The sequence below is a fragment of the Enterobacter sp. MG-EB028 genome, assembly GCF_056673305.1.
On record NZ_CP195079.1, the window covers coordinates 4,512,779 to 4,570,449 of the forward strand.

The 57,671-nt window shown below is 55.8% G+C and carries 38 protein-coding genes (2 of these 38 running past the window's edge); 16 read left to right on the forward strand and 22 right to left on the reverse strand.

Annotated elements, in window-relative coordinates; all coding sequences use genetic code 11:
- From arnT to ACR42C_RS21530, 6 genes are all read right to left on the reverse strand, one after another.
- Nucleotides 1–1,226: the 5' portion of a lipid IV(A) 4-amino-4-deoxy-L-arabinosyltransferase gene (gene arnT, locus ACR42C_RS21505; RefSeq protein WP_479984539.1), read on the reverse strand. 430 nt of this gene lie to the left of the window's left edge; only the first 1,226 of its 1,656 coding nucleotides appear in the window; the start codon lies at nt 1,224–1,226; its stop codon lies beyond the left edge, outside the window.
- On the reverse strand, nt 1,223–2,125 hold the full coding sequence (gene arnD, locus ACR42C_RS21510; RefSeq protein WP_116342773.1) for a 4-deoxy-4-formamido-L-arabinose-phosphoundecaprenol deformylase: 903 nt from the start codon (nt 2,123–2,125) through the stop codon (nt 1,223–1,225). The genes arnT and arnD overlap by 4 nt, the downstream gene beginning before the upstream one ends.
- The gene (arnA, locus tag ACR42C_RS21515) at nt 2,122–4,104 is read right to left on the reverse strand and encodes a bifunctional UDP-4-amino-4-deoxy-L-arabinose formyltransferase/UDP-glucuronic acid oxidase ArnA (protein ID WP_192983761.1); all 1,983 of its coding nucleotides are present in this window, start codon (nt 4,102–4,104) and stop codon (nt 2,122–2,124) included. Before arnA ends, arnD begins: the two co-directional genes overlap by 4 nt.
- A complete protein-coding gene (gene arnC, locus ACR42C_RS21520) occupies nt 4,101–5,084 on the reverse strand; it encodes an undecaprenyl-phosphate 4-deoxy-4-formamido-L-arabinose transferase (RefSeq protein WP_116342777.1) in 984 nt (327 codons plus the stop codon). Before arnC ends, arnA begins: the two co-directional genes overlap by 4 nt.
- Before the next feature lies 1 nt (nt 5,085).
- The gene (arnB, locus tag ACR42C_RS21525) at nt 5,086–6,225 is read right to left on the reverse strand and encodes a UDP-4-amino-4-deoxy-L-arabinose aminotransferase (RefSeq protein ID WP_479985217.1); all 1,140 of its coding nucleotides are present in this window, start codon (nt 6,223–6,225) and stop codon (nt 5,086–5,088) included.
- Between the two features lie 323 nt (nt 6,226–6,548).
- A complete protein-coding gene (locus tag ACR42C_RS21530) occupies nt 6,549–7,055 on the reverse strand; it encodes a phenolic acid decarboxylase (protein ID WP_061096823.1) in 507 nt (168 codons plus the stop codon).
- A 99-nt stretch (nt 7,056–7,154) separates the two neighbouring features.
- On the opposite strand from ACR42C_RS21530, the gene ACR42C_RS21535 reads away from it, so the two are divergent.
- Both ACR42C_RS21535 and ACR42C_RS21540 read left to right on the forward strand, forming a co-directional pair.
- Nucleotides 7,155–8,036, forward strand: coding sequence for a LysR family transcriptional regulator (locus tag ACR42C_RS21535; RefSeq protein ID WP_316380227.1), 882 nt, complete (start codon nt 7,155–7,157; stop codon nt 8,034–8,036).
- A 32-nt stretch (nt 8,037–8,068) separates the two neighbouring features.
- Nucleotides 8,069–8,863, forward strand: a complete 795-nt coding sequence (locus ACR42C_RS21540) for an SDR family NAD(P)-dependent oxidoreductase (protein WP_163330665.1) — start codon at nt 8,069–8,071, stop codon at nt 8,861–8,863.
- Nucleotides 8,864–8,868: 5 nt separating this feature from the next.
- Here the strand turns inward: ACR42C_RS21540 and ACR42C_RS21545 are convergent, their stop codons facing one another.
- On the reverse strand, nt 8,869–9,396 hold the full coding sequence (locus ACR42C_RS21545) for an NlpC/P60 family protein (RefSeq protein WP_166712564.1): 528 nt from the start codon (nt 9,394–9,396) through the stop codon (nt 8,869–8,871).
- A 239-nt stretch (nt 9,397–9,635) separates the two neighbouring features.
- On the opposite strand from ACR42C_RS21545, the gene ACR42C_RS21550 reads away from it, so the two are divergent.
- Nucleotides 9,636–10,298, forward strand: a complete 663-nt coding sequence (locus tag ACR42C_RS21550) for an HAD family hydrolase (protein ID WP_116342789.1) — start codon at nt 9,636–9,638, stop codon at nt 10,296–10,298.
- Between the two features lie 494 nt (nt 10,299–10,792).
- Here the strand turns inward: ACR42C_RS21550 and ACR42C_RS21555 are convergent, their stop codons facing one another.
- The gene (locus ACR42C_RS21555; RefSeq protein WP_316380225.1) at nt 10,793–11,818 is read right to left on the reverse strand and encodes a TerC/Alx family metal homeostasis membrane protein; all 1,026 of its coding nucleotides are present in this window, start codon (nt 11,816–11,818) and stop codon (nt 10,793–10,795) included.
- A gap of 635 nt (nt 11,819–12,453) precedes the next feature.
- On the opposite strand from ACR42C_RS21555, the gene ACR42C_RS21560 reads away from it, so the two are divergent.
- The 5 genes from ACR42C_RS21560 (at nt 12,454) to ACR42C_RS21580 (ending at nt 19,263) form a co-directional block, all read left to right on the forward strand.
- On the forward strand, nt 12,454–13,011 hold the full coding sequence (locus ACR42C_RS21560) for a fimbrial protein (protein WP_163330620.1): 558 nt from the start codon (nt 12,454–12,456) through the stop codon (nt 13,009–13,011).
- 55 nt (nt 13,012–13,066) lie between these two features.
- Nucleotides 13,067–13,750 (forward strand): fimbrial biogenesis chaperone, encoded by a 684-nt coding sequence (locus ACR42C_RS21565; protein ID WP_479984540.1) that lies wholly within the window; start codon nt 13,067–13,069, stop codon nt 13,748–13,750.
- A gap of 36 nt (nt 13,751–13,786) precedes the next feature.
- A complete protein-coding gene (locus tag ACR42C_RS21570; RefSeq protein WP_479984541.1) occupies nt 13,787–16,303 on the forward strand; it encodes a fimbria/pilus outer membrane usher protein in 2,517 nt (838 codons plus the stop codon).
- A 2-nt stretch (nt 16,304–16,305) separates the two neighbouring features.
- The gene (locus ACR42C_RS21575; RefSeq protein ID WP_163330617.1) at nt 16,306–17,334 is read left to right on the forward strand and encodes a fimbrial protein; all 1,029 of its coding nucleotides are present in this window, start codon (nt 16,306–16,308) and stop codon (nt 17,332–17,334) included.
- A 108-nt stretch (nt 17,335–17,442) separates the two neighbouring features.
- Complete coding sequence (locus ACR42C_RS21580) at nt 17,443–19,263, forward strand: integrin alpha (protein ID WP_116342800.1); 1,821 nt, start codon at nt 17,443–17,445, stop codon at nt 19,261–19,263.
- Nucleotides 19,264–19,317: 54 nt separating this feature from the next.
- Here ACR42C_RS21580 and ACR42C_RS21585 read toward each other — a convergent pair whose 3' ends face one another.
- A complete protein-coding gene (locus ACR42C_RS21585) occupies nt 19,318–20,514 on the reverse strand; it encodes a BaiN/RdsA family NAD(P)/FAD-dependent oxidoreductase (RefSeq protein ID WP_479984542.1) in 1,197 nt (398 codons plus the stop codon).
- A 228-nt stretch (nt 20,515–20,742) separates the two neighbouring features.
- Between ACR42C_RS21585 and pitA the strand changes: the two genes are divergently transcribed.
- Nucleotides 20,743–22,242, forward strand: coding sequence for an inorganic phosphate transporter PitA (gene pitA, locus ACR42C_RS21590; protein ID WP_116342802.1), 1,500 nt, complete (start codon nt 20,743–20,745; stop codon nt 22,240–22,242).
- Between the two features lie 54 nt (nt 22,243–22,296).
- On the opposite strand, the gene uspB is transcribed toward pitA, so the two are convergent.
- Nucleotides 22,297–22,632 (reverse strand): universal stress protein UspB, encoded by a 336-nt coding sequence (uspB, locus tag ACR42C_RS21595; RefSeq protein WP_003861224.1) that lies wholly within the window; start codon nt 22,630–22,632, stop codon nt 22,297–22,299.
- 283 nt (nt 22,633–22,915) lie between these two features.
- Here uspB and uspA point away from each other — a divergent pair, with 283 nt between their 5' ends.
- Entirely contained in the window at nt 22,916–23,353 is a 438-nt protein-coding gene (gene uspA / locus ACR42C_RS21600; RefSeq protein WP_003861223.1) for a universal stress protein UspA, read from the forward strand.
- A gap of 78 nt (nt 23,354–23,431) precedes the next feature.
- On the opposite strand, the gene rsmJ is transcribed toward uspA, so the two are convergent.
- Together rsmJ and prlC are read right to left on the reverse strand one after the other, a co-directional pair.
- Complete coding sequence (gene rsmJ / locus ACR42C_RS21605; protein ID WP_316380220.1) at nt 23,432–24,196, reverse strand: 16S rRNA (guanine(1516)-N(2))-methyltransferase RsmJ; 765 nt, start codon at nt 24,194–24,196, stop codon at nt 23,432–23,434.
- Between the two features lie 7 nt (nt 24,197–24,203).
- Nucleotides 24,204–26,246, reverse strand: a complete 2,043-nt coding sequence (gene prlC, locus ACR42C_RS21610) for an oligopeptidase A (protein ID WP_479984543.1) — start codon at nt 26,244–26,246, stop codon at nt 24,204–24,206.
- A gap of 177 nt (nt 26,247–26,423) precedes the next feature.
- On the opposite strand from prlC, the gene ACR42C_RS21615 reads away from it, so the two are divergent.
- Both ACR42C_RS21615 and gorA read left to right on the forward strand, forming a co-directional pair.
- A complete protein-coding gene (locus tag ACR42C_RS21615) occupies nt 26,424–27,266 on the forward strand; it encodes a 23S rRNA (adenine(2030)-N(6))-methyltransferase RlmJ (protein ID WP_109846188.1) in 843 nt (280 codons plus the stop codon).
- A 71-nt stretch (nt 27,267–27,337) separates the two neighbouring features.
- Nucleotides 27,338–28,690: a glutathione-disulfide reductase gene (gorA, locus tag ACR42C_RS21620; RefSeq protein ID WP_116342808.1), complete on the forward strand. Its 1,353-nt coding sequence runs from the start codon at nt 27,338–27,340 to the stop codon at nt 28,688–28,690.
- Between the two features lie 21 nt (nt 28,691–28,711).
- On the opposite strand, the gene ACR42C_RS21625 is transcribed toward gorA, so the two are convergent.
- Nucleotides 28,712–29,494, reverse strand: a complete 783-nt coding sequence (locus tag ACR42C_RS21625) for an aminoglycoside adenylyltransferase family protein (RefSeq protein WP_479984544.1) — start codon at nt 29,492–29,494, stop codon at nt 28,712–28,714.
- The gene (locus ACR42C_RS21630) at nt 29,491–33,048 is read right to left on the reverse strand and encodes a response regulator (protein WP_479984545.1); all 3,558 of its coding nucleotides are present in this window, start codon (nt 33,046–33,048) and stop codon (nt 29,491–29,493) included. Before ACR42C_RS21630 ends, ACR42C_RS21625 begins: the two co-directional genes overlap by 4 nt.
- A 246-nt stretch (nt 33,049–33,294) precedes the next feature.
- Between ACR42C_RS21630 and ACR42C_RS21635 the strand changes: the two genes are divergently transcribed.
- Nucleotides 33,295–33,669 (forward strand): Biofilm associated protein A, encoded by a 375-nt coding sequence (locus tag ACR42C_RS21635; RefSeq protein WP_243865752.1) that lies wholly within the window; start codon nt 33,295–33,297, stop codon nt 33,667–33,669.
- Here ACR42C_RS21635 and ACR42C_RS21640 read toward each other — a convergent pair.
- The gene (locus tag ACR42C_RS21640; RefSeq protein WP_479984546.1) at nt 33,660–34,886 is read right to left on the reverse strand and encodes a tetratricopeptide repeat protein; all 1,227 of its coding nucleotides are present in this window, start codon (nt 34,884–34,886) and stop codon (nt 33,660–33,662) included. The genes ACR42C_RS21635 and ACR42C_RS21640 overlap by 10 nt on opposite strands.
- A gap of 451 nt (nt 34,887–35,337) precedes the next feature.
- On the opposite strand from ACR42C_RS21640, the gene ACR42C_RS21645 reads away from it, so the two are divergent.
- Nucleotides 35,338–38,184, forward strand: coding sequence for a transporter substrate-binding domain-containing protein (locus ACR42C_RS21645; RefSeq protein WP_316380216.1), 2,847 nt, complete (start codon nt 35,338–35,340; stop codon nt 38,182–38,184).
- A gap of 82 nt (nt 38,185–38,266) precedes the next feature.
- Here ACR42C_RS21645 and ACR42C_RS21650 read toward each other — a convergent pair whose 3' ends face one another.
- The 7 genes from ACR42C_RS21650 to ACR42C_RS21680 all read right to left on the reverse strand — a co-directional run bounded on the left by ACR42C_RS21650 (nt 38,267) and on the right by ACR42C_RS21680 (nt 55,503).
- Nucleotides 38,267–38,953 (reverse strand): response regulator transcription factor, encoded by a 687-nt coding sequence (locus ACR42C_RS21650; protein ID WP_116342818.1) that lies wholly within the window; start codon nt 38,951–38,953, stop codon nt 38,267–38,269.
- Nucleotides 38,954–39,003: 50 nt separating this feature from the next.
- Nucleotides 39,004–40,464, reverse strand: a complete 1,461-nt coding sequence (locus tag ACR42C_RS21655) for a TolC family protein (RefSeq protein WP_479984547.1) — start codon at nt 40,462–40,464, stop codon at nt 39,004–39,006.
- Nucleotide 40,465: 1 nt separating this feature from the next.
- A complete protein-coding gene (locus ACR42C_RS21660; protein WP_116342823.1) occupies nt 40,466–41,701 on the reverse strand; it encodes an HlyD family type I secretion periplasmic adaptor subunit in 1,236 nt (411 codons plus the stop codon).
- Nucleotides 41,698–43,956, reverse strand: coding sequence for a type I secretion system permease/ATPase (locus tag ACR42C_RS21665; protein ID WP_479984548.1), 2,259 nt, complete (start codon nt 43,954–43,956; stop codon nt 41,698–41,700). The genes ACR42C_RS21660 and ACR42C_RS21665 overlap by 4 nt, the downstream gene beginning before the upstream one ends.
- 215 nt (nt 43,957–44,171) lie before the next feature.
- Nucleotides 44,172–45,077: an OmpA family protein gene (locus ACR42C_RS21670; protein ID WP_479984549.1), complete on the reverse strand. Its 906-nt coding sequence runs from the start codon at nt 45,075–45,077 to the stop codon at nt 44,172–44,174.
- Between the two features lie 44 nt (nt 45,078–45,121).
- On the reverse strand, nt 45,122–50,509 hold the full coding sequence (locus ACR42C_RS21675; protein ID WP_479984550.1) for an Ig-like domain-containing protein: 5,388 nt from the start codon (nt 50,507–50,509) through the stop codon (nt 45,122–45,124).
- 86 nt (nt 50,510–50,595) lie between these two features.
- Nucleotides 50,596–55,503, reverse strand: a complete 4,908-nt coding sequence (locus ACR42C_RS21680) for an Ig-like domain-containing protein (protein WP_479984551.1) — start codon at nt 55,501–55,503, stop codon at nt 50,596–50,598.
- 276 nt (nt 55,504–55,779) lie between these two features.
- Here ACR42C_RS21680 and ACR42C_RS21685 point away from each other — a divergent pair, with 276 nt between their 5' ends.
- Complete coding sequence (locus ACR42C_RS21685; protein WP_479984552.1) at nt 55,780–56,403, forward strand: response regulator; 624 nt, start codon at nt 55,780–55,782, stop codon at nt 56,401–56,403.
- A gap of 185 nt (nt 56,404–56,588) precedes the next feature.
- A protein-coding gene (locus ACR42C_RS21690) for an alpha,alpha-trehalase (RefSeq protein ID WP_116342834.1) crosses the window boundary here: on the forward strand, nt 56,589–57,671 show its 5' portion. The gene runs 567 nt beyond the window's last position; the window shows 1,083 of its 1,650 coding nt (coding positions 1–1,083); its start codon is at nt 56,589–56,591; the stop codon falls past the right edge of the window.

Genomic DNA, 57,671 nt, shown 5'->3' on the forward strand with positions numbered 1-57,671 from the left:
CACCAGCGCTGCTGGCTCTGCCGGAACGTAAACCAGCCTACCGCGGCCCAGATGAGGAACGCTACCACCGCACAGAAGACTTTATACAGTTCAACCGACGTCCAGACCGGATGCTTAGCCAGTCCCCACGGCGAAACCACCAGCGCCGCCACCACGCCGATGACGCCAAACGCCAGGTTAATGCCGCCGTTAATGCGTAACGCTCTGGCGCCTTTTTCCGCCGCGAGGCAGGCATAGCGTGCCATCAGGATAGCCAGCGGAGCGAAACAGGGCAGGATATAGGTTGGCAGCTTGCCTTTGGCGATGCTGAAGAACAGCAGCGGCATCACCACCCAACCCAGCAGATAGAACCCTCCGCCCGCGTTTTGTCTGTCATTCCAGCCGAGACGCAGCGCGCCGGGCAGCAGCGCCAGCCACGGCAGGCTGCCGGCGATCAGGAATGGCACGTAGTACCAGAACGGGGCTTTATGCTGTGCGTCGCTCTGGGCAAAACGCTGAATATGCTCAACCCAGAAGAAGTAACGCCAGAAATCAGGCTCACGGTGCGCAATGGCCAGCGCCCACGGCAGAACAATCAGCACGCAGCTGAGGATCGCGAGCCAGCCAAAAATCAGCACCTCTTTCCAGCGCTTCCGGGCGATGACCCACGGAAGCACGCCAATCACCGGAACGGCCAGTGCCAGGAAGCCTTTGGTCATCACCCCCATTCCGCAGGCCAGCCCAAGCAGCACATAGCCACCCGCTTTTCCGGCCACGGTTTGGGCCTGCGACGCCAGCCAGAAGCTGCACATCGCCGCCACCAGCCACAGGGTGATGATAGGATCCAGAACCGCATACGTGCCGATGCCGTACACCAGAAACAGGGTCAGGAAGATAAGGCCGGAGAATATGGCTGTCCGCTTATCCCGCCAGAGCCGCCATGCCATCCAGATAACCAGCAGTGCCGCGAGCCCCGTGGAGAAGATCGACCCGGCGCGTACGGCAAAGTTCGTGTGCCCGAACAGCCATTGCCCGATACTGTTGATCCAGTAGCCGGCAATCGGCTTTTCAAAGTAACGCAGCCCCAGAAAATGCGGGACAACCCAGTCACCCGATGCCAGCATTTCGCGGCTGATTTCCGCATAGCGCGTTTCATCGGGCTGCCACAGCAGACGGATATCGACCGGAATGAGGTAGTAAACGATAAACAGTGCGAGAAGCGCTACGCCATAACGGGCTGTTTTCATGGAACCGGACTCACGATTTGTTGATAGCCAAGCCAGCCTTCCCGGCCAGCCAGTTCACTACGGACCACTTTGCCCACGGGCAGGGTGCTGAGGTCGTCCGGCAGCAGCTCGCTCAACGGGCAGAATTCAATGCCCTCCTGAGCGGCCATCGTCAGCAGCGCATCGAAATCATGCTGATACGCAATCCCTTCCACTTCGGCATGGATGGTATACACCGGCGTACCGGCGTCTCGATGGATGCGGTCCAGAATATAGCGATTAAATTCTTCCGCTTTCACCTCGCGTCCCACCACCTCATCCCACGTAGGAAGCGTGACCGGAATTTGCACGGTACCGTAGCGATTTTCGCCTAACAGCGGCAAAAATGGCCCGGTTCCGCGGCAGTCGCTGTTGTAGCGAAACGCGAAATGCTCTTTGGCTTTGACCACCCGCTGGTCGGCACGCCATCCCGCCACGGCGGAGCAGCGTACGGGCTGGCCAATGATGGCCTCAAGCTCCAGCATTCCACGTTCGACCTCACGGGACAGGCGTGAGATATCCCAGACGCCTGCCCAGGCCTGCCAGGCATGGTGATCCCAGGCATGCAGGCCAATCTCATGATGCTGCGCCGCCTCGCGAATCACCGCTTCATTACCCGCGCCGATGCGTCTGCCGGGCCAGGCGGTGCCGGCCAGCAAAATATCCCAGCCGTAGAGGGATGCCGCGCGCGAGCGCAGCATTTTGAACAGAAATGCCGGTTTAACCAGACGCCATAAGTGGCGTCCCATGTTGTCAGGCCCCACGCTGAAGAAAATGCTGGCACGCACGCCGTGCCTGCTCAGCAATTCCAGCAGTCCGGGCACGCCGTCACGCGTTCCCCTGAAGGTGTCGACATCAATGCGTAAACCGACTTTTTTCATGAGGCCTGTTCCGACAGCTCCACGGTGCGCAGGAAGAAGTCGAGCGTCTCATCAATGGTCTGCTCCATCTTCACCGTCGGCGTCCAGTTCAGGCAGCGCTTCGCGTTGCGGATGCTTGGCTTACGGTGCTCGACGTCCTGGTAGCCCTTACCATAGTAGCTGCTGCTTTCCACTTCGCGGAAACCGGCAAACGGCGGGAAGCGATCGCGCAGCGGGTGGCGCTCAAAGCTGGCCAGCAGCATCTCTGCCAGCTCGCGAATGCTCGCCTCGTTTTCCGGGTTACCGATGTTGATGATCTCTCCGTTGCAGCGGTTATCTTTGTTTTCGATGATGCGGAACAGGGCCTCGATACCGTCGCTGATATCCGTAAAGCAGCGTTTCTGGCTCCCCCCTTCAATCAGCTTGATAGGCGAGCCTTCCACCAGGTTCAGGATCAGCTGGGTGATCGCGCGGGAGCTGCCGATACGCGCCGCGTTCAGGTTATCCAGACGCGGCCCCATCCAGTTGAACGGACGGAATAAGGTAAAGCGCAGGCCCTCTTTCTCGCCGTAGGCCCAAATCACGCGGTCCAGCAGCTGTTTGGAGACAGAGTAGATCCAGCGCTGTTTGTTGATCGGCCCCACCACGAGGCTGGAAGTGTCTTCATCGAAGTTTTTGTCGGTACACATGCCGTACACTTCAGAGGTGGACGGGAAGATGATGCGCTTGTCGTATTTCACGCAGTCGCGGATGATCTTCAGGTTCTCCTCGAAGTCCAGCTCGAACACGCGCAGCGGGTTACGGGTGTACTCGATTGGCGTGGCAATGGCGACCAGCGGCAGCACCACGTCGCATTTTTTAATGTGGTATTCGATCCACTCGGAGTGGATGCTGATATCCCCTTCAACGAAATGGAAGCGCGGGTTGTTGAGGAAACGGCTGATGGCGTCAGAGCCAATATCCAGACCGTAAATCTCGTAGTTATCATCCCTGAGCAGACGTTCGGTCAGGTGGTTACCGATGAACCCGTTCACGCCGAGGATCAGCACGCGGGTGCGGCGCTTGATGGCAACCACCGGCGCGCTGGTGATCAGCGCTCCTGCCACCAGCCCCAGAGACTGCGCCAGCTGCGTGCCCTGAACGTACAGGCCGTTGTCGGTCTGACCGGTGACGATCTCCAGCGCCTGCTCGCCGCAGCTCACCACCAGCGGAGAGACGGAGACGACTGTGCCCGGTTTAGCGGCCGGGATGTCGTCACGCACGCGGGATTTCCAGACGATAAATTTGCTTACGCCCGCAAAGCTGTACGCGCCCGGCCACGGGTCGGTCACGGCGCGCACCAGGTTATGCAGCTGGCGAGCGGGTTTGTTCCAGTCCAGACGACCATCTTCCGGCGTGCGGCGGCCAAAGCAGCTGGCCTTGCTTTCGTCCTGCCCGGTCTCGCTGAAGGTGCCGTTGAGGATGGCTGGCAGCGCGTCACGCAGCAGGCTTTGCGCCGCGGTGCAGAGTTTCTGATGCAGCTCAAGCGCCGTTTCATCCGCGTCGATTGCCACGCGCTGCTGGGCGACGATGGCCCCGGCATCCGCGCGGTGCACCATGCGGTGCAGCGTCACGCCGGTTTCGGTTTCACCGTTGACCAGCACCCAGTTCAGCGGCGCGCGGCCACGGTAGGCGGGCAGCAGAGAGCCGTGAAGGTTAAAGGCCCCTTTGGCGGCTAAACCTAAGATCTCGTCGCAGATCAGGTTGCGATAGTAGAACGAGAAGATGACATCCGGGGCGAGCGCGCGGATGCGATCCACCCACAGCGGGTGGTTGACGTCGTCCGGGGCATAAACCGGAATACCACGCTCGGCGGCGATACGCGCCACGGAGCCGAAGAAGTGGTTCTCTCCCGCCGCGTCCGGATGGGTAAAGATTGCAGCAATGTCATAGCCCGCTTCCAGCAGGGCCAGCGTGCCCGCGCACCCCATATCGTGATAGGCAAATACAACGGCTTTCATGGGTGGGTTTCCTCTTGAGATGCTTTGTGTTCCTGACGGACAACACGTTGAATAAAGTAGCGCGGACGTGCGCGAACATCGTTGTAGATACGGCCAATGTATTCACCGAGCAGGCCCATTCCGACGAACTGGGCACCGATGAACATAAACAGCACGGCAAAGAGCATGAAGACCCCTTCCGCCGCCCACTGCGGGCCAAAGACCAGGCGCAGCACCACCAGCAGGACGGACAGCGTAAACCCGGCCAGGGCGATGATGCTGCCGAACACGCTCAGCAGGCGCAGCGGCGTGGTGGTCAGGCAGGTGACGAGGTCATACATCAGGTTGATGAGACGCATAAAGCTGTACTTCGATTCCCCGTGCTCGCGCTCGGCGTGCAGGACCGGAATTTCCGTTGCCTTGCGGGCAAAGGTGTTGGCGAGGATCGGAATAAAGGTGCTGCGCTCATGGCAGTGAAGCATGGCGTCGACAATATGGCGGCGGTAGGCGCGCAGCATGCAGCCGTAATCGCCCATCGCTTTACCGGTGGTACGCTGAATAAGACGGTTGATGGTTCGCGAGGCCAGCTTACGGAAAAGGCTGTCCTGACGGTTCTGACGCACCGTGCCAACCACGTCATAGCCTTCATCAGCTTTCGCCACCAGGCGCGGGATCTCCTCCGGCGGGTTTTGCAGATCCGCATCCAGAGTGATGATCAGATCGCCCGTCACGTGGCTGAACCCGGCCATAATGGCGGAGTGCTGGCCGTAGTTACGGTTGAGCAGCACGGCAACAATATGGCTGCCTTCGGCCTGGGCGGCTTCGGTCAGCATCAGCGCGGAATCATCACTGCTGCCGTCATCCACCAGCAGAATTTCATAGGCTTTGCCCAGCGTGTCGCAGGCGGCCGTGGTGCGGCGGATCAGCTCGGGCAGGCTCTCCTGCTCGTTATAAACAGGGATGACCACCGAAACTTTTTGTACAGGCGGTGCGCTGAACATATCAATGTCCTGCAAGCTGATGGAGCGCGGTAATGACGCGGGTTGTGTCGTCATGAGTCATGTCCGGGAAAAGAGGGAGAGAACAAATACGCGCGCTGTTCCATTCCGAATTCGGAAGCGATACATCAGGAAAACGCTCGCGATAGTATTTTTGCGTATGCGCCGCTCGGAAGTGGAGGCCGGTGCCGATGCCTTTCTCCTTCAGCGCCGCCATCAGGCCGTCGCGTGAGATCCCGCAGCGCGCTTCATCAACGCGAATAATAAACAGATGCCAGGCGTGTACGTGCGGCCATGACGGAATGGTGAGCGGCTGGAACGGCGTATCGGCAAGTTCGCGCAGGTAGCGTTGCGCGATTTCCTCACGGCGTTTATTGGCCTCTTTCAGCTTGCCCAGCTGTACCAGCGCCAGCGCGGCGTTGATATCCGCCAGGTTGTATTTATACCCCGGCGCGATCACTTCCGCCTGCGGCGCACGGCCGTGCGTCTGGCGGTCATAGGCATCGACGCCCAGACCGTGGAATTTCAGACTGCGGATCCGCTGTGCCAGCCGGGCATTATCCGTGACGACTAAACCGCCTTCCGCGCAGGTCATGTTTTTGATGGCGTGGAAGGAAAAAATCGCCGTGCCTTTCCAGCCCACGTGACGGTTCTTGTAGTACGTTCCGGCGGCATGGGCCGCGTCTTCAATCACCGGAATACCGTGACGCTCGCCGACGGCATGAATGGCGTCGATATCACACGGCGCGCCGGCATAATGCACCGGAATAATCGCTTTGGTACGCGGGGTAACGGCGGCTTCAACCGCTTCCGGCGTGACCATCAATGTCTCTTTGTCCACATCGATCATGACCGGCGTGGCGCCCAGCAACACGATCATATTCAGCGTGGAGACCCAGGTCTGAGAGGGGGTAATGACCTCATCGCCCGGGCCAATATCCAGCGCCATCAGCGTGACGTGCATGCCCGCCGTCGCCGAACAGACGGCAATCGCGTGCTGGTTCCCCGTCTGCTGACAAAATGCCGCTTCAAGTTCCTGATTTTTAGGCCCGGTGGTGATCCAGCCGGAGGTTAAAACCTCCTGCAACGCCGCTAATTCCTCATTACCCATCGACGGGCGGGAAAAAGGCAAAAAATCACTCATCATTAATTTCCTTGCAATAAGAATGGCACGCGCTTGATATTAACCAATTGCCTGTTCGTTTATTTCAACGAACCATAAACTCATATCAAGGTATCGTTCATTTCTTAGGGAAAAATTAAGATGCGTATTCCAGATGTAACAAAAACACCATCATTTCATTTATAAACAGTCACTTATATAATTATGAATTATTTATTTCGTGATCCAATTCAATTTTTACAAAATGTTATTTTAAACCAGACATCAACAAACAAAAAAAATCCCGGCTATTTCTTAAAAAGAAGAAATAGCCGGGAACTTTTCTTTTTAGTTAATTGTCGCGCTTATTTTAAGTTATCGGGAAAGTTTTCCGGTAACTCGCTGGCCGCACAGGCAATCACGCTTTCATCATTGGCACCACAGTCGCGTACAAAGGTGATTGTTGCGAATTCATCAATCACTTCCGTTGGATAGGTCGGGCCAGCGTCGCGATAGCTGTTCATCAGCGGAATGTGATCGTTCTGGAAGCAGACGGTTTTTTCCGGGTTATTCATGACCCAGCGTGGGAAGAAGATGGTGCCGTGGAACAGTCGGTCACCCAGGTTCGCAATCAGGCTGACGTCGGTGCCGGTTGGCTCGGTCCAGGAAATTTTATAGATGCTTTCACCGACGCGAACGATATACACCCGCTGATCTTTCACCCAGCGATTACCCACCAGACCGCTGTGAATACGGTAGTCGATGGTGTTTTCATTTTTGATGTAAATTTCGTAATTCCAGCCGTTATCGTAGGTATATACCAGATGTTTACCAACGAAGCCGCTCAAGTCGTGTTTGTCGAATGTGTTCATAAAATGTCTCCTTCGTTTTGATGAGACGATCTTAAACCTTCAAAAAATGAATGAATAACGCTATGTTTTAATCAAATTCATCCAAAATTTAGATACGTTATGCACAAGACGACGCTGGAACAGTGGGCTTTACTGGAAAAAGTGGTGGACGCGGGCAGCTTTGCCAAAGCCGCGGAAGAAACCCACCGCAGCCAGTCATCGGTAAGCTATAACCTGTCGCTGCTGCAGGAGCGGCTGGGCGTGGCGCTGCTGGCGCCAGAGGGGCGCCGGGCGGTGTTAACCCCGGCCGGAGAACTGCTTCTCAGCCAGGTGAAACCTTTGCTAAAAGCGTTTTCGTACGTCGAGACGCGCGCGGCGACCCTTCGTAACGGGATGCGCACGCGGTTGGATCTGGTGGTGGACTCCATTTTCCCCCGCCGCCGCCTGTTCGCCATTCTGCGCCAGTTCCAGCAACAGTATCCGCAAACTCAGGTCCGCCTCACGGAGGTGCTTGAAAATACCCGCGCCGATGTCATGAACAACGAGGCCGATGTGATGGTCTTAACCCGCCGCCAGGACATTACCGGGCTCGGCGAATGGCTGATGAATATCGACTTTGTCGCCGTCGCGCATCACCAGCATCCCCTCTTTGGCCTCGACGCGCCGCTGAGTGATGAGATGCTGCGCCCGTGGCCGCTTATCCAGATAGCGGACAGCCAGAACGCCGCGCGGGCTGCGGGCGAGTCGTGGACATTCTCGACCGTTGATGCCGCCATAGAGGCGGTCGTCTCTCAGGTCGGCTACGGCTGGCTGCCCGAAGAGCGCGTTCAGCCCCAGCTGGAGCAAGGCGTGCTAAAAATCCTCCCGCTGAGCCACGGCGTTCGTCGGGCCACGCCGCTGCATCTGATCGTGAAACGCACCCTCGCCCCGCTGGATGAGCAGGTCGAGACGCTGCTGCGTCTTTTTAGCCAGGAGCCGTCATCATCACCTGCTACGCTTTAAGGTCCGAACGTTAAAACGATAAGGAGCTGATGATGAAAATCGACTTTGCGGGGAAAGTGGCCCTGGTCACCGCCTCAACCGGTGGGATCGGGTTCGCCATTGCCAGAGGCCTGGCGGAAAGCGGCGCGGAAGTGATCGTTAATGGCCGCAGCACCGACTCGGTGAACAAGGGTATTCAGCAGCTGCAGCAGGTTGTGCCCGGCGTGCAGGTGCGTGCCGCCATTGCCGATCTCAGCACCGCGGAAGGGGTTGAATCCCTGCTGAAGGTCGCGAGCGACGTCGATATTCTGGTGAACAACGCCGGAATTTACGGCCCGCAGGATTTCTATGGCACCGACGATGAAACCTGGGAACGCTACTGGCAGACCAACGTGATGTCCGGCGTACGCCTCTCCCGCGCCCTGCTGCCGGGCATGGTGAAAAAAGGCTGGGGCCGCGTGGTGTTTATCTCCTCCGAGTCGGCCTGCAATATCCCGGCAGACATGATCCACTACGGGGTGACCAAAACGGCCCAGCTCTCGCTGGCGCGCGGGCTGGCAAAGTTCGTGGCGGGAAGCGGCGTGACGGTGAACAGCGTGCTGCCGGGCCCGACGATGTCGGACGGTTTCGCTGAAATGATGAAAGATGAGATCGAGAAAACAGGTAAATCGCTGGAGCAACTGGCGAAAGAGTTTGTGATGGCCAACCGCCCCAGCTCGGTTATCCAGCGCGCCGCCACGGTTGAAGAGGTGGCAAATATGGTGATTTATGTCTGTTCGACGCAGGCCTCCGCCACCTCGGGCGCGGCATTGCGCGTCGACGGTGGCGTTGTTGATGACATTATTTAATATCGTCAGGCCGCGCTGCCCGCGACACGACGGGCGGTAATGTAACGATCCTGCCAGTAGCCATCAGTCAGGGTTGAAACCGTTACGCCCTGGCTGCTGGAGGCATGAATAAACTGGCTGTTACCAATATAAACACCGACGTGCTTGCGGTTCGGGCCCGTCTGGAAGAAGACTAAATCTCCCGCCTTCAGACGGTATTGCTCCACCTGCACACCGCGATGGATCTGCTCGCTCGTCGTGCGCGGTAAGTGAAGATTCGCCGCATCGCTGAACAGATGCTGCATGAGCGCGGAGCAATCCACCCCGCGGTGCGTGGTGCCGCCCCACTGATAGTGGGTACCTTTCCATTTCTGGTATTGATCCAGTATCCGGGAGCGGAGTGGGCCCGTCTCCTGGTGAAGCAGGGCCGACTTCACCGGCGATTCCGCAAAGCCACTCTTCACCGAGATCATGGAGGCGGGCAGCTGAAAACTCAGTGCGGAAAACGAAGCAAAACTTAACGTGAGGATTGAAATAAGCGATCTGAATGTCATATCTGAACAGGAGCTAAGAGTGAATTTTCCTTACCTGTGGGGGCCAACGTTCCCCCTAAATATCTTTCGATGTGGCGATAATATAGACAGCTCATTTTTTCACCAATCATTATTGAGGCCAAAATTGGACTCACTTTCAGATCGCAAGATTGAGAAAAAAAAGGGTGGTGATGTAAGGACTGTTCAGGTAAAGCAGGTAAACTGATCGACAGAATGTGTATTTCAGCTAAGACGTATTTATGACCAATATGATTGCCGACGAGACGGTGGCGAAATCCAGCGTGCTCTCTGTCTTTGACTTCGATGGGACGCTCACGCACCACGACAGCTTTATCCCTTTCCTGCGTTTTGCCTTTGGGAAACGCTACTTTGCGGGTCGCCTGGTGCGCATGGCGCTGCCCACGCTCCACTGCGTGCGCCGCAAGCTGACGCGCGATGAGCTAAAGGAAGTGCTGATCAAAACGTTCCTGACGGGCGTGGACGAACGCTGGCTACGCCAGCAGGCGGAAGCCTTTTGCGAAAAATACTGGAACAAGCTGATGCGCCCCGAAGGGGTTCTGGCTGTGGCGGCTGAGGTGAATTCAGGGGCGGAAGTGACTATCTGTTCCGCGTCTCCGGCGCTGGTGCTCCAGCCGTGGGCGGACAAGCTTGGCATCAAGCTAATTGGCACGCAGCTGGAAGTGAAGGACGGCAAGCTGACGGGGCGCATCACGGGAAATAACTGCCGCTGCGCCCAGAAGGTGGCAAGGCTGGAAAAAGTGTACGGCGATCTGAACGCCTATCATCTGCGCGCCTGGGGAGACACCCGCGGCGACCACGAACTGCTGGCGGCGGCGCAGGATCCGCACTGGCGGCACTTCCACCATCCGCGCAAGCGCCGGAATTCGCCGATTAAGGGTTAGGTGCGGTCTGTTGCCCTCACCGCGGCCCTCTCCACGTGGGCTGAGGGATCCCCACAAAATAATGTTTGCATGGACGACCCCCTCTCCCTTGAGGGAGAGGGCTGGGGTGAGGGGGAACATACGGCTCTGGTGGTCATTCCGTTCACTTTATGTTCCTTGCTACTCTGTGATTTCTGTACCGGTGAACGTGCCAGGGCGGCTCAGTCGCCACCGCCCTGGCGACCCGGGCTCCCGGCGGTAAATCGCCGCTTCGCGGTGCCTTCGGCTTATTCCTTCCGGCTTGTCGGGGACGGGCGGAGGTAACATCCCTGTAAAGCCCGCCCTCTCGGCGCATCCATGCGCCTCGCCCCGGCCTTACGGAAACGCCTCAGCGATTTACAGCCGGACCATAGCATCGCTGAAAGCCTTAACTCGTTCTGAAACAACATTATTGCTTCTGCTTAAAAATTACTGGGGAACCCTCAACCCACAGGGAGAGGGAGAAAAGCGATGTATCAGGCAGTACGTTTCCCCGGGAACATCACGCTCGCAATAATCCCCAGCGCCAGCACACCTAACACCACAAACAGGCTGGCCGTCGCGCCAATGCTGTAACCGTGGTGCCAGAAGTGGTCGGTGGCATTTAACCCCAGCTTGAACGCCACGAAGAACAGCAGCAGCACCACCGCTTTCTCAAGGTGCACCAGATACTGCTTGAGCGCTTCCAGAACAAAGTAGAGCGTACGCAGGCCGAGAATGGCGAACATCATGGCGCTGTAGATAATCAGCGGCTCGCGGCTCACGGCAATAATGGCCGGCACGGAGTCAAACGCGAACATCACGTCAGAGAGTTCCACTACCGCCACGCAAAGCAGCAACGGCGTCGCATAGCGTTTCGCCTTCTTCACGCGACCTACCGTCACGTCCTGGTTTTCCGGCTTCTCCAGCTCCGCATCTACCTCTTTCTGGGTCAGAATAAAGGCGTGGCTGCTGATTTTTGGCCAGACCGGGTAAAAGCGTTTCACCAAGCGATAAGCGAGATGCCCGGAGTAATCCTCCACTTCATCACTCTCTTCATTGCGTTTGAGCATCATCACTGCCGTCCAGCCGACGACCAGCGCGAAAATGACCTCCACGTACGGCCCCAAGCTCAGCAGGCTGGTGCCGATCGCCACGAAAATACCGCGGAAGACTATCGCCCCCAGTACGCCCCAGTAGAGCACGCGGTGACGGTACTTATCCGGCACGCCGAACCAGGCGAAGATCGCCATCATCACGAACAGGTTATCGATAGAGAGCACCTCTTCCAGTGCGTAACCGGTGAGGAACAGGCTCGCCATCTCGGCGCCGTGGTGGATATACAGAAACCCGGCGAAGGCCATCGCCATCGAGAACCAGAAAACGGACCACATGGCCGCACTTTTGAGCGAAACAGGTTTATCGTGACGGTGCATGAAGAGGTCGATAAACATCGCCCCAACGGCCATCACCACAAAGACAACAACGGTTTCAGTCGGGAAACCGAGATGAGCAGAAGCCATGAATCTATCCTTAACATTCATCTGCGCGCTGGCAGAGATAACGTTTGCAACAAAAAGAAGAAAACGCCCGTATCACCGGGCAAGAGAATAATAATAACACTTCTTCGCACCGGCCCGACAATGTAAATGTGATGTTAAAATCGCCAGAGAGAGAAGCAGTAAAAAAACGCATAGCGCGATGTCATCCTGTCCTGCATTACGACGACCCCTCATATGCGTCCTTTTCAGAAAGGCAAATTATTCTTTCGTAGATTATTCTTTCATTATTCTGAGAATTTTATTGTCAGAGCAGAACACAATATTCTGCGAGTAGTAAATAAGCCGTAAAATTCTCACAAAAAAATGCTGATAAAACCCTGATAAGAGAATCATAACTAATTGATTTTAAAGAGACAAAAGACAAATCACAGCGTTATCACTTTATTTTTTTTAATCTCTTGTTAACCTGATTACGCAATATATTCAGACTTCTGGCGATGGAAATTGTTCATACGTACTGGTAAGCAATGCTGAATACCCACGTTAACTTTTCGCATTAACGGAATATCCGCGTTTCGCGGACACAGCAACTCTTTTGAGTTACAAACCTGAAATAATAATGTTCTAACATTTACACACTAAGGAATAGTTTAAAGATGAATAAATCCGTCATTGCCATGGGATTATTATTGGCTGCCGCTGCCAGTCCTTCCAGCCATGCGGCAGATCCTGGTAAGGGTGCAGGGCAAATCAACTTCACGGGCACCATTACCGCGAGCACATGTGATGTCGATATTAATGGTCAGGGAGGTAACCCAACGATTCAAATGGGTACCATCTCGTCTTCGGCGTTTAAAGAAAAAGGTGACGTTGCGGGTATTCACCGCATCCAGATAGATCTGTCCAACTGCGATACCGCCGTTCTTAAAGAAGCCGGAGCACGATTTGGCGGTGCTTATGATTCTAATGATAACAATCTGCTCGCGCTTAAAACCGGTGCCGACGCCGCAACGGGTTTGGGTATTGAATTCCTGAATGAAGATGGAACACCTATGAGACTGGGTGAAAACCCAAATAAGTTTGTTCCTATTACCGGTGATGGCACCACGGGGACAGCCACTCTGCTGTATTCAGCCCGTTATAAATCAACCATTGATACTGTGACCGCCGGTAAAGCAGATGCGGTTGCGGATTACACCATTATCTATAAATAAACTACTCAACTCAGTTCCGGGCTATGAATAATAGCCCGGAACGCAAGGATGTTTTATGTTAAGGAAACGCTACCTGACGCTGCTGGCCTTGCTCCTGGGCTCTTGTTTGTCACACGCCAGTGTGACCTTATCGAATACGCGAGTGGTATATAATGCCGACAAGAAAGAGAGCAATATTAATGTCAGAAACAATACTGCCAGCCCTTTCCTGGTACAAAGCTGGGTACAAGGCAATGATACACAGGGTACCAAAGCCCCGTTTATTGTGACGCCACCGCTATTTCGTCTTGATGGAGGTAAAGCCAACGCACTACGTATTATCTATAACGGCGCCGCGTTGCCGCAGGATCGTGAATCGCTTTTCTGGCTCAACGTAAAATCGATCCCGTCCTCTTCAAGAGAGGATGTCAACAAACTCCAGATAGCGGTAAATACCCGAATCAAATTATTTTATCGCCCGGCGAATTTAGCAGATGAAACGAGGGACATTGGCAAGAATGTCCAGTGGTCTGTTAAAAATAATGAACTAATCGTACGCAATAATTCGTCTTATTACATTTCATTTGCGGAGGTGATGATCAATAACAAAAAATGGTCAGAGATTGATATGCTGGCACCTAAAAGCAGTAAAAAAATTACTGTGAATAACGCGCAACTAAAAAACAACGCAACCGTACAATGGAAATATATCAATGATTATGGCGGCAACAGCCAGTTAATCACACAAAAAATAGAATAACAATTTTAAAACAATAACCTCGCAGGGGTATTTTTCATGACTATATTTTGGGGCATTCGTCCAGCGCTTTGCTTTGCCTGGATATTACCCAGCGCACTATACGCCAGTGATTATTTCGACCCGGCCTTTCTGGAAACAGGCGGCGCGCCGCGTACCGCTGTCGACCTTTCTCTCTTTGAGAATAAAGATAGCCAGACACCCGGCGTTTATCGCGTTGACCTCTTTCTTAACAATAAAATGATCGACACGCGCGATATTACGTTTCGACTCGAAGAGAACGCGCAGCATAAAAATATTCTCGCTCCGTGCCTTAGCAGGGAGACGCTTCAGTCGTTTGGCGTAAAAACGGCTGCCTTCCCGCTGCTGCAGGATGATACTCAGGGCTGCGCAAAACTGGCGGCGATCCCGCACGCGAGCAGCGAGTTTGACTTCAGCGAGCAGGCGTTAAGACTTAGCATTCCCCAGGCGGCCCTGGACAGCCAGGCTCACGGATACATCGATCCCGCGCGTCGGGAGCAGGGAATTCCGGGCCTGACGCTCAGCTACAACTACAGCGGCGCCAGCTGGACCTCGAATAACGGGACGGGAACCGATAGCCAGTACCTTAGCCTGCGTCCGGGTCTGAACGTTGGCCCATGGCGTTTACGCAATTTTTCGACCTGGAGCAATAGCCAGGGGCAAGCCGGTCGCTGGGAATCGGTCTATACCTATTTACAGCGCGATATCAGCGCCCTGAATAGCCAGCTGATTGTCGGGGATAATAGTTCAACCTCTGACGTCTTCGACAGCACCCCATTTCGCGGCGTGCAGCTCTATTCCGACGAACAGATGCTTCCGGGAAGCATGCGGGGCTATGCCCCCGTAATCCGCGGTATCGCCCGTACTAATGCCCAGATCACCATTTATCAGAATGGCTACAGCATTTATCAAAGCTATGTCCCGCCCGGCGAATTTGTCATCAACGATCTTTACCTCGGCAGCAGCGGCGAGCTGAAAGTGGTTGTGAAAGAGGCAGATGGCAGCGAGCAAGTCTCTTTAGTGCCTTACGCGTCGTTAGCGGTTATGCAGCGGGAAGGACAATATAAATATGAAGTCATTAGCGGCACCTATCGTTCCAGCAGCAGCGATGCTGAGAATGCGCCGTTTTCGCAAGGGAGCCTGATTTACGGTCTTCCATGGGAAACCTCGATATACGGTGGCATGCAGGCCGCCAGTCAATACCAGTCCCTGCTCTTTGGCATGGGAAAAAACATGGGTGATTTTGGCGCACTGTCATTTGATATTACCCAGGCCTGGGCAACCACGAAGCATGCAGAGAAAAACCGGGGGCAGTCGCTACGCCTTCGCTATAACAAAAACCTGCTCTCTACCGGCACTAACGTTGCGATTGCGGGCTATCGCTACTCAACGTCCGATTACTACACGCTGGGTGAAACGCTGAGCAGCTACCACTCGCAGCACTCCATCCCGGAGCGACGTCGCAGCCGTACAGAACTGACGCTAAACCAAAACCTGGGAGAAAACCTCGGCTATCTCTCCTCCATGCTGGTCAGCGAGGATTACCACACCAGCAAAAAACGCACGACCTCTGCCTCGCTGGGCTATGGCAATAGCTGGAACGGTATCAGCTATAGCCTGAACTACAGCCACTATCTGAACGTAACAAAAGAGGATAACCAGCGTCGCTATAACCAGGACAATCTGTTCAGCCTGAGCGTGAGCGTTCCTCTGGACAAATGGCTCCGCTCTGCACGTGCCGGTTACTCATTTTCCGCAGCAGATAACCGCTCGCCTGGCCACAGCGTTTCCCTGAGCGGCAGCGCCCTTGAGGACAATAACCTGAACTGGAGCGTACAGCAGAACATCAACCCAGGCAGCCAGGCAAACAGCAGCGATGCATCGCTTAGCTATAGCGGACGCTATGCGCAGGTTGGCGCCGGGTATGGCTATAGCCGGGACGCACAGCGGCTGAATTATAACCTGCGAGGCGGCGTGCTGGTTCACCCGCATGGCGTCACGCTGGCGCAGTCGCTGGGTGAAACGGTCGCTCTGGTTGAAGCGCCGGATGCCGCAGGTGTCAGCGTCCGTAACCACGCTGGCGTGCGTACCGACTCCTGGGGATATGCCGTGGTGCCGTACCTGGCCCCTTATCAGGAGAGCACAATCCAGCTGAGACCCGACACGCTGCCAGATGATGTTGAGCTGGAAAGCAATAGCCATAAAGTCGTTCCCACCCGGGGAGCCATCGTTCGGGCACGTTTTACCACCGCTGTGGGTAAACGCCTGATGATGACCCTGAAAGATGCGCAGGGTAAACCCGTTCCATTCGGCGCCGTTGTTTCTCAAAACACCACCAGCAGCATTGTGGGTGATGAAGGCAGCGTATTCCTCACAGGGATGGCGGAAAAAGGAACGTTAGACGTGAGCTGGGGTAAGAAACCCAATCAGCGTTGCCAGGTTAACTATCAGCTTTCTGGCCAGGAACCCACGATTAGCGGAATTGTGCAGTTAACACAGATCTGCAAAAAACCCGTTAATGATGTAAGGAATTAATCATGAAAAAATTAGCGTTACTCGTGTGCCTGGCAGCAGGCGGATTGATGGGATCGCCTGCCTTTGCTGCTATTCCGGGCAGTTGCTGGCCAATTGGCGGAGCAACCGTTTTTCCGATTAGCAAAAATCTCACTGCCGAACATATACCAGGGTCTGTACAGGAGGGATGGGATAATAATCAAAACTTTTCGGGCATATGCTTCTGTAAAAACTCGTCCGATAAAGAAAGTGTCTTCTTTAAATTTACCAGTGACGTGCTGAAATCGGGAAGTGGTAAACGTAATGGCGAGTTTATTTACTATCCATTCGATGAAGAGAAAGGTATTAATATCGGCTTTAGGATAGACATTGGTGGTACTATCCAAAATCAAGCGACTGTTGATTTGCAAAATCTTTCAGGGGTAGATAATCAAAACATAACGAATCTCGACTGTGACGATGTTAATGAAGAACATCCGTTTAAAACGGGTTCTAGCGGGACGGTTTCAGTAGAGTTAACCAAGAAGATCACAGGCCATCATGTATACCCTGCACAAGAGCTACTTACAGTTTACGCCCGAAAAAAATCAGGTGATTTCGATCCCACTAAACCATTTGTGAAACTCAGCTTTGAAATGAGTATTACTATCCCGCCAAATTGTACGATTAATGGCGGAGAACCCATTAACATCCCGTTTGGTGATATTCCAGCAAATGAATTTACGCCTGAAGCCAACAGTAAGCAAAAAAGCATTCCGCTCAACGTAACCTGTGATGACGAAGCGGATGTCAGCAAGGCGAATATTAAATTTCGCACCTCCGATTTTAATGACGCTGGTTTTATCAGAACCCGTAACAAAGAAGGAGGGGATCGCAACGATTTAGGGATAAAACTTGAACACAACGGTAATAAAATTGATGGCAGCAGTTCGGCCATTCCGACACAGGAGGGTAATGTCACTATTGTAGCTACGCCCGTGCAACAAGGAGAAAAATCTCCAGAACCGGGGAAATTTGAAGCCACATCAACGCTGGATTTCGAGTTCAAATAAAGAAAAAACTTAATCCACTAAAGAAAGGTCTTATTTCACTGCAACTCATAGCGCTATAGAAATGAGTTGCCGGGTATTTAAAAATGGATTTGTATAAGGATATATAGCATGAAACTAAAAAGTAAAACGCGCATAGCATTTTGCATTGCGGCCTTATTAGGTACAGGCTTCACGGCATCTCAGGCCATCGCCAGCGATATTGAGCCCTACTCAGCGCCTTTCGCCATCAAGGGTGAAAAGAGTAATGACTATTTCGGTATGACAATGACCACTATCGGTAAGTTTTCCGATAAGGACAACGGCACACATATCGCGGGCGAAGATATTGTGATCACGGCCCCCTGGGGGGATGGCGCGAAAGGGATTGCCTACGTTATTTTCGGAACTTCCGGCGGTAAAACCATGCAGGAAGTGAACAACGTAGGTGAATTCGATCCGCAAAACGCGCTTAAAATCTTCCACAGCAATAAAGCGAATAAGCCCGGCTCAGTGACGACAAAATGGATGGGCGTTGCGGTACGCAAAATTGGTGATATTAACGGTGATGGATATGACGATTTAGTTATCGCCTCCCACTGGCATGATCAGGTCTATATTATCTGGGGCGGGCCGCATCACCGTACAGGCGCGCGTCTTTCTAATCAGATTGACCTCAATGATATCGACAACGGCGACGCTCGCCTGGGTATTCGCATCCGTACGGTGAATTCTTCAGGCAATGCGAATACCGGCGGCTGGTTTGGCGCCGCGGTAGGCCCAATTAAATATAAAAATTCTGCAGTGGCTAACAAGATGGTCGATCTCGCTATCGGCGATATCGAAGGCACTGGCGGACGCGGCGGCGCGGTCATTATCTACGGCGCCCAAAAGCCAGGCGACCAGTGGCAGAATATCGATATTAAGCGCAACAACCTGGGCGACTGGGAGATCCCTGCCGCAACCGGCGCCTATATTCGTCCGCAGATGACCGCCACCAACGGTCCGGAGAAACCGCTTAACTACAACCTTGGACAGCAGATCAGCGATGTCGGGGATATTAACGGCGACGGCTTCAGTGATTATCTGATCGTCGACCCGGAATCCGTCAATGAAGGCCGTAAATCCGAAAACAGCGGCACTGATGGGCGCGGTACGGCTTATCTTGTCTACGGCAGCAGCTTCAACCAGGGGAATCTCGACATTGCCTCGTTAAACGCGACGCAGGCAACCCGCATTCACGGTATGGGGGCAGCTTTCCTTGGCGGTCAGTCCGGCGGAGGTGAAGGGAGTAACGATCATAGCGCCTATACGCAGGATAAGCCCAATAACGGCACCATTACGCCGTTAGGTAACTTCCTGAGTACACATTATAACGCTTTTGCGATTAGCGCCCCTGCCGACATGGGTATCGATAAAAAACGTTCCGGGCTGGTCTGGATTATCAAAGGTAAGACCGACGGCAGTAAGCTGCCATCATCCCTGTTCCTTGATGCGGCGCACACCCGGCTGAACTACAACAAAAAATTTAGCGTACGAGATGGCTATGCTATCTACGCCGACAGGCCTGGCAGCAAGCTGGCAGGGTTCGGGAACAGCATTCTCGGTAATGTGGACTTGAACGGTGACGGTAAGAAGGATCTGGTGATTGGCGATCCGAATGCGCTGAACTCCAGCGGCACTCAGGTCGGCGCCGTGTATGTGATCAACGGCGGTAAAAGCCTGGATGATTACGCTGATGATGAAGGCATGATCGATATTAATACGCTGGTGAGTGAAGGTGTTGCGAAAGTCTACTGGGGTAAAAATCAGTATGAAAAATTCGGTGCCTCCATTGCGGCCGGGAACTTCAATGGCTTCACTCAGGACAGTCTCGCCATTGGTTCTTACCGTGATAACAGCTGGACGGGTAAAGTCACCTTCCGCATTGCGGATTACATCATCCCGGATTAATTCTTACATCATCTGAATGGAGCAACACTGCCGGGGAGGAGACTCCCCGGCAATTTATTGCGCGTTTTGCAGCGCCTGCGCGCACGCCCAGGCGCTCGACCACGCCCACTGGAAATTATATCCGCCGAGCCAGCCGGTAACGTCCATCACTTCGCCGATAAAGTAGAGCCCCGGTACGTTACGCGCTTCCATCGTGCGTGAAGAAAGCTCATTCGTGTCAACGCCGCCCAGCGTCACTTCCGCCGTGCGATACCCCTCGGTGCCGTTTGGCTGAACGCGCCAGTTCGTTAGCGTATCCACCAACGCTTCCTGCTCGCGGCTGTTAAGCTGCTTGAGCGACACGTCCGGGATCTGCCCCAGCACCTGCAAACATTCAACCAGACGTTTTGGCAGCTGCATCGCCAGGGTGTTTTTCAGGCTCTGATTCGGGTGCGCGGTACGCTGCTCGTTAAGGAACGCGTCGAGATCGCAGTCCGGGAGCAGGTTAACCGTGACGAATTCCCCCGGCTGCCAGTAGCTGGAGATTTGCAGTACCGCCGGGCCGGAGAGACCGCGGTGGGTAAAGAGCAGGTTTTCGCGGAATACCGTCCCGTCTTCTGCAGTAATGACTGAAGGTACAGAGACGCCGGAAAGCGTCTGAAGCTGCTCCAGCAGCGGCTTATGCAGCGTGAACGGCACCAGCCCGGCGCGGGTTGGCAGAACCTTCAGGCCAAACTGTTCGGCGATTTTATAGCCGAACGGTGACGCGCCCAGCCCCGGCATCGACAGACCGCCGCTGGCGATGACCAGGTTATCGGCGCTGACGGTGTCACCGTTCAGCTGCAGCGTGTACCCCTGCTCGTCGCGAGCCACCTCCAGCACTTCCGTGCGCAGGCGCATCACCACGCCGCCCTTCTCGCACTCGGCCACCAGCATATCGACAATCTGCTGCGCGGAGTCGTCGCAGAACAGCTGCCCCAGGGTCTTTTCATGCCACGCGATGCCGTGCTTACCCACCAGGTCGATAAAGTCCCACTGGGTATATCGCGCCAGCGCAGATTTGCAAAAATGACGGTTCTGGCTCAAATAGGCCGCGGGTTCGACATAAAGATTGGTGAAGTTGCAGCGCCCGCCGCCCGACATCAGGATTTTGCGGCCTGGCTTTTTTCCGTTGTCCAGCAACAGTACGCGACGACCCGCCTGTCCGGCCATCGCCGCACAAAACATACCCGCCGCACCGGCGCCAATTACCACGGCATCAAACCTTTCCACGTCAAAACCCTCTTCGTTAACTGCCGCGGATTGTAAAGTTTCCTCTGTGGTCACACCAGCGTAAAAAGATATTACAAAGCCATTCCATTGAAATTTAACGATTATCCTTTCAGGCACTTTTCTCAAATCAGGTGGTATGTCAAAAAAAGTCTATATTTCACTTTGCCCGTTGCGCATTTGTCCTGGATAATGCGCCGCGTTCATGTCCTCAAAATGGCGTAACGTCCTATGCTACATTTGTTTGCCGGCCTGGATTTACATACCGGGCTTTTACTATTGCTTGCTCTGGTTTTTGTACTGTTTTACGAAGCGATCAACGGCTTCCACGACACTGCAAACGCAGTAGCAACGGTTATCTACACTCGCGCAATGCGATCGCAGCTTGCGGTCGTTATGGCGGCGGTATTTAACTTTTTTGGTGTCCTCCTGGGCGGACTGAGCGTTGCGTATGCCATCGTGCATATGCTGCCAACGGATCTGCTGCTTAACGTGAGTTCCGGTCATGGCCTTGCCATGGTGTTCTCAATGCTGCTTGCTGCCATTATCTGGAACCTCGGTACCTGGTATTTCGGCCTGCCTGCATCCAGCTCTCACACCCTCATCGGCGCGATTATCGGTATCGGGTTAACCAACGCCCTGATGACCGGGACATCGGTTGTTGATGCACTGAACCTGCCTAAAGTACTGGGTATTTTCGGCTCTCTGATCATCTCCCCTATCGTGGGCCTGGTGGTTGCGGGTGGATTGATTTTCATCCTGCGTCGCTACTGGAGCAACACGAAGAAACGCGCGCGTATCCACCTGACGCCAGCTGAGCGTGAGAAGAAAGACGGCAAGAAAAAGCCGCCGTTCTGGACGCGTATCGCCCTGATCATTTCCGCTATCGGCGTGGCCTTCTCTCATGGCGCGAACGACGGGCAGAAAGGCATTGGTCTGGTGATGCTGGTTCTGATCGGCGTCGCACCGGCGGGCTTCGTGGTGAACATGAACGCTTCTGGTTACGAAATCACCCGTACCCGTGATGCGGTCAACAACGTTGAGACCTATTTCCAGCAACACCCTGAGCTGCTGAAAAAAGCGACCGGCGTTGATCAGCTGATCCCTTCCCCGGAATCAGGTGCGACGACGGCACCGGGCGAATTCCACTGCCATCCGGCTAACGCGATTAACGCGCTGGAACGCGCCAAGGGCATGCTGGGTAATATCGAAAGCTACGACAAACTGGCCGTTGAACAGCGTGGTCAACTGCGTCGTATCATGCTCTGCATCTCTGACGTGACCGATAAAGTCGCGAAGCTGCCAGAGGTGAATGCTGACGACAAACGTCTGCTGAAGAAACTGAAAAGCGACATGCTCAACACCATCGAGTACGCGCCTATCTGGATCATCATGGCCGTCGCGCTGGCACTGGGTATTGGTACAATGATTGGCTGGCGTCGTGTAGCGACCACCATCGGCGAGAAGATCGGTAAGAAAGGCATGACCTATGCGCAGGGTATGTCCGCGCAGATGACGGCGGCGGTATCTATCGGTCTGGCGAGCTATACCGGTATGCCGGTATCCACCACTCACGTACTCTCCTCGTCCGTGGCAGGTACCATGATTGTTGACGGCGGCGGTCTGCAGCGCAAAACCGTGACCAACATTCTGATGGCCTGGGTGTTCACCCTTCCGGCGTCCATCCTGCTGTCTGGCGGTCTGTACTGGATTTCGTTGAAGCTGATTTAATCGCTTGAAGGCGACAAAAAAGCGGGTCAGGAAACTGGCCCGCTTTTTTTATGCTCAGTGCCAAATCATCAATGCAATCATACTGACCACGACCAGCCCGCACAGGGCGCTGGTCAAAATGAACTGACGACGCAGACGCTCGCAGCGACGGATAAACTCTTCATCGTGATGATCGCGGTAGCGCTGGTAGTAGATATACCCGACCAGACGCATCTGCTTGCTGGGCTGTCCATGCGAGGTGAAGAACCCTCCACCGTCCACATACTGATACAGCAACGGATCGCAACCACGAAGTACCACTAACAGCGCACGTAACGATGAGAAGTAGCGCGCCATATTCACTATGCAAACTACGCATAACGCCCAAAACAATGCGACGGTGCTAATCATACATCCTCCCCGGCGTCCGCCCACGAAGCAAGGCTCCTGAGCTACCGCACCCCAATGCCCTGACAGACAGTTCAGTGAAAGAATGACCAAAAGTCGATCCGGTTCGCGTTTTAATATCCGAACGGCTCATTAAATAGTGTAGGAGATCCGTTAATTTTTTTGCCACAAGGTTAATCGTTATCAACACCAAAGCTTGAAAAATATGTTTAACTGGGCCGTAATGAAAGTATCAGACGACGGCATTCTCATTTAGTCATCGATAACTTAAGGAAGGAGTAACACTATGGCTTACAAACACATTCTCATCGCGGTAGACCTCTCTCCGGAGAGCAAAGTGCTGGTTGATAAAGCAGTATCCATGGCACGTCCCTACAACGCGAAAGTCTCCCTGATTCACGTTGATGTGAATTACTCCGACCTCTACACCGGTCTGATCGACGTAAATCTCGGCGATATGCAGAAACGCATCTCCGAAGAGACTCACCATGCCCTGAGCGAACTGTCCACCAACGCGGGCTATCCAATCACCGAAACCCTGAGCGGCAGCGGCGACCTGGGCCAGGTACTGGTTGATGCGATTAAGAAATACGATATGGATCTGGTGGTATGCGGACACCATCAGGACTTCTGGAGCAAGCTGATGTCTTCCGCGCGCCAGCTGATTAACACCGTTCACGTGGATATGCTGATTGTTCCACTGCGTGACGAAGAAGACGAGTAAGTAAGGCACAAACCTTAGCTTACCCCTCACCCTAACCCTCTCCCCATAGGGGAGAGGGAACGATCGAGCCCCTCGCCCCTATGGGGAGAGGGGTTGGGGTGAGGGGACATAAATATCAAACCGGTGTCCTTTAGTGGTCACCGCGTTGGTCGTGGCAACGTCCGCCAGCGGCGGCGCGTAGTCCGGACGCTTCACCACCACCCGCTTCGTCGCGAGCTGACGAGCCGGCTCCAGCAGGCCATCTGCGTCTAAATCCGGCCCCACCAGCGACTGAAACACCCGCATCTCTTTCTTCACCAGCGCGCTTTTCTGCTTATGCGGGAACATAGGGTCGAGATAGACCACCTGCGGGCGCGGGGTGATATCGGTCAGCGCCGTCAGGCTTGAAGCGTGGATAAGCTGCAAGCGCTCCTGCAGCCACGGGCCGATTTCCGGGTCTGCGTAGCCTCGCGCTAGCCCGTCGTCGAGCAGCGCGGCCACCACCGGATTGCGCTCCAGCATGCGCACATGACAGCCCACCGACGCCAGCACAAAGGCATCACGCCCCAGCCCCGCCGTGGCGTCCACCACGTCCGGGAGATAGCTTCCTTTAATGCCGACCGCTTTGGCCACCGCTTCGCCGCGACCGCCGCCGAACTTGCGCCGGTGCGCCATCGCCCCGCCAACGAAGTCGACAAAAATCCCGCCGAGCTTCGGTTCGTCGCGCTTGCGTAATTCGAGATGCGCTGTCGTCATCACCAGCGCCATCAGGTTCTCTTCGTCGTGCTCCAGCCCCCAGCGGGCCGCCAGAACGGATAAGGCGCCGTCTCCGGCGCCCGTTTCATCAACTAAGCAGATCTTCACGTAACAATCAGCCTTTGATCCCGTAATGTTCAAGCATCGCATCCAGCTGCGGCTCGCGGCCGCGGAAGCGTTTGAACAGCACCATTGGCTCTTCAGACCCGCCACGGGTCAGGATGTTGTCGAGGAACGACTGGCCGGTTTCGCGGTTGAAGATCCCCTCTTCTTCGAAGCGAGAGAAGGCATCCGCCGCCAGCACGTCGGCCCACAGGTAGCTGTAGTAGCCCGCCGCGTAGCCGCCCGCGAAGATGTGGCTGAACGCGTGCGGGAAGCGGCCCCAGGTTGGCCCTGGAATAACGGCAACCTGCTTTTTAATCTCGGCCAGGGTTTCAAGGATTTTCGCGCCCTGCTCCGGGCTAAACTCCGCGTGCAGGCGGAAGTCGAACAGGCCGAACTCCAGCTGACGCAGGATGAACATTGCCGCCTGGTAGTTTTTCGCCGCCAGCATTTTATCCAGCAGCGCTTTCGGCAGCGGTTCGCCGGTTTCATAGTGACCGGAGATAAACGCCAGCGCGTCCGGCTCCCAGCACCAGTTTTCCATAAACTGGCTTGGCAGCTCGACCGCATCCCACGGCACGCCGCTGATGCCGGCAACGCCTGCGGTTTCGATGCGGGTCAGCATATGGTGCAGGCCGTGACCGAACTCGTGGAACAGGGTAATCACTTCGTCGTGAGTGAACAGCGCAGGCTTGCCGTTCACCGGACGGTTGAAGTTACAGGTCAGGTAGGCGACCGGCTTCTGCAGGGAGCCGTCGGCTTTACGCATCTGGCCCACGCAGTCGTCCATCCACGCCCCGCCGCGCTTGTTTTCACGCGCGTAGAGGTCAAGGTAGAAGCTGCCGCGCAGCTCGTTTTTCTCGTCATACAGCTCGAAGAAGCGCACGTCCGGGTGCCATACGTCGATATCAGTACGCTCTTTGGCGGTGATGCCATAGATGCGTTTCACCACTTCGAACAGGCCGTTAACGGCTTTGTTTTCCGGGAAGTACGGGCGCAGCTGCTCGTCGCTGATGCTGTAGAGGTGCTGCTTCTGTTTTTCGCTGTAGTAAGCGATATCCCACGGCTGCAGCTCGTCTACGCCGAACTCCGCTTTCGCGAAGGCGCGCAGCTGGGCCAGCTCTTTCTCACCCTGAGGACGGGCGCGTTTCGCCAGATCGGTCAGGAAGTCGAGTACCTGCTGCGGGTTCTCCGCCATTTTGGTGGCGAGGGATTTATCGGCGTAGCTGTCGAAGCCGAGCAGCTGGGCCAGCTCGTGGCGCAGGGCGAGGATCTCCGCCATCACCGGGCTGTTATCCCACTTACCGGCATTCGGCCCCTGATCGGAGGCGCGTGTGCTGTACGCGCGATACATCTCTTCGCGCAGGGCCTGGTTGTCGCAGTAGGTCATCACCGGCAGATAGCTTGGGATATCCAGCGTTAACAGGAAACCTTCCTGCTCTTTCGCTTCGGCCTGGGCTTTTGCCGCCGCCAGCGCGCTTTCCGGCATACCGGCCAGTTCCGCTTCGTCGGTAATCAGCTTTGTCCAGCCCATGGTGGCGTCGAGGACGTTGTTGCTGTACTGGTTGCCCAGCTCGGACAGGCGCGCGGCGATTTCACCGTAGCGAACCTGTTTCTCTTTTGGCAGACCGATACCGGACAGCTCAAAATCACGCAGGGCGTTATCGACGGATTTTTTCTGCGCCGTGTTCAGTTCAGCATAGTGGTCGCCGTCGCGCAGGTCGCGGTAGGCTTTGTACAGCCCTTCGTGCTGACCAACCCAGGTGCTGTACTCAGAGAGCAGCGGCAGGGTTTGTTCGTAAGCTTCGCGCAGTTCCGGGCTGTTTTTAACCGAGTTCAGGTGGCTCACCGGGGAGAAGATGCGCCCCAGCACGTCGTCCACTTCGGCCAGCGGCTGACACAGATTTTCCCAGGTGTACGGCCCGCCCTGCGCAACCACGCTTTCTACCGCCGCACGGCAGTTTTCCAGCGACCGGGTAACGGCTGGAACAACATGCTCAGGGAGGATTTTAGAAAACGGCGGCAACGAAAAAGGCGTCAGTAATGGATTGGTCATAAACGCTGTCCTGTTGAAATAGGTGAATGAAGCGCGCATCCGGCGCTGTGCATATTGTTCAGTAATGGGGTTAAGTGTAGAGGATTTCAATAGCCGCGCTTACCGGGCCTACGGGTAATCTGTGCCGTTCTGCTGTAAACTGTGGCAAATCGTCAATTCAGCGGAATATCAATACCCATGCTCAGTTATCGCCACAGCTTCCACGCAGGCAACCACGCCGACGTCCTTAAACACACCGTTCAGAGCCTGATCATCGAATCGCTCAAAGAGAAAGAGAAGCCGTTTCTCTATCTGGACACCCACGCGGGCGCGGGCCGTTACCAGCTGAGCGGCGAACATGCTGAGCGTACCGGTGAATATCTGGAAGGGATTGCCCGCATCTGGCAGCAGGACGATCTGCCTGCCGAGCTGGAGCCGTACATCGGCGTGGTCAATCACTTCAACCGCAACGGACAGCTTCGCTACTACCCGGGCTCGCCGCTGATTGCCCGCCAGCTGCTGCGCGAGCAGGACAGCCTCCAGCTGACCGAGCTGCATCCGAGCGACTTCCCGCTGCTGCGTTCTGAATTCCAGAAAGACAGCCGCGCCCGCGTGGAAAAATCCGACGGCTACCAGCAGCTGAAAGCCAGGCTGCCGCCGGTTTCGCGCCGCGGCCTGGTGCTGATAGACCCGCCGTACGAAATCAAAACCGACTATCAGGCGGTGGTGACCGGCATCCATGAAGGCTACAAACGCTTCGCCACCGGGACCTACGCCCTGTGGTACCCGGTGGTGCTGCGCGCGCAGATCAAGCGCATGATCAAAGATCTGGAGGCGACCGGCATCCGCAAAATCCTGCAGATTGAGCTGGCGGTACGCCCGGACAGCGACCAGCGCGGCATGACCGCCTCCGGGATGATTGTGATCAACCCGCCGTGGAAGCTCGAAGCGCAGATGAACAACGTGCTGCCGTGGCTGCATAAAACGCTGGTGCCAGCGGGTACAGGCCACGCCACCGTCAGCTGGATCGTGCCGGAGTAATCGCAGCCATCGGTGGAAACTATTGATTTCAGGTATACAATCGCGGCAATTCACGATTAAGGACAAAAGCTATGACTAAGCATTATGACTACATCGCAATCGGCGGCGGCAGCGGCGGCATCGCCTCCATCAACCGCGCGGCCATGTACGGCCAGAAGTGTGCGCTGATTGAAGCCAAAGCGCTGGGCGGCACCTGCGTGAACGTGGGTTGTGTACCGAAGAAAGTGATGTGGCACGCGGCGCAAATCCGTGAAGCTATCCATATGTACGGCCCGGACTACGGCTTTGACACCACCATCAACCACTTCGACTGGGACAAGCTGATCGCCAGCCGTACCGCCTACATCGACCGTATTCACACCTCATACGACAACGTGCTGGGTAAAAATAACGTTGACGTGATCCACGGCTTTGCCCGCTTTGTGGACGCGAAAACGATCGAAGTGAACGGCGAGACGATCACCGCCGATCACATCCTGATCGCCACCGGCGGCCGTCCGAGCCACCCGAACATTCCGGGCGCTGAATACGGCATCGACTCCGACGGTTTCTTCGAGCTGCCTGCCCTGCCAAAACGCGTTGCCGTTGTTGGCGCGGGGTACATCGCGGTGGAACTGGCCGGCGTGATTAACGGCCTGGGCGCAGAAGCGCACCTGTTCGTGCGTAAGCACGCGCCGCTGCGCAGCTTTGACCCGCTGATTGTCGATACCCTGGTTGAAGTGATGAACACCGAAGGCCCGACCCTGCACACTAATGCCGTGCCAAAAGCGGTGGTGAAAAACGCGGACGGCAGCCTGACGCTTGAGCTGGAAGATGGCCGCAGCCAGACCGTTGATTGCCTGATCTGGGCGATTGGTCGTGAACCGGCGAACGACAGCTTCAACCTGGCTGTAACGGGCGTGAAAACCAACGATAAAGGCTACATCGTCGTCGATAAGTTCCAGAATACCAGCGTGCCGGGCATTTACGCGGTCGGCGATAACACCGGTGCCGTTGAGCTGACGCCGGTAGCTGTTGCGGCGGGCCGTCGTCTCTCCGAGCGCCTGTTTAACAACAAGCCGGACGAGCATCTGGACTACAGCAATATCCCGACCGTGGTCTTCAGCCACCCGCCAATCGGCACCGTCGGCTTAACCGAGCCTCAGGCGCGCGAGCAGTATGGCGACGACCAGGTGAAAGTGTATAAATCGGCGTTCACCGCAATGTATACCGCGGTTACCTCCCACCGCCAGCCGTGCCGCATGAAGCTGGTCTGCGTGGGCCCGGAAGAGAAGATTGTCGGCATCCACGGCATCGGTTTCGGCATGGACGAGATCCTGCAGGGCTTTGCGGTGGCGCTGAAGATGGGCGCAACCAAAAAAGACTTCGACAATACCGTGGCGATCCACCCGACGGCGGCGGAAGAGTTTGTGACGATGCGCTAACCAGAGCGTTACAGGATGGCACTACGCCATTTTTTCCTGTATCGCTTTTTTGACATCACGGACAAATGCCGCAACCTGCGGCATTTTTTCTGCCCAGTCCACGGTGACCAACCCGAGATACTCTGCACGCGCCTCCTCCAGCAGTTTCGCATGAGCTTCGGGCAATTGCGGCCGCAGCCAGGCTGCGGCCTCGTCTTTAGCCGCGATCTTACCCGTCTCAACGCTATACCCGATACGCGCCAGCGTCAGGAGGATGTGTCTTTCATCACCCTTAAGATCGTCAGCCCTGCTCCACAGCGTCAGAGTCTGACGAAAGGTCTCCAGCAGATCGTTTTCAGGCACAGCCTCGAATAACTCGCAGGCCGCTTTTCCCCGCAGAGGGAGACTGTTCTGACGCGCTTTGGTCAGTAAAATCGCCAGATCGGGGTCAGGCTGCGCCGGTTCGTATTTCCCGTTTGTAATATCATCCCGTAGCCATTCTCCAAACTGCAGTTCCCGCACGGGCGGAAAGTGCCATGGCACAATCTGCGACCAGACTACGACCGTTACTTCCAGCGCCCGGTAAATCTCCGACGTGCCGGGCCAGGCCGAAATCGCCAGCAGCTTCTGCATCAAGGTATGGCGTTGTTCATCCCGCAGCGGCGAACGTACCGTGACCAGCAGGTCGATATCGCTCAGCGGCTTCAGGCCGCCGTCCATCGCCGAACCGTATAAGTGAATTGCCATCAGCTTGCTTCCGAGAACGCTTTCGATGAGCGCGCAGGCGCTCTGTAGCTGTTTTTGTGCGCAGGGGGGCTCGTTCATCCTACCTCTTCGTCTGACGATAGCTGCTGATTAAACCGGGTTATCTCTTCCAGCACGCGGTTGACCAGAAGGTCAATCTCTTGCCAGGGTCGATCGTCGTTACAGGCCGTTTCCAGCTGTTCACAGGCTTGCTGCAAAGATGTCATGCTCATCATCCTTGCGCCACCATTGATACGGTGCGCCATACGGCCAACCTTATCGCGATTTTTCTGTGCGAGCCACTGCGTCAACTGGCTGGCATCCTGTCTGTTCACCTCCACCATTTCGGCCTGCAGCGCCCGCGTGGCATCGCTCTCCAGGGCAGGCTTCGCGCTGCTGCCGGCAAAATAACGATCCAGCAGCGTCTGGAGTTTTTCCGCCGTCAGCGGTTTCTCCAGATATTCATTCATACCAGCATCGATACAGCGCGCTGCCGTTTCTGCGCCGCTCATCGCCGTCAGGCCGAATATCGGGACAGGCGGATGACCATAAAGCTGTTCGGTATGACGGATCTGCTGCGCCAGCTCATAGCCGTCCATCTCCGGCATCGTGCAGTCGGTAATAATCACATCGTAGCGGCCAGGATTTTGCTGCCACATCGACAGCGCTTCCGCCCCCTGTGTCGCCAGCGAAACCCGGTGCCCCCAGGACTCCAGCCGCTGCCGCAGCGCACGGCGTGCTGGCGGATAGTCGTCGACCCCAAGAATATGCAGGCTGCGCATATGTTCGACAGGCGGAGGGGTTAGCACTTTGCTGGCGGCAGGCACCGCGTTGAAGTGAAGGCTCACCACGCAGCCCTCATGCGGTTCACTGTCGATACGTACCTCCGCACCGGCGGCATGGGCCATATACAGGCAGGCCGGTAAACTGAACCCGGTGTCGGTCCACTCTGATTTCAGCGTCACGTGGTGCGCTCGTCTGGCAATGTCCTCAATCAGGTGCTCGTCAATGCCCTCGCCCCGATCGCACACTTCGATGACCAGCGGGATCGTCGTGGCATTCGGCTCTTTGCTGCCCTCATACACTTCAACGTCAATATCCTGACCATTCGAATGCTTGATGGCGTTACGCAGCAGGCTGGAGAGGATGCGAATAATCAGCAGCGGATCGGTGGTAAAACGCTCGACAGAGAGCTCGATCAGCACGTTCAGGGTGATCCCTTTCGCTTCAGCCTGCTGCCGGTAAAGCGCCACGGTACTGTGGATTAACTGGGGCAGATGCGTGCTGCGCATCGTTCCGTTCAGCTGCGGGTTATCTGCACGGAAGACGTCAAACATATCGCCGATCAGCGAAAGCAGGTTGAGGGAGGATTCCCAAATCAGATTCAGGTTTTCATTATGCTCATGCCGCGCATCGAGCGCCTGAAGCTCCATCTCCAGCAGGCCGGTGATGACGCTGAGCGGGGTGCGCACTTCATGCCCCATGCTCTGCATAAAGGCATTCTTGCTGCCTATCGCCTGCTCCAGATTACTTTTGGTCTCAGAGAGCTGAGCAATCAGCAGCTCTTTTTCAGTGACATCCAGCCAGCCGCCAATCAGACCACCAATTTCACCCTGGCTGTCGTGCCACGGCACAATCCAGCCCTGCAGGTAGCGCGTCTGGTTGTTTATCGTAAAACTGTCAGCCCAGTTCTGCGGTTGCCCATCCTGTAACGCCTGCTGGTATTTCGCCTCCAGGTTCGCCAGCACCGCCGGTTCTACCATGTCGATCGCGGTTACTGGCTGCCCCTGGAAGGCATCGCCCGGCTGGCCGATGGTATCTGCCCAGGCCTGGTTGTAGCGCAGCAGATGGCCGTTACGATCGCGAACGTAGAGCGCCACGGGCGAGGCGTCGATCAGCGCCTGGGTAAAACGTAACTGTTCGGTAAGCTGGCGCTGCAAGACATTGCCACGGCGCAGCGCGGCGCGCAGATACTGTATCCATAACCAACACCCTGTCACCACCAGCAGAAGCAGCACGCCCCAGACCAGAGAATTGAGTAATGAACTTTGCGCCCAGGTTTCGCTATTGTCGATGGCCGCTTGTCGCCAGTCACCCGCCAGCTGCATCAGTGCCTGTGGCTGCATATCTGCCAGCGCTTTATTGAGAATATTAACTGGCTGGCTGGTCTCGGTTTGCGCGGCAATGACGACATCGATGAGGGGGACAGGCACCGTGACGGCCAGATGAAAACGGGTGGGATGATGGCGCGTCACCAGGTAGTTGGCGATAAACTGCGGCGCGATCACACCGCGCACTTCGCCTTTTTTCAACCGCGCCAGCGCGTCGTCCATGTGGGTCAACGACACCAGTTTGATTGTAGGATACCAGGTTTCCAGCCAGGGGCGCAGCGGATCGTCGGCCATAATCGCCAGCTTTTCACCCTTCAGCTGGGCAAAATCGTCCGGTCGTTTGATCGTCTGATCCATCACCACCACGGCCGGCGTGGTGAGCAACGGCGAGGACATCGCCATGGCCGCGGACGTTTTTTGCGACACGTCAGCCAACTGCCTGAGCACCAGCGCATCCGGGTTATTCTGCTTTAACGCGTTGAGTTCGTCGTCGCTACCGGCGGTCAATATCGTGAAGTGAATATCATACTGCTCGCTAAATTGGTTGAGCAGATCAACCACCAGACCCGCTGGCGTGCCATCCTCCAGAAACGAGAGCGGGCGCTGGCGACTATCCAGAATCACCTGGATCTGGCTATGCTCACGCAGCCAGTTCTCCTCCTCCCGATCCAGCGCCAGCGGATTGGCGGTAATGACGAAGCTCCGGTTAAGCCCCCAACTGGTGGTAATACGCAAACGGCTGGCTAAGGGGATATGTTTGAAGACCGCGTCGATGGCTTCCACCAGTTGCGGCAGCTGGCGATCTACACCAAAACTCATGTTCAGATTGGGCAGCGCCGGGCTGTAGCGCCAGCGTATCCCCTGAGCCTGATGATACTGGGTAAGGTACTCCGCACTGGCCCGGTTAATCCACAGGGCATCTATCTGCTTAAACGCCAGCGCGCTGACGGCTGAAGGATACCAGGACTGGAAACGGAGCGTACTGCCGGGATAGTGGCGACGCAGCGCCGGGCTGGCGTTGGTATCAGTCATCAAACCTAATGTCTTTGGGCTCTCTTCAGGCGCGTCATCGGCTCGCTCGCGAGTGGTCATTAAGACCGACTTATCCAGCAGCCATGGCGGCGTGGTCACCAGTTCGGCGTTTGGCCACAGCTCCGGGTTCCACATCGCCACCATCTGAATTTCATGGCGACGCAGCGCCTGGAAAGCATCACGACTCTGGTTGTAATAGTGGAGTTTGACGTTGACCTTCAGGCTATCTTCCAGCAGCGCTAGATAATCGGCCGCAATCCCGCTGAAAAGTCCGTGCCCCATGCCTTCGCTGAGAGGAGGATGCGGCGGCCCCCAGACGCCCACGTGAAGCGTCTGATTGTGTTTCAGCCATTGCTGCACGTCACCACTAAACTGGACATGCGGCGCATTGACCTGCACGCGGCGTTGCAGGGTCAGTTCCTGGGCCTGAATCTGCCCGATACTGCAAAGCAGCATAAAAAGGCTAATTAACCGGGCGGTGATAAAACGCATCGTTGGAGTCGTTCCCTGAAAAGTGAGGGCTGGAAATCAGCAGGCTGGCACAGCGTTAATTTTAGCAACCGCGCTTCGTTCTGCATTGTCTGGATAACCGCCATAATTTGCAGGAATTTTAGCAATAGGTGGGCAAGTCGGGATTAAGGTCGGTCTTGTTTTTAAAAACTATCGTCAGCGGATTTTTATAAGACCGGACTTATTGTCCCCTCCCCTGCTGGAAGGTAAAAACGCAGCAGATTTGCTATGCGTAAACAGGTTCCACAAAAAATGAATAACACGTTAACTGCCCACGGCGAAAACACTGCCGATGCCCATAAAGAGATGGCGACTGACGATCAATTTCCTGCACTGGTCGAAATCGCGCTCGGCGATATTTTCATTCAGGGGGAAGAGCGTCTTTTTATCGACGACGTTAATCAGCAGCTACTGATAAAAGGCCCTCCCGGGCAGCGGGTCAATCTGTCCGATCTGCTTCCTGCAGAATCAGAGCCAGGAGAATGGATGAAAGCCAGAGGCTCCGTTACCGTGAACGGCGTGCAATATGAGGTTTATCACCATTCGGGTATTGAGACGGAGCTACTGGTCCAGACAGGACTAGACGTTGCGCCTCAGACGTAATCAGGTTGCGTAATAACCTCAACCTGCACCTCGCCCGCGCGAAAACCGTCAGCAAGGAAGAATGGGATAGGCAATCGCCACTGCCCATCACGCACCAACGCCGTATAGCGATAGCTCCCCCCCTCAATCCGTAATACGACAGCCTGCTTTTCACCGCTGGCTTTCTCGCTCGGCCCCGCCAGCACGGTAAACCCGGCGTTGCTGCCCACGTGGAAGTGCTCAGTCTGCCAGCGAACAGGCGGATGTGCAGGCCACGGTTGAGCATGGTGAAAGGCGAAGATCTCATCATGATTCAAAATGCTCTGCCGGACCGTAGGCCAGATCGCCACTTTGAGGAAATACTGGTCGGTGAAACGGGCGCTTCCCCGGTAGCTCGCCACAAACTGACGCATCATTCCTTCCACGTCTGGGATCGCGCCGCCACAGCCGCCCCACATCCCTGCCAGCAACAGCTCGGTATGGGTGAAATAGTCGCGCATATGGTGGAAATAAAACGGCGAGCGCAGCCAGTCTTCCACGCAAACCTGTTCCCGTTCAGAGAGCAGAGAGTCAGCGTCACGCACTAAAAAACGCTCGACCTGCGGGTCATCCATCACCAGAAAACGCCACAGCGTGGGATAGATGCGCTTTTCCTGGCTCATATCCACCAGCGCGGCACCCGCCTGCGCCAGCCGCTGCCAGACGTGCTGGGGCACGGAGTCATCCAGATACACGCGACAGCGCCAGCCGGGAAACAACTCTGCGGCGGCCTCAATGTTTTTAATTAAGGTTTCGCAGTAGCGCGGCAGATCGCCATACAGACTGAACGCGATAATGTTTTTTTCCGGGCAATCCGCCTGAAAAGGTGGCGGTGGTGTCTGGGGCAGCGGCCAGGCGGTTCCCTGACGAAAACGCTGGTCAGAGAGGGTCAATGACTCCAGACCATACGCGCGCATTTCATCCGTTTTGCCCATATGGCCGCACAGTTCCGCCAGGCCATCGAGCCAGGTTTCAGACGCTTCATGACGACGGGGCGACTGATAAATCTTGCGGTAGACTTTGTACGCCTTGTCATGTTTTCCCTCACGCATCAGGCTAAGGGCGTAATCGCTCTGTACCGACATATTATGCGGCAGAACGGCCAGCGCTTTTTCGCAGCAGCGCGAGGCCGTTGCATAATCCGTCACGGCCATTGCATGACGGTACTGCTCCGCCAGGGCAGCAAATGTCTGACGCATTGCTTCTTGTTTTGCAGCAGATGAATGAGGTTGAAGGGATCGACGCATTGTCCAGGCTCAAAATCAAATAATCGTGCGTATGATTTTCCCATTCGTCTGTAAAGTAAGCGACAAGACCCGTCTTGATGTTCCCGGCAGTCAATGATGGCGCAGGATTTAAGCAGCAAAAAGCAGGCGAAAATGCACGCTTATATTAGTATTGAGAGGATAGCGTAGAAATAATAACGTTCCTGACCAGACATTGTGCTTTTCGTTATTCACAATCGCCAGAATAATAACCAAGCCTTGTCTTATAACAATGCTTTTAACGTTTAATCAGAATATCACTTTCAGTATCTTATGCTCAGGAGCGTTATAAAAAGTTATGCGTCACTACCTTCGTCGTTTTTTGCTTCTGGTTTTATTTTTATTCGTGATGCCTCCGGCACACAGCGAAGAATATAAGATTCTGATGCGCACCCCCATTGAGGGCATGAGTCGCTTGCCGCTCACCGAAGAGCAGGCAACGCTGCTAAAGCATATGCAAAACTTGACGGTGGGTATCACACGTTATGACGTGCCTCCTTTCGGCATGCGCAACATACGCCATGAATATGAGGGGCTGAGCGCCGACTATCTCGGCCTGGTGTCCTGGCAGCTTAATCTGCCGGTGCAGGTTAAAATGTACGACTCGCAGGAAGAGCTGTGGCAGGCGCTGGCGCGCGGTGATATCGATCTTATCCCCTCTGTCTCCGCCTTTGACGCCAACGACGCATTTGTCTTCTCAACGCCCTATGCCAGCGATAAACCGGTGCTGGGGGCGAACGACCGGGATACCCAGCCTCTCGCGGACGACCTTGCTAACACCGACGTCGCGATGGTCCGGGACTACCTGCCTCTGGCACAGGTGAAAGCGGCCTATCCCAACGCGCGCTTTCGCCTGTTTGACAGCTATCAGGAAGCGCTGAGCGCCGTGGCGTTTGGGCATTCACGCGCCTATCTCGGTAACAGCTATTCGCTGAGCCGAAACTATTTAAACAATATTCATATCGATCGCATCTCGCGGCTGCCCAACCGTGAAGTGGGGTTCGCCCTGAGCCAGAATAACCCGCTGCTTAACCAGTTGATTAACGCGACCATCCGCGCGGTACCCGAAGAGGAAAAGCTGGATCTCTATCGCCGCTGGCAGCCCGATCGGGTCGATATTGCACAGGGAACCAAGTCGCTGGTCTTTACCGACCAGGAGAAAACGTGGATCGCCCGGCATCCGGTGGTGAACGTGCTCATCTACAGCCAGGATAATGCCGCCCCGGTCTCCTTTATCGATAACAAGGGGATGCTGCGCGGGGTAGTGGCGGATCTCTTCTCCGTGGTGTCATTGCGCACCGGCTTGCGCTTTAGCTTTGAGACCGGCAATACCACCGATGATTTGATAGCCCAGGTCAACCACGGGCAGGCTGACATGCTCGCGTCAGTGACGCCGAGCGAGGCGCGCAAGGGTCAGGTCCTCTTCACGCGGCCCTACTTACGCAGCGCGTTTGCTCTTGCCACATCATCCTCACGTAACGACATTAACACGCTGGCCGACCTGCGCGGCAAACGCCTGGCGCTGGTGAAAAACATCGGCGTGGAGCAGCTGGTGCGCGAACGTTACCCGGAGATCAAAATTGTTCACGTGGGCAATGAATCGCAGCTGCTCGCCAGCATCACCAACGGCGATGCCGACGCGGCAATAGGTATTCTGGTGATGACGGATTACCAGATCTACACCAATTTTCAGGACAAGCTGAAGGTGGTTTCGATTGTTGGCGACTCCCCCGCCTGGATCTCCTTTGGCGTTGGCCTGGCAAGCCCGGAACTGCAGAGCATTCTGGATAAAGTCCTGCTGAGTATCTCACCCATTGAGATGGAAAACCTGGCGAACCGCTGGCGACCCAACGAGCTGGTGGTGGTCGACAGCTTCTGGTATCGCTATCGCGAAGTGCTGATTGCCACGGGTGTCTTCAGCGCCGTTCTGGTGCTATTAGCGCTGGGATGGGCGCTCTATTTACGTCGGCAGATTGTGCGTAAAGCGGCGCTGCGCAGGCAACTGAACGAGCAGCTCACCCAGCTGCGCGAGATGCTGACCGAACGTGAATCGCTGCTGGCGGAACTGAGCGAGGCGAAAGATCGCGCCGAAGACTCTAACCGGGCAAAATCGGTGTTCCTGTCAACCATGAGCCATGAGATCCGCACCCCGATGAACGCCATTATCGGCATGCTGGACATCGTTCTGAAAAAAGGGCGCAAGGGCGAGCACGATCTTCAGGCGCTGGAAGTCGCCTACGACTCGGCAGAGGGTCTGGTGGGGTTGATTGGCGATATCCTGGATATCTCCCGTATCGAGGGAGGGCATCTCGATTTTAACCCGGAACCCGTGCAGTTCGGCAAACTCATCGACAACATGATGCGGGTGTTCCAGGGCGTGGCGATAGAAAAAAATATCCAGTTGAATAAGGTCTTCCCGACAGAGGCGCTGTATGAGGTCTATGCCGACCCGTTGCGTATTAAGCAGGTGCTCTCCAACCTGCTCAGCAACGCCATCAAGTTTACCGACCGCGGCAGCGTGACGCTGACCTTATCGCAGCGTGTGGAGCCCGGCACCGATAACATCCAGTTTGTCATTGAGGTGCAGGACAGCGGTATCGGTATTGATGCCAGCCAGCAGGCCGCACTCTTTAAGCCATTCAGCCAGGCGGACAATCGTCGGGCGGGCACCGGCCTTGGGTTATATATCAGCCGAACCATCTGTGAAAGCATGAATGGCACGCTCACGCTCGCCAGCGAAAAGCATGTCGGTACCACCGTCAGGGCGACCTTCTCCCTGCCTAAAGTTACCCGTGCCGTTACGCCGCCTGCCCAGCCTGATGCGGAAGATGAAAAGTTACCGGCGCTTAACGTGCTGGTGGTGGATGACAATCCCGCAAACCGCATCCTGTTGGCCAAACAGCTGGCCTGGCTGGGGCAGCACGCGCATCTGGCTTCCGGTGGCGATGAGGCCCTCAAAATCTGGGCCGATACTGCCTTTGATGTGGTTATCACCGACTGCAATATGCCGGGCATCAACGGTTATCAGCTAACGGGCATGATGCGTAACGCTGAGCGTGAGCAGGGCCGGACACCGGCATGGATTATTGGTTTTACCGCCAATGCGATGCATGAGATTAAGGAACGGTGTTTGCAGGCGGGAATGAACGATTGTCTGTTTAAGCCGTGCTCTATTAGCGATCTGGCGACGGCGCTGCGTAACAGTACTTCTTGCCGGGTGGCGCCGCGCTGAGCTGGCCTACAATCGACAATAATATCAATTAATTGAACGATTTATTGTAGGCCCGTGCAAGCGTAGCGCCGCCGGACAACACTCACAGCAGTTGGTCGTGCCAGAGGAACAGTTCCGGGTCGGTCTTCACGCCCAGCTTTTTCATTGCGGATTTCTTCTGGCCGCTAACCGTTTTGCGGCTCCGGCTGAACTTCTCAGAAATTTGCAGCACCGACATACCGGAAAGGAAAAGGCGTAACACCTCCAGTTCCCGGGCAGAAAGCTGGTCCAGACGGCCAATGCCGTCAATTACATGCTGTTCATCTTCAGCGTCACCGGATGCAGATGGCTCGGAGATAAGATAAAACTCCTTCTCCATGCTTTCGGAAAGGCAGATATGCCCAGCCGCCACGCGGCGCACGGCATCCACCACTTCCGAGGCGTCACGGCTTTTGCCGATATGCCCGCGCACGCCTGCCTTCAGCGCCATACGAACAATGGCGGTATTTTCCAGCGTCGATGAGATCAAAATTTTCAGCCAGGGAAAATTGCTCATTAACTGCTTAATCATCGGCAATCCGTCAATGTCTTCATCCCCGAGCAAATAGTCGAGGATAAGCACATCAATCCGGTTGGTACGTAAAAAGTTAATCAGATCAATGCGGCTGGCAAAGCTGCCCTTCAGTTCGAAATCCGGCTCCTGGCTGAAAATAATTTCCAGCCCTTTGCGGACAATCGGATGATCGTCGAGTAAGGCGATATAAATTTTCTTTCCTGAATACTGATTCATCTGCACTCTCTTTCTGTGCCTGCTGTGTGGGTCATTATAAAAATGGCTGATTACTGCTTTCTCAGCCACTGCAATAATGTTCCCGCACTGGCATAACTACGAAAAATAGCAGCGTAAGCGTCAAAGCGGTTGGTGGCTTCTGCAACCTGGTTACCGTAATAATCACTTTCTGCACTCAGCACATCCAGCAGGGTTCGTCTGCCAAGGTGGTACCATTGATCGAAGAAATCATGGCGAATGCGATCGGATTCAAAGGCTAAGTCATGGTACAACTCAGCGCGTTCCAGCATGCTGCGGGCGTCCTGATCCGCCGCGCGCACGCGGTTATCCAAATCGCGTAACTGTTTTTCTATGGTTTCTCTGCTGGCGTCCGCACGACGCGCGGCAGAGAGTGCAGCGGCTCGCTGAGAACCGCCGCGGAAAATCGGCCAGCTCACGTTCACACCCGTCTCCCAGGACTGTTCACGCCCCAGTTCGTCACGCCCGGTGCTTTTGCCCACGTTCCAGGTCACTGTCGGGTAAGAGGCCGAGCGCGCGACATCCGCATCCGCCAGCGCCGACGCGGTCTCCGCCTGAGCCTGGCGAATCGTCGGATGCGTGTCGATGGCCGAAAGCTGTGTCGTCAGTTCACCCGGTTTCAGGTTCCAGGTCGTCGCCGTAGGCAGGGGTACTTTTTTGTCCCCCAGCAGGCGGTTAAGGGTAATTTCAGTATCTCGCGCACGTGAGACGGCCGTGTCCAGAGATGATTGCGCCTGAAGCAAGCGCCCCCGAGCCTGCGTCAGCTCGCTGCGGCGCCCCTGATCGACCTTCACGATCCCGTCCAGCATGTTGACCAGCTCATTCATGCGGGCCACATACTTTTGGCTCAGGCTGATGATCTGGCGCTGCTTGCTCAGTTCGATGAGCGCGCTGCTGACCTGCCAGGCGATCTCTTCCGCCTGGGCATCGACGTTATTTTTCGCCGCGTCATGCAGGGCTTCACGGCTTTTGATGGTGTTACTGGTGCGGCCAAAATCGAGCAGTGTGGTCGCCATATTCACGGTGACCGCCGGTCGGCTGTCGCTGTAGCGACGCTCACCACCACCAAACTGATAACTTTTGGAACGGGTGCCGACATCAATCTGCGGCCAGCGCTGGCCTTTCGCTTCGTCAACATTCGCTTCTGCCGCTTCCGTATTGTAATTTGCGCCGCGCACTTCGGGGCTGATACTGAGCGCGGTATTCACCGCATCATTAAACAGGGCGCGAATTTCCCTTTCGCTGGGCGTGCGGGCCGTATTATCACGTTTCGGCGCGGCGGCCGCGTGTGTCACCGGCGCCTGCTCCACTAACGGCGCAGCGGGTGCGGGCGGTGTCGAGGCCATCACCATGCGAGATTTTACCGCAGGGTCTACAGGCGCAAAGGCTAATAAGCCATCGCTATTGGCGGTACTTTTAGCCGATGCCAGGCAAGCCGCGGCCGTTAACAGCGCCGCCAGGCGGCGCTGCATAAAAATAGAGTTACTTTTCATATTAACGCTCGCGGAACGCTTCCTTCGCTTTGAAGATAGGTTTCAACAGGTAATCGAGAATGGTTTTTTCACCGGTGCGGATTTCAACCGTGGCAATCATGCCGGGAATGATAGGCAGAGATTTACCGCCCGCATTCAGCGTGCTGCTGTCAGTTAATACCATCACCCGGTAATAGGTGTCGTCAGGGCGGCCAGCGGCGGCTTTGGCGTCATCCTTCAGCGTATCCGGGCTGACCAGAGACACGTGCCCTTTCAGGCCACCGTAGATGCCGAAATCGTATGCGGTGATTTTCACCATTGCCGGTAATCCGGCATGCAGGAAGGCGACGTCAGACGGTTTGATTTTCCCTTCAACCAGCAGCTGGTCTTCCAGCGGCACGATTTCCATAATGTGTTCACCGGGCTGGATAACGCCGCCGATGGTGGTGACACGCACGTTTTTCACGGTGCCTTTTACCAGCGCGGAGATGGTTGTCCGGCTCACCACGTCGGCACGTCCTGTCAGGCTCTCTTCGGCCTGCACCAGATCCAGCTCCTGGCGAATCAGCTCGGCGTTGGCATCCGCCTGATAGCGGTTACGACGCTCGACAATTTGCGATTGCAGGTCATTCGCCTGACGACGCATACGCAGCAGCTCCACTTCTGAGAGCAGGCCGCGCGCGGCCAGCGGCTCGGACATGGCAATTTCGTTTTGCGCCAGGCGGTAGCTTTTCTCGAGCGAGGCCACCCCTTCTTCCAGCGCCTGTTTGCGGCTGTTGTAGGCGCGGGTTTCCAGGTCCACTTCGGAAGGGTACTGTTTCACCCGGTCGCTAAACGTCAGCGGCAGGCCGTAGGCCTCTGCACGCAGGCGGTTAACGGTCGCTTCCAGCGCCACCACTTTACGCAGCGTCTCCTGATAGCTGGACTGGGCGCGGGTCGGGTCTATTTTCAGCAGTACCTGCCCCGGCTCAACAATGTCGCCCTCACGGACGTTCAGCTCTTCGAGAATCCCGCCCTCCAGGCTCTGGATAATTTGCTCGCGGCTTTTCGAGACGATTTTCGCGTCGCCTTTGGTGATCTCTTCCACCTTGGCGAAATGCGCCCAGGTTAAAAACCCGACGAACACCACCAGAATCAGCCATAGCACCAGGCGCGACTTTGGCGTGGTCTGGGAGAATAGCGCTTCCTGGATATCGCTCATCCAGGCGGCATCACGCGCGGATAATGCCTTGCTGTTGTTACGTTTTAAGAATTTCATGCGCTGGCCTCCACGGGCTGTTTTCCTGTAGCGGCTTTTGCAGGGGTACTGTCGTTTGCGGGTGCGCCGTTAAGAGCGGCCAGCACCTGCTGTTTAGGACCATCGGCCACAATTTTGCCGTCATCAATAATGACCATGCGATCGACCAGCGCCAGAAGCGACGGGCGATGGGTAACCACCACCAGCGTGTGTCCGGCGGTCGCGACTTTCAGGTGTTGTAAGAAAAGGGCTTCCGTCTGGGAATCCATCGCGCTGGTCGGTTCATCCAGCAGCAAGAGATTCGGTTTCGCCAGCAGCGTACGCGCCAGTGATACCAGCTGACGCTGGCCGCCGGACAAACTGTTGCCCTGCTCGCCAACAGGCATGTGGATACCGCGCGGGTGACGCGCCGCAATCTGATCCAGCCCCGTCAGACGCAGCACGTGCAGGAATTCATCAGAGGAGGCGTTCTGACGGCCAATCATAATGTTTTCACGCAGGGTGCCGTAAAAGAGGCGCGCTTCCTGGCCGACAAAGCCCACATTATTACGCCAGTCGGAGGGCTCAATCTGGTTCACATCCAGACCGCTGCTGAAGAGCTGCCCTTTCACCGGGGTGTAAAGGCGCGCGATGATGCGCAGCAGGGTCGATTTACCGCTGCCAATTTTGCCGACAATCGCCACGCGCTCGCCCGGCTTGATCGTCAGGTTGACCCCTTTGAGGATCTCCGGGTTTGGCTGCATCGGCGGCGCCGGATAGGAGAAGGTCACGCCTTTCAGCTCAATATCGCCATTCAGCTCAGGCTGTTTGATGTAATCAATGTCGCTGCTGCGATCGGTCGGGTGTTCCATCAGCCTGTTCAGCGAGCCCAGCGCGGCTTTCGCTTGCTGATAACGCACGGCTAAACCAATCACCTGGCTTAATGGCGCGGTCACGCGACCCGCCAGCATCACGGTACCGATCAGCGCACCCTGGGTCAGGTTACCGGCATCGATCAGGTATACACCGGTGACGATCAGCATCACCGTCTGCAGCTGCTGCAGGAAACTCACCGAGTTCATCGCCAGCGTCGAATAATGTTTTGACGCCGCCGCGCTGGAAGATTGCATAGCGCTGAATTTCTGCCAGCGGCTCTGCATCCAGGATTCACCGCCGACCGATTTCAGGGTTTCCATGCCTTCAATGGATTCAATCAGTACGCCCTGCTTTAACGAGGCTTCCTGCAGGCTGGCTTTCATTACCTTCGCCAGCGGCGACTGGATAAGCAGGCTGACGATCAGGATCATCGGCAACATCAGCATTGGGATAAAGGCCAGCGAACCGCCGATGGCAAAAATAATGCCGATAAACAGCAGCACAAAAGGTAAGTCGGCAATGGCCGCCAGGGTGGCTGATGAGACGAAGTCACGCACGGATTCAAACTCGCGCAGCTGGTTGGCAAACGAGCCGGAGGAGGCCGGTTTATGCTCCATTTTGACCGCCAGCGACTGACGGAACAGAACGCTGCCGACAATCAAATCCGCTTTCTTGCCGGCGGTGTCGAGCAGATGCGCCCGCACGGTACGGGTAATGGCCTCAAAGACCATCGCCACCAGTACGCCAGCTGCCAGCGACCAGAGCGTCGTAAAGGCCTGGTTAGGGATAACGCGGTCATACACGTTCATGGTGAAGAATACCGTTGCCAGCGCGAGCACGTTGACCAGCACCGACGCCAGCGCCGCGCTGCGGTAGTAGCTGCGATAGCGCCACAGGGTACTGAACAGCCAGTGACCTTTTGGTTGCGGCGGCGCGATATCGCTGACCCGGCTGTCAATGCGCGCAGTTGGTTTCGCCGCAATGGCATAACCGACATACAGCTCGCTGAGCGCCTCATGGTTCAGCTCAACCGGCTCGTCGCCCACTTCCGGCATGATCAGGGAGTAGAACAGATCCCATTTATCGTCGGCATTTTTACGACGCTCGCGCGCAAGCAGCACCATGCCGCCCGCACCTTTGCGCAGCAGAATCATGGGGAAAACCTGCTCGGGCAGTTCCGCACTATTACGCTTGATGAGCCCCCCGGTGATACCGGCATTTTTAAGCGCATCAAGCGCTAAAGAGGGTGAGAGAGTTTGTTCAACAGGCAGACCAGCCAGCAAGACATCGTCGCTCTTACCCAGACCATAATGATCGGACAGCCAGGCAATGCTTCTGAGCAGAGTGTCGTCATTGAGTCGGGTATCACGGGCGATAGTGTGCAGCTGTTCCTCCTGGGTATTGGCCATTGAGGATTCCATATTTCGCGTGTTCCTGGTTGTTAAAAGACAGTAAAATCAAAAAGATAAAAAGACTTTTTGAGATGAATTAGGAATATTCTGTCACGCGGAATGGTCTTGCCTTAATGAGACCTGTCTCAATGGAACTGGTTATTTTTTGTCACGAAACAGGTTTTAGAGAGGAAACAGGGGGAAAAGATGGTGCCCTCCCGTTACGGGAAGGCAGGGTTTAGCGATTATTTCTGCGCAGGAGCAGTCACGTTCTGATCGCCGCTTACGCGTACCACAACACGGCGGTTAGGCGACAGACAGGAGATCAACGCGCTCTTGTTCGAGGCGTCACAGTCATTGACTACAGGCTCATTGCTGCCCACGCTGGTCGCCGTCATCAGGCGAGCCGGAAGACCGTTTTCAGCCAGCATGGTGCGGACAGTCTGCGCGCGCTTCAGGCCAAGCGCATAGTTGCTACGATCGCTGCCGATGGCGTCCGTGTGGCCGATCACTTGGATCTGTTTCAGTTCAACGTTTTCACGTTTGATCGTCGCCACCAGATCTTTTACTGCCTCGCGACCCTGAGCGGAAACGCCCTTCTCATTTCCCTTACCGAAGCGGAACATCACATCGCCCGAGAGGGTGTAATCTTTGTACTGTGGCGCAAGGTTCTTACAGGCCTCTACGCTTGAGGCACGGGACAGCACGTGCGTCTGCTCACGCAGACCAGCGAGATCCTTTTCCGCCTGCTCGCGCGTACGGGCTTCCGGCACCGCATTCATGGTTGAGCTGACGCGCACGAAATAGGTCTGGCCGCCGCTCATCTCGACGTTGTAGCCCTGCTCTTTGCCGCGATACTGCGGTGCATCATTCTGGTACGCGCCCAGATTATGCTTGCCCGGCGCCAGACAGAAAACGGTATAGCCGCCCGGCAGCAGTGCGTCGTGGAATTCGTTATCGACATAAATATGCGCTGCGCCACCTGCGGTGTTGCTGGCATCACGGTAGTAAACCACCTGCGTCTGCGTCTGGCCGACGGGAGCGACAGGCTGATAGGTCTTACCAAAATTCTCCGCCGCCAGCGCCGGGTGGATAACAAATGCGGAGGTAGTAAACAGCGCCGCGAATAAAGAGGTCTTGAAAAAAGTCATAAATCCTCCACAGGCCCCCTCCCGGGGGCCTGGAAAAGTTTTAGTTAGTGATTATTCACGTTGACGGTGACGCCGTTCTGCACCAGCAGTTCAACATCAAGGTTTTCCACCTGGTAAACCTGATATTCCACGCCGGAAACTTTAACGTTGCCTGCATTGGTCCAGTTACCCGGATCGCTGTTGTCTGGCAGCAGATCGCTCAGGTTCACAACATCACCTTTGTTACCCTGAACCATCATCTGTTTATTGCCATCGGCGATAAACAGATCTTTCTCAGCGTGAGTCAGCACGTCGTTCAGACTGATATTCAGCTTGTCCTGCTTGCTGTTGGTCAGATCAATGGTCTTGTGCTGGAGGTTATCCAGATTGATCTCATGACCGTTCAGCGTGCTGACGGCATGGGTGTTGTCGTCATGCTGCTCTTCCGTGCTCATCATCATGCTTCTGGAGGCAGTGCGGGTGGTGTTAACCGTCCAGCGAACATCATCAATCATGTACTGATCGGTGTTGATGGTATTACCACCGCCCGACAGACCACTGCTGGCCCCACGCCCCATATGGAAGACAATATTGCCAATCTCGCGTCCCGCTGGTGCGGTGGCGGAGAAGGTCGCTTCCCCAGAAGGCAGATACCCGGATGAAATCACCTTGCCTGCAGTATCGTAGACAATGAAGGTGGATTTCACGACACTCGATTGAATTGAGTCGTTTGCACCGGAAAGCTTCATGCTTACCGCATTCACACCATCAAAATGCATGGTGATATCACCGGTCAGTGCCAGTTTACGGCTATTCCCTACACCCCACTGATAAATTGAACCACCGTAACCCGGATAATAGTTATCGCTTAACGTAAATTTCAGACCACTCGCCAGTGTAACCAGCCCCTTCCCATAGCTCTGTGGGGTCAGCGCATTAAAGTCCTCAAAGCCACTTGTTTTCGGTGAGATTACCGTCAGGCTACGGGAAACACCCGCACTCCTGTTACCCGCCTGATCAATCGAGAAGACGCTAAAGGTATGGTTACCCAGCGGCAGTGCAGACGGTGTAAAGCTCCAGCTACCCGTCGCCGAGGCGGTGGTCGAGTAGGTGCCACCATTCACGGCGATATAGACCGTACTGCCTGCCTCCGCCGTACCGTTCAACGTTGGCGTGCTGTCATCCGTTTTACCCAGGTTGGCAACATTGCCGGTTTCATTCCCGACGTTATCCATCACGCTGGTAATGGTCGGTGCTGCGTTAACCGTATCAACCACTACATAGTGCTGGTTACCCAGAGCACTCTTGTTGCCCGCCAGGTCAGTCTGATTAGCACGGAAATACCAGGTTCCATCCTGCAATGCCTTCGGAATTTCCAGGCTCCAGGTACCGTCCGCTTTGGCGGTGGTGGTGTAAACGAGGTTTGTACCGCTCGTCCACCCCTGACTACCCAGCGCCAGCACGATTTCGATCTTCGCGCCCGCTTCCGCACCGTTACCGGTGATGGTCGGACGGTTGTCGTTAGTACGATCTCCGTCAACCAGGTTACCGACTTTACCGCCCGCCACGTTATCAGTAATAACCGTTACGTTCGGCGCGGCAGCCACGGTATCGACAACAACATAGTGCTGGTTCCCCAGAGCGCTCTTGTTGCCCGCCAGGTCAGTCTGATTAGCACGGAAGTACCAGGTGCCATCCTGCAATGCCTTCGGAATTTCAAGGCTCCAGGTACCATCGGCTTTGGCCGTGGTGGTGTAGACGAGGTTTGTACCGCTCGTCCATCCCTGGTTACCCAGCGCCAGCACGATCTCAATCTTCGCACCCGCTTCGGCACCATTACCGGTAATGGTCGGACGGTTATCGTTAGTACGATCTCCGTCAACCAGGTTACCGACTTTACCGCCGGTCACGTTATCAGAGATAACCGTTACGTTCGGTGCGGCCACCACGGTATCCACGGTAATCGCGAAGTTGGTGGAGTTCTCCGAACGGTTCCCGGCTTTATCAACAGAGTAAGCCTGGAAGTTATACGTCTGGTTATAGTTGGTGGTCAGCGGGAAAGACCATTGTCCATTCGCACCCGCCGTGGTTGAACCATGCACCCCACCGTTTGCCGGGTTGATGATATACACCACGCTGCCCGCTTCCGCCGTGCCGCGTAAATCCAGCGTTCTGTCGTTGGTTACGCCACCGTTACCCACCAGACCGTTATACACACCGCCCTGAACGTCATCCCAGGAGCCGGTAATGACAGGTGCGTTATTGACCGTATCAACTGTAATCGAGAACTTCGCAGAGTCCACTGAACGGTTGCCCGCCGGATCGACAGAGTACGCATGGAAGTCGTACTGCTGGTTGTAGTTAGTCGTGACAGGGAATGCCCAGTTACCTTTCGCATCCGCCGTCACGGAACCCGCAACAGTGCCATAGTTATCGATCACAATGTAAACAACACTATTTGCTTCCGCCGTGCCGCGTAAATCCAGCGTTCTGTCGTTGGTTACACCGCCATTACCCACCAGACCGTTATATACACCGCCCTGGACATCATCCCAGGAGCCGGTAATAACCGGCGCGTTTGGCGCTTCGGTATCAATGGTCAGGCTCCACGCAGCCGTTGGTGCGCTCTTCACGCCGGTCGGGCTCTGGAATACCGCTGTCAGAGACAGCTCAGTGCCGTTGTTCTGCTGTGGCAGCGTGTAGTTCCAGGTATTTGCTGGCCCTACGGTGACGGAGTCAAGCAGTCGGGTACCGTCGTAGATAAACACCACATCACCTGCCACACCTTTACCGTACAGGGTTGGGGTGGTGTCATCGGTCACGGCCGGGTTCGCCAGATCGCCCTGAACCAGACCCACGTCATCCGCGACGCGATCCAGAGAACCTGTCGGCACACGCGTATCCAGCGTCAGTTCGAACGGTGCGGTTTGTGCACTCTCACCTGCGCCTGCGTCTTCGCTGGCGGTGATCTTATAGGTTGCATCCGCTGTCAGCGCCGGGCTGAGGGTGTACTGCCATGCACCGGTTACGGCGTCAGCGCGCACGCTGTCGATGTATTTGCCATCAACGTACACTTTCACCAGGGCACCCGCCGTCGCATGGCCCACCACTGTTGGGGTCGTGTCGTCAGTGTGGCTACCGCTGCCCAGATTACCGACGAAGTCGCCCTGATCGTCCACAACGTGGCTGATGGAAACACCGTTACGGCTGGTATCCACGATAAAGTGGATAGGGTCAGAAGCCGGACCCACGTTACCTGCTTTGTCTTCGATAGAGACTTTCCAGGTATAGTCGCCATCCGCCAGCGCAGGTGCTGGGGTGTAGCTCCAGTTACCTTTCTCGTCTACCGGTACGCGCACGGTAGTACCGTTACCCAGATCGATAATCGCGGTACCGTTCGCTTCACCCTTACCACGGTAGGTTGGGGTGTTGTCATCGGTGGTGTCGTCATTGGCGATCAGACCCGGCGTGCCGAAGTCGTCCCACAGCTCAATGTCCGTAGGTGCCAGCGGATCAACGGAATCGACAATAATCACCCACTCGCCGGTTTCCGGACCGCGGTTACCGGTTCTGTCTTCGGCCACGGCACGGAAGCGGTGCTCGCCCTGCGGCAGATCAGAATCAAAGTCAATGGTCCAGCGGCCACCCGTTACCACGGCACTGCCGATCGGATCCGGGTTAGTGCCATCGTACAGATAGACCGTGGTGCCATCCTGTGCGGTACCGGTAATGGTCGGGCGTGCGTCGTTCGTGATGCCGCCGTTTTGTACCGTACCCACGTGCGCGTCAACGTCGTCGATCACGTCAGTAATGGCCGGAGCCGTCGGAATACCGCCCGCCAGCAGGTCAAACGAGAACGCATCAGACGGCTCGGAACGCAGCCCCGCTTTGTCCTGCGCCACAACGGTGACATCGTAATGGCCGTTGGCCATGCCCAGTGCTGGCGTCCAGGTCCAGATCCCGGTTGAGGCGTCAGCGGTCACAGAGTCAACGGTTTTCCCGTTCACAATGATAAACACCAGGCTGCCCTTCTCGGCCGTACCGGTAAAGTCCGGGGTGCTGTCGTCCGTAATACCACCGTTAGCGATATTGCCAGTATGCTGACCTGCGTCATCATAAACGGTATCGATCGTCGGTTTTGCCGGCGGCTGCGTGTCGACGATAAAGTCGATCGGATCGGACGGCTCGCTGGCGTTGCCCGCAGGATCGGTGATCACGACTACCGCTTCATGTTCGCCTTCCGGCAGCGGTTTCTCCGGGGTCACTTCCCATTTACCGTCGTCACCGACAATCGCGGTCCCCACGACTTCGTCATCAACAATCAGTTCAACGGTATCGCCAGGCACGGCGCCTTCGCCGCTGAATACCGGCTGCGTGTCATCCGTGGTGTCACCGTTGTGAATAGGGCCGACATCCGGACCCTGGTCGTCCTCGACGTCGCCAATAATCGGTTTGTTTGGTGCTTCAGTATCAATCACCAGCTTCCACGGTGCGGTCGGTGCGCTTTCCACACCGGTCGGGCCACGGAAGACCACGCTGACGTCCAGCGCAGTGCCGTTCGTCTGCTCAGGCAGGATGTATTCCCAGCTGCCGTCAGGGCGAACAGTGACTGAATCAATGATGTCGCTGCCGTTGCGCACGAACACGATATCCCCCGGACGGCCGGTACCGTGCAGGGTTGGGGTGGTGTCATCGGTCACGCCCGGGTTGGCCACATCACCCTTATAACGGCCTTCGTTGTCTTCAATACGATCGAAGGTGCCGGTCGGCACAACGGTATCTACCGTCAACAGGAACGGACGCGTCGGCGCAGGGATTTCACCCGGGCCACTATACTCTCCCGCGGTGATCTCGTAGGTTTTACCCGATTCCAGCGCCGGGTTGATCTCAATCGCCCACTCGCCGGTTGTCGGATCGGCCGTCATTGAACCAACCGGGTTACCGTCCACATACAGCGTTACCAGAGAACCCGGCGTCGCCGTCCCCACGATTACCGGGTTAACGTCATCCGTGCTGCTGCCGCTTGCCAGCGGGTTGGTCAGCGTACCGGTGTTATCTTCAGCGTGGCTGATGGACACCGCATTACCCACCGTATCGATGGTGAAGCTGATTGGCGGGGTAGACGGACCGCGGTTGCCCTGATTGTCTTCCAGAGCGACAGACCAGGTATAAGACCCGTCCGCCAGCGCAGGCGCAGGGGTCCAGCTCCAGATACCTTCTGAACTGACCGGTACGCGAACGCTCTGACCGCCACCGAGGTCGATCACCGCCGTCATGCCCGCCTCACCCTTACCGCTAAAGGTTGGGGTGTTATCTTCGCTCGGATCGCCGTTGTGAATTTCACGGGGGAACTGGTAGTCGTTCCACAGTAAAACGTCACTCGGCAGCGGTGGTAAGGTCGCCATTGCAGCGATATTTTCGGTATTGTTGTTAGAAGTAATGGTCTTTTTCATACAATTTTCCAAATGAATTCTGTTTATGTTTTGGTCTAAAACGTTCTGGAGGCTCCGGTGCAGGAGCCTCACTTTCCTGGCATCAATTAATGGTTCTGTAGCGTGACCGTGACTCCCATCTGAACGAGGATCTCGGTATTCAGGCTATCCATCTGATAAGACTGATACTCCACTCCCCCAACATTCACCGTCCCGCCATCGGTCCAGTTACCCGGGTCCATACCGTTCGGCAGCAGGTCGCTCAGATTCACCGTGTCCCCCGCGTCGCCCTTCACCATCATTTGGTTGAAGTCGTTGTCGTGGAACAGGTTCTGCGTGGCGTTTTCCAGCACATCCCCCGCACTCAGCGTCAGGGTGTTGTTGCCTGTTCCCGTAATGTCGAACACTTCCACTGACTGGACAGGGTGGGTCAGCGCGCTCAGGTCGAGGTGCTGATCCGCCCCCAGCAGCTTCAGCGTGTCGGTGCCTTCTCCACCCTGAATCACCGCACCGGTCAGGCTGGCCACGTCCGCAACCTGATACAGGTTGTCCGCTGCGTCCCCGTACCAGATATCGCCCTGGTTATCCGCCAGGAATTCACCCGGGGTGACGGTTTTCGCCGTTCCGCTCACCACCAGGTTATCGATGCTGAAACCAAACCCGGTGCTTGTTGGTTGCTCCTCGTGGTGGATCTCCATCCGGTAAACCGGTGTATCATCCGGGCTGGTAAACGACACCGGGACGTTACGGTTGCTGAGGAAAGCACTCACCGTCTGCGAACTAATCTCATTGCCGTTGATGTCGTAGAACGTCACCACCGTCGAGGGGCCAGCAAGGCGCGGGTTGAAAACGAAATCGATCGTTTTAGCGCCATACTGGAAATCAACGAACATGCTGCCTGCCATCCCGTTATCTCCTGAGCTACTGTAGAGATACAGACTGTTGGTGCTACCCGTGCCAATGACCTGTTTGTTGAACTCATAATCCGTCGGGCCGGTACCTGGTGTGTGGGAGAAACGCATCCCGTGTACCCACGCTCCCGCGTTAATGTCCGCGAACTCCGTGTCGTCTTCGAAGTTGTTGGTACTGGTAAACGCGCTGGTGCGGTAGCTGGAGCTGTTACCCGCCGCGTCAACAATCGCCGCGCCCACCGGAATATCGGTGTAGCCACCCGCAGGCATGGTCAGGGTCACGTTGCCGTTAGCAATGTCGGCAGCCGTCAGCGTATGGGTCACGGTAACGTCGCCGTTCTTCACCAGCACGGTGTCGCCCTCGACAATCCCGCTGCCTGGCAGCGTTACCGTCACGTCATTACCGCTGCGCACCACGTCGGTCGGTGCATCAGGTGCCACCTGATCCAGCACCACTTTCTGCGAGGATTCGGTGTAGTTCCCGGCGATATCGACCACACGCGTCAGGACAGTCCAGTCAGCACTGTGTCCCTGTCCGTCAACAAACGCCCATTTGTCGCCGTCGACCATCGCTTCAAGCCAGGTGTTCCCGCCGTCAGTGGAGACCAGTACTTTCCCGCCTGCTTCCAGCGGAGCTGAGAGATGACCGCTGACCAGGCTACCGGCTTTACCACTGTTAGTGATGAAGTCGCTGCCGCTGACACCGGAGTCCTGGGTCATCGCATCCACCACCGCGCTGCTTGTCGGCGCGTCGGTATCAATGGTGATTTTCCACTCCGCGGACGGGGCGCTTCTCACGCCGGTCGGACTCTGGAACACCGTCTTCAGGGCCAGTTCCGCGCCGTTGTTCTGTGCAGGCAGTGTAAAGTTCCAGGTGTTGCCCGGGCCTACGGTCACGGAGTCGATCAGCGTGTCACCGTCATAAATAAACACGACATCACCCGCGACGCCGGTCCCGTGCAGAGTTGGCGTGGTGTCATCGGTCACTGCCGGGTTCGCCAGGTCGTCCTGCACCAGACCGACGTCATCCGATACGCTATCGAATGAGCCAACCGGTACGCGGGTATCCAGCGTCAGTTCAAACGGCGCCGTCTGCGCGCTATCACCGGTGCCGGTATTTTCACTGGCGGTGATCTGGTACGTCTTGTCAGTGGTCAGCGCCGGGTTGAAGGTGTATTTCCACGCACCGGTCGCCGGGTCAGCGATCACGGTCTCGACAAAGTTGCCGTCCAGATACACTTTCACTTCGGCACCAGGCGTCGCGCGGCCCACAACGGTTGGTGTCGTGTCATCGGTATGGCTGCCGCTGGCCAGATTGCTCTTCAGTTCGCCTTCATCGTCTTCCACGTGGCTGATAGACACACCGTTGTGGCTGGTGTCCACGGTGAAGTGGATCGGCGCAGACTCTGGTCCAACGTTACCCGCTTTGTCTTCAATCGAGACTTTCCAGGTGTAGTCACCATCCGCCAGGGCCGGTGCCGGGGTGTAGCTCCAGTTACCGCTGCCATCTACCGGCACGCGCACGGTGGTGCCATTACCCAGATCGATGATCGCGGTACCGTTCGCGTCACCCTTACCACGGTAGGTTGGGGTGTTATCGTCGGTGGTACCGTTATCCGCAATAATTCCCGGCGTGCCGAAGTCGTCCCACAGTTCAATGTCCGTAGGTGCCAGCGGTTTAACGGAGTCCACAATAATCATCCACTCGCCGGTTTCCGGGCTGCGGTTGCCCACGGCGTTTTCCGCCACCGCGCGGAAGCGGTGCTCGCCCTGCGAAAGTGCAGTGTCGAAATCAATGGTCCAGGTGCCACCCGTAACCACAGCGCTACCGATTGGCGTCGGGTTAGTGCCGTCATACAGGTAAATGGTCGTCCCGTCCTGACCCGTACCGGTGATGGTCGGTTTGTCATCGTTCGTGATGCCACCCTGCTGTACGGTGCCAACATGGGCATCAACATCATCGATTACGTCCGTGATTGCCGGTGCCGGAGGAATGCCGCCTGCTACCAGCTCAAACGAGAACGCATCGGATGGTTCGGAACGCAGACCCGCTTTGTCTTCGGCAACCACTTTCACATCGTAGTGGCCGTTCGTCAGCGCCGGAGACGGCGTCCAGGTCCACTTACCTGTCGGGTCAGCGGTAACGGAATCCACTTCCTTACCGTTAACAATGATGTGCACCAGGCTATTTTTCTCAGCGGTACCGGTAAAGGCCGGGGTGCTGTCATCGGTGACCTCGCCGTTGGTCAGGTTGCCTGTTTTCAGGCCAGCATCATCAAACACACTATCAATCGTCGGTTTTAACGGCGGCGTGGTGTCTACGATGAAGCCGATCGGATCGGACGGATCGCTGGCGTTACCGACCGGATCAACGATGACGACGACAGCTTCATGATTCCCTTCCGGCAGCGGTTTCTCCGGAGTTACTTCCCACTTGCCGTCATCACCAACAATTGCGGTACCCACAACTTCGTCGTCAATAATCAGACGCACGGTGTCGCCAGGCGTACCCTTGTCGCCACTGAACACCGGCTGGGTATCGTCAGTGGTGTCACCATCATGAATTGGCCCTACGGACGGTCCCTGGTCGTCTTCAACGTCACCAATGACCGGCTTGTCAGGACCTTGCAGATCAACGATAAATTCGAAATCATCAGACGGTTCGCTGGCGTTGCCTTCAGGATCGGTAATCACCACTTTCCCGGTGTGGCGGCCTTCCGGCAACGGTTTCTCAGGGGTCACTGCCCACTTGCCGTCGTCACCGACGATCGCCGTTCCCACCAGTTCATCGTCCACGATCAGTCTGACGGTATCGCCAGGCGTGCCGTTTTCACCGCGGAACGTCGGCTGCGTGTCGTCAGTTGCACCGCCGTTCTGGATTGGCCCAACAACGGTACCCGCGTCATCTTCTACTTCGCCGATGACCGGTTTTTCTGGCGTAACGATAAATTTAAAGTCATCAGACGGTTCGCTGTCGTTCCCGGCCGGATCGGTGATGATCACCTTACCGGTATGGCTGCCTTCCGGCAGAGGGTTTTCCGGCGTCACTTCCCATTTACCGTCTTCACCGACGATCGCCGTGCCGACCACTTCGTCGTCAACGATCAGGCGCACGGTATCGCCAGGCGTGGCACCTTCACCGCGGAAGACCGGCTGTTTATCATCAGTCGCATCGCCGTTTTGGATTGGGCCTGTTTTCGCGCCAACATCGTCTTCCACTTCGCCAATAATCGGCTTAACAGGGGCTTCCAGATCGACGGTGAAATCAAAAGAGTCGCTCGGCGCGCTGGTGCGGCCATCCGGGTCTTTACCGATCAGCACAATGCTGTGGTCGCCGTGCGCCAGCGGGGTTTCCGGCGTCCAGGTCCAGGTGCCGTCAGCGCCGACACGGGTTTCGCCGAGCTTGACGTTGTTTTCCCAGAACTCAACAATATCGCCCGCTTTGCCTGTACCGCTAAATGTTGGCGTGGCGTCATCAGTCACGCCGTTTTGCGGGATCGAGCCGGTTTTGGTGCCGTAATCGTCGTGCACGTCGGTCAGTTCAGGGGTAGCAACAGGTGCAACGGTGCCTTTTTTGTCACCGCCATCGTCACGGTTATGACGAATAATGGCGCCCAGGCCTACCAGCGCACCAATCCCGGCTAACGCACCCAGCGCCAGCAGAGCAGGAGAAAATGCGGTGCCCGCAACGGCCAGACCATCGAGACCTGCAATCGCGCCCGCACCCAGCGCCTGGGCGGAAGATTCACCGTCCAGCAGGAACGCGGCTTTGTGGTCGTCGTCGCCATCGGTGGCGATGTACTCATGCCATTGACCGTCTTCGCCTTTACCGACCAGCTCACCCGGGTTATCGAAATAGTCTTCAATGATCAGCTGTGGCTGATCCTCATCAGTGCCTTCCAGCATGACGAACAGGTCTTTGCCTACGCGTTTCAGCGTAATGTTTTCTGGCGCGACGCCATTTTCCCCTTCAGCAAGAATGTATTTTGCATTCGGGATGGCCTTAATTTTGACAGCACTGCCAACCTTTTCACTGCGCAGAACGTCAGCTTTGACAATCGTATCTTTATCTACGACTGCAATATTTACTGGCTTGAGAGTCATTTTTTAAATTCTCGTGTAAATAATCGATCTGTGTCCGCGCAACGCGCCAGACGCACTTCCATACGGGATACATTCCCTGGCTGGCGCTATCTTCCCGGCTGGCAAGTGTTGGCTTAATAAGACCTGTCGCAAACCGGTCTTATAAGTCATTTAAGGGAAGGGTTCGGTAGAAATGGCGTGAAGAAAATAATGGCAAAGATAAAGACAAGTCTTGGTTCACTTTTTTAGAGACGGAGAGAAAATAATGTTTTTGTTACCCACTCAGGACAGACAGGAATGTCAGGTAGAAAAGTCATTCTCATGGATTCCAGCCCACTGCTGCGTGCAGGTATCAAGGGCTTATTAACAGAACAAGATTATGAGCTTGTGGCACAATTTCCTACAATCGAGGAATTGCACAGCGCATTACCTGCGTTAAGCGCGGACCTGATTATCATGGAACATCTGCAACAAAGCGCTGAGGTATTTTCTTACCTGGCGAAAATAAGAAAAACGCACCCGGATATTCGGATTCTCATCTTGTCCTCGTCTTTCAGCGATTTTCACATCCAGCTAAGCAGGCGAGCTGGCGCGGCCGGTTACATCAATAAAAATAGCTCGTTAGATAAAATAATCACTACCATCAATAACGTACTCTCCGGCCAGTATTGCTACGGTTCTGAGCTTTGGCATCATCATGCCAGATATCCGCGGGATGCCTCGTTATTATTATCTTTGTCCCATATTGATATTTGTATTTTGCGCTACATTTCTGCCGGCTATAGCAACCAGATTATTGCCTCGATGCTGGACATGAATAATAAAAAGGTGAGCGCGTATAAGCAGCGTATCATGGCAAAATTTAACATTACCCGTCTGGCAGACCTGGTCGATCTGGCAAAACGGAATTATCTGTACTGAGCACCGGAAGATGCCCGGATGACGGTTTGTTCGGGCTTGATGACATAAATCGTTGCAAAACGAATGCTCCGAAAAGAGTGATCTACCGCACATATCCCTCCACATCTACCGAAGCGAATGTCTACGCTTATAAGACGCCCGGAAAAACCTGTCTTTAGAACACACAACCGGAGGTCCTTATCACCATGTTCAACCAGAAACTACAGGCTACCGAGAACATCGAATTCGAGATTGCAGAAGAGCTGCGCTACGAGACCGATCCCTGCGAGTTAAAACTGGATGAGATGATTGAGGCGGAGCCGGAACCCGAAATGATCGAGGGGCTACCCGCCTCCGATGCGTTGACGCCCGCAGACCGCTATCTTGAACTGTTCGAACACGTACAGTCGACGCGGCTGTTTGCGGACAGCAAAACCTTCCCCGACTGCGCGCCGAAGATGGATCCGCTGGATATCCTGATCCGCTACCGCAAGGTCAGACGCCACCGGGATTTTGACCTGCGCCAGTTCGTGGAGAACCACTTCTGGCTGCCGGAAACCTACAGCACTGAATATGTCTCCGACCCTGGCCTGTCGCTGAAAGAGCACATTGATAGCCTGTGGCCCGTCCTGACGCGCGAACCGCAGGATCACATTCCCTGGTCCTCCCTGCTGGCGCTGCCGCAGGCCTATATCGTCCCCGGCGGGCGGTTCAGCGAGACCTACTACTGGGATTCATACTTCTCCATGCTGGGGCTGGCGGAGAGTGGCCGTAACGATCTGCTCAAATGCATGGCGGATAATTTCGCGTGGCTGATCGAACGCTACGGCCATATTCCGAACGGTAACCGCACCTACTACCTCAGCCGCTCCCAGCCGCCGGTCTTTGCCCTGATGGTGGAGCTGTTTGAAGAGGACGGCGTGCGCGGCGCGAAACGCTACCTTGAGCACCTTAAAATGGAGCACGCCTTCTGGATGGACGGCGCGGAGTCGTTGCTGCTTAATCAGGCCTACCGCAGCGCGGTACGCATGCCGGACGGTTCATTGCTGAACCGCTACTGGGACGACCGTGATACCCCACGCGACGAATCGTGGATTGAGGACGTGGAAACGGCCCGCCACTCGGGTCGTCCGCCGAATGAGGTGTATCGCGATCTGCGCGCCGGTGCGGCCTCCGGCTGGGATTATTCCTCTCGCTGGCTGCGCGAGCCGGGCCGATTAGCCAGCATCCGCACGACGCAGTTTATCCCGATTGACTTGAACGCCTTCCTGTTCAAGCTGGAGAGCGCG

Excerpts from the sequence above, each read along its gene's own strand:
- ACR42C_RS21540 (WP_163330665.1), top strand. The coding sequence starts at position 8,069 with ATGAAAATCGACTTTGCGGGGAAAGTGGCCCTGGTCACCGCCTCAACC.
- ACR42C_RS21635 (WP_243865752.1), top strand. The coding sequence starts at position 33,295 with ATGCGTAAACAGGTTCCACAAAAAATGAATAACACGTTAACTGCCCAC.
- ACR42C_RS21535 (WP_316380227.1), top strand. The coding sequence starts at position 7,155 with ATGCACAAGACGACGCTGGAACAGTGGGCTTTACTGGAAAAAGTGGTG.
- ACR42C_RS21650 (WP_116342818.1), bottom strand. The coding sequence starts at position 38,953 with ATGAATCAGTATTCAGGAAAGAAAATTTATATCGCCTTACTCGACGAT.
- ACR42C_RS21660 (WP_116342823.1), bottom strand. The coding sequence starts at position 41,701 with ATGAAATTCTTAAAACGTAACAACAGCAAGGCATTATCCGCGCGTGAT.
- gorA (WP_116342808.1), top strand. The coding sequence starts at position 27,338 with ATGACTAAGCATTATGACTACATCGCAATCGGCGGCGGCAGCGGCGGC.
- ACR42C_RS21530 (WP_061096823.1), bottom strand. The coding sequence starts at position 7,055 with ATGAACACATTCGACAAACACGACTTGAGCGGCTTCGTTGGTAAACAT.
- arnA (WP_192983761.1), bottom strand. The coding sequence starts at position 4,104 with ATGAAAGCCGTTGTATTTGCCTATCACGATATGGGGTGCGCGGGCACG.
- ACR42C_RS21545 (WP_166712564.1), bottom strand. The coding sequence starts at position 9,396 with ATGACATTCAGATCGCTTATTTCAATCCTCACGTTAAGTTTTGCTTCG.
- ACR42C_RS21550 (WP_116342789.1), top strand. The coding sequence starts at position 9,636 with ATGACCAATATGATTGCCGACGAGACGGTGGCGAAATCCAGCGTGCTC.
- arnC (WP_116342777.1), bottom strand. The coding sequence starts at position 5,084 with ATGTTCAGCGCACCGCCTGTACAAAAAGTTTCGGTGGTCATCCCTGTT.
- prlC (WP_479984543.1), bottom strand. The coding sequence starts at position 26,246 with ATGACCAATCCATTACTGACGCCTTTTTCGTTGCCGCCGTTTTCTAAA.
- ACR42C_RS21665 (WP_479984548.1), bottom strand. The coding sequence starts at position 43,956 with ATGGAATCCTCAATGGCCAATACCCAGGAGGAACAGCTGCACACTATC.
- ACR42C_RS21560 (WP_163330620.1), top strand. The coding sequence starts at position 12,454 with ATGAATAAATCCGTCATTGCCATGGGATTATTATTGGCTGCCGCTGCC.
- ACR42C_RS21555 (WP_316380225.1), bottom strand. The coding sequence starts at position 11,818 with ATGGCTTCTGCTCATCTCGGTTTCCCGACTGAAACCGTTGTTGTCTTT.
- ACR42C_RS21580 (WP_116342800.1), top strand. The coding sequence starts at position 17,443 with ATGAAACTAAAAAGTAAAACGCGCATAGCATTTTGCATTGCGGCCTTA.
- ACR42C_RS21685 (WP_479984552.1), top strand. The coding sequence starts at position 55,780 with ATGTCAGGTAGAAAAGTCATTCTCATGGATTCCAGCCCACTGCTGCGT.
- arnD (WP_116342773.1), bottom strand. The coding sequence starts at position 2,125 with ATGAAAAAAGTCGGTTTACGCATTGATGTCGACACCTTCAGGGGAACG.
- uspB (WP_003861224.1), bottom strand. The coding sequence starts at position 22,632 with ATGATTAGCACCGTCGCATTGTTTTGGGCGTTATGCGTAGTTTGCATA.
- ACR42C_RS21670 (WP_479984549.1), bottom strand. The coding sequence starts at position 45,077 with ATGACTTTTTTCAAGACCTCTTTATTCGCGGCGCTGTTTACTACCTCC.
- ACR42C_RS21630 (WP_479984545.1), bottom strand. The coding sequence starts at position 33,048 with ATGCGTTTTATCACCGCCCGGTTAATTAGCCTTTTTATGCTGCTTTGC.
- ACR42C_RS21655 (WP_479984547.1), bottom strand. The coding sequence starts at position 40,464 with ATGAAAAGTAACTCTATTTTTATGCAGCGCCGCCTGGCGGCGCTGTTA.
- ACR42C_RS21615 (WP_109846188.1), top strand. The coding sequence starts at position 26,424 with ATGCTCAGTTATCGCCACAGCTTCCACGCAGGCAACCACGCCGACGTC.
- arnB (WP_479985217.1), bottom strand. The coding sequence starts at position 6,225 with ATGAGTGATTTTTTGCCTTTTTCCCGCCCGTCGATGGGTAATGAGGAA.
- ACR42C_RS21640 (WP_479984546.1), bottom strand. The coding sequence starts at position 34,886 with ATGCGTCAGACATTTGCTGCCCTGGCGGAGCAGTACCGTCATGCAATG.
- ACR42C_RS21675 (WP_479984550.1), bottom strand. The coding sequence starts at position 50,509 with ATGAAAAAGACCATTACTTCTAACAACAATACCGAAAATATCGCTGCA.
- ACR42C_RS21680 (WP_479984551.1), bottom strand. The coding sequence starts at position 55,503 with ATGACTCTCAAGCCAGTAAATATTGCAGTCGTAGATAAAGATACGATT.
- ACR42C_RS21575 (WP_163330617.1), top strand. The coding sequence starts at position 16,306 with ATGAAAAAATTAGCGTTACTCGTGTGCCTGGCAGCAGGCGGATTGATG.
- pitA (WP_116342802.1), top strand. The coding sequence starts at position 20,743 with ATGCTACATTTGTTTGCCGGCCTGGATTTACATACCGGGCTTTTACTA.
- ACR42C_RS21570 (WP_479984541.1), top strand. The coding sequence starts at position 13,787 with ATGACTATATTTTGGGGCATTCGTCCAGCGCTTTGCTTTGCCTGGATA.
- uspA (WP_003861223.1), top strand. The coding sequence starts at position 22,916 with ATGGCTTACAAACACATTCTCATCGCGGTAGACCTCTCTCCGGAGAGC.
- ACR42C_RS21625 (WP_479984544.1), bottom strand. The coding sequence starts at position 29,494 with ATGAACGAGCCCCCCTGCGCACAAAAACAGCTACAGAGCGCCTGCGCG.
- ACR42C_RS21565 (WP_479984540.1), top strand. The coding sequence starts at position 13,067 with ATGTTAAGGAAACGCTACCTGACGCTGCTGGCCTTGCTCCTGGGCTCT.
- ACR42C_RS21645 (WP_316380216.1), top strand. The coding sequence starts at position 35,338 with ATGCGCACCCCCATTGAGGGCATGAGTCGCTTGCCGCTCACCGAAGAG.